The 56,697-nt window shown below is 61.9% G+C and carries 51 protein-coding genes, 3 tRNA genes and 1 riboswitch (1 of these 55 cut by a window edge); of the genes, 11 read left to right on the forward strand and 43 right to left on the reverse strand.

Annotated features, from left to right (window positions below; all coding sequences use genetic code 11):
• The first annotated feature begins 10 nt into the window (after positions 1-10).
• The gene (locus tag IB262_RS04735) at positions 11-580 is read left to right on the forward strand and encodes a hypothetical protein (protein WP_112976619.1); all 570 of its coding nucleotides are present in this window, start codon (positions 11-13) and stop codon (positions 578-580) included.
• An 83-nt stretch (positions 581-663) separates the two neighbouring features.
• Entirely contained in the window at positions 664-1,131 is a 468-nt protein-coding gene (locus IB262_RS04740; protein WP_060522201.1) for a DUF5680 domain-containing protein, read from the forward strand.
• Positions 1,132-1,299: 168 nt separating this feature from the next.
• Here the strand turns inward: IB262_RS04740 and IB262_RS04745 are convergent, their stop codons facing one another.
• The 26 genes from IB262_RS04745 to IB262_RS04870 form a co-directional block, all read right to left on the reverse strand.
• The gene (locus IB262_RS04745; protein WP_192356870.1) at positions 1,300-2,610 is read right to left on the reverse strand and encodes a lipoprotein-releasing ABC transporter permease subunit; all 1,311 of its coding nucleotides are present in this window, start codon (positions 2,608-2,610) and stop codon (positions 1,300-1,302) included.
• A gap of 168 nt (positions 2,611-2,778) precedes the next feature.
• Positions 2,779-3,465, reverse strand: a complete 687-nt coding sequence (locus IB262_RS04750) for an ABC transporter ATP-binding protein (RefSeq protein WP_034786709.1) — start codon at positions 3,463-3,465, stop codon at positions 2,779-2,781.
• A gap of 16 nt (positions 3,466-3,481) precedes the next feature.
• Positions 3,482-4,792 (reverse strand): lipoprotein-releasing ABC transporter permease subunit, encoded by a 1,311-nt coding sequence (locus IB262_RS04755; protein WP_064816985.1) that lies wholly within the window; start codon positions 4,790-4,792, stop codon positions 3,482-3,484.
• Positions 4,793-4,811: 19 nt separating this feature from the next.
• Positions 4,812-6,140, reverse strand: coding sequence for a proline--tRNA ligase (gene proS, locus IB262_RS04760; protein WP_034803555.1), 1,329 nt, complete (start codon positions 6,138-6,140; stop codon positions 4,812-4,814).
• Positions 6,141-6,888: 748 nt separating this feature from the next.
• Positions 6,889-7,158, reverse strand: a complete 270-nt coding sequence (locus IB262_RS04765) for a DUF1467 family protein (RefSeq protein WP_034803557.1) — start codon at positions 7,156-7,158, stop codon at positions 6,889-6,891.
• A gap of 130 nt (positions 7,159-7,288) precedes the next feature.
• Positions 7,289-7,693: a methylmalonyl-CoA epimerase gene (gene mce, locus IB262_RS04770; RefSeq protein ID WP_034803559.1), complete on the reverse strand. Its 405-nt coding sequence runs from the start codon at positions 7,691-7,693 to the stop codon at positions 7,289-7,291.
• Between the two features lie 57 nt (positions 7,694-7,750).
• Positions 7,751-9,418: a ribonuclease J gene (locus IB262_RS04775; protein WP_060580866.1), complete on the reverse strand. Its 1,668-nt coding sequence runs from the start codon at positions 9,416-9,418 to the stop codon at positions 7,751-7,753.
• Between the two features lie 25 nt (positions 9,419-9,443).
• The gene (locus tag IB262_RS04780) at positions 9,444-10,208 is read right to left on the reverse strand and encodes a biotin--[acetyl-CoA-carboxylase] ligase (protein ID WP_162727209.1); all 765 of its coding nucleotides are present in this window, start codon (positions 10,206-10,208) and stop codon (positions 9,444-9,446) included.
• Positions 10,208-11,650, reverse strand: coding sequence for an NADH-quinone oxidoreductase subunit NuoN (gene nuoN / locus IB262_RS04785; RefSeq protein ID WP_034803562.1), 1,443 nt, complete (start codon positions 11,648-11,650; stop codon positions 10,208-10,210). Before nuoN ends, IB262_RS04780 begins: the two co-directional genes overlap by 1 nt.
• Before the next feature lie 19 nt (positions 11,651-11,669).
• Positions 11,670-13,181: an NADH-quinone oxidoreductase subunit M gene (locus IB262_RS04790; protein WP_060522197.1), complete on the reverse strand. Its 1,512-nt coding sequence runs from the start codon at positions 13,179-13,181 to the stop codon at positions 11,670-11,672.
• Complete coding sequence (gene nuoL / locus IB262_RS04795; RefSeq protein WP_034803566.1) at positions 13,181-15,175, reverse strand: NADH-quinone oxidoreductase subunit L; 1,995 nt, start codon at positions 15,173-15,175, stop codon at positions 13,181-13,183. Before nuoL ends, IB262_RS04790 begins: the two co-directional genes overlap by 1 nt.
• Before the next feature lie 7 nt (positions 15,176-15,182).
• Positions 15,183-15,491, reverse strand: a complete 309-nt coding sequence (gene nuoK, locus IB262_RS04800; protein ID WP_034803568.1) for an NADH-quinone oxidoreductase subunit NuoK — start codon at positions 15,489-15,491, stop codon at positions 15,183-15,185.
• 28 nt (positions 15,492-15,519) lie between these two features.
• A complete protein-coding gene (locus IB262_RS04805) occupies positions 15,520-16,134 on the reverse strand; it encodes an NADH-quinone oxidoreductase subunit J (RefSeq protein ID WP_034804235.1) in 615 nt (204 codons plus the stop codon).
• Positions 16,135-16,272: 138 nt separating this feature from the next.
• A complete protein-coding gene (gene nuoI / locus IB262_RS04810) occupies positions 16,273-16,764 on the reverse strand; it encodes an NADH-quinone oxidoreductase subunit NuoI (RefSeq protein WP_025426590.1) in 492 nt (163 codons plus the stop codon).
• 64 nt (positions 16,765-16,828) lie between these two features.
• Complete coding sequence (gene nuoH / locus IB262_RS04815; protein ID WP_034803570.1) at positions 16,829-17,872, reverse strand: NADH-quinone oxidoreductase subunit NuoH; 1,044 nt, start codon at positions 17,870-17,872, stop codon at positions 16,829-16,831.
• 20 nt (positions 17,873-17,892) lie between these two features.
• A complete protein-coding gene (gene nuoG, locus IB262_RS04820; RefSeq protein ID WP_112975682.1) occupies positions 17,893-19,974 on the reverse strand; it encodes an NADH-quinone oxidoreductase subunit NuoG in 2,082 nt (693 codons plus the stop codon).
• A 109-nt stretch (positions 19,975-20,083) separates the two neighbouring features.
• Entirely contained in the window at positions 20,084-20,734 is a 651-nt protein-coding gene (locus IB262_RS04825) for an NADH:ubiquinone oxidoreductase (protein ID WP_112975683.1), read from the reverse strand.
• Positions 20,735-20,741: 7 nt separating this feature from the next.
• A complete protein-coding gene (gene nuoF / locus IB262_RS04830; RefSeq protein ID WP_034803581.1) occupies positions 20,742-22,046 on the reverse strand; it encodes an NADH-quinone oxidoreductase subunit NuoF in 1,305 nt (434 codons plus the stop codon).
• Between the two features lie 11 nt (positions 22,047-22,057).
• A complete protein-coding gene (locus IB262_RS04835; RefSeq protein WP_112975684.1) occupies positions 22,058-23,188 on the reverse strand; it encodes an NADH-quinone oxidoreductase subunit E in 1,131 nt (376 codons plus the stop codon).
• A gap of 16 nt (positions 23,189-23,204) precedes the next feature.
• Positions 23,205-23,462 carry a hypothetical protein gene (locus tag IB262_RS04840; RefSeq protein ID WP_034803583.1) on the reverse strand — a complete coding sequence of 86 codons (258 nt, stop codon included), beginning with the start codon at positions 23,460-23,462 and terminating at the stop codon, positions 23,205-23,207.
• Positions 23,462-24,652, reverse strand: coding sequence for an NADH-quinone oxidoreductase subunit D (locus tag IB262_RS04845; RefSeq protein WP_060522193.1), 1,191 nt, complete (start codon positions 24,650-24,652; stop codon positions 23,462-23,464). Before IB262_RS04845 ends, IB262_RS04840 begins: the two co-directional genes overlap by 1 nt.
• 57 nt (positions 24,653-24,709) lie before the next feature.
• On the reverse strand, positions 24,710-25,315 hold the full coding sequence (locus tag IB262_RS04850) for an NADH-quinone oxidoreductase subunit C (protein ID WP_034803588.1): 606 nt from the start codon (positions 25,313-25,315) through the stop codon (positions 24,710-24,712).
• Positions 25,316-25,333: 18 nt separating this feature from the next.
• Positions 25,334-25,912: an NADH-quinone oxidoreductase subunit B gene (locus tag IB262_RS04855; protein WP_034803591.1), complete on the reverse strand. Its 579-nt coding sequence runs from the start codon at positions 25,910-25,912 to the stop codon at positions 25,334-25,336.
• Positions 25,903-26,268 carry an NADH-quinone oxidoreductase subunit A gene (locus IB262_RS04860; RefSeq protein WP_034803593.1) on the reverse strand — a complete coding sequence of 122 codons (366 nt, stop codon included), beginning with the start codon at positions 26,266-26,268 and terminating at the stop codon, positions 25,903-25,905. The genes IB262_RS04855 and IB262_RS04860 overlap by 10 nt, the downstream gene beginning before the upstream one ends.
• A 299-nt stretch (positions 26,269-26,567) precedes the next feature.
• Positions 26,568-26,644: transfer RNA gene (locus tag IB262_RS04865), tRNA-Asp, on the reverse strand.
• 76 nt (positions 26,645-26,720) lie between these two features.
• Positions 26,721-26,797, reverse strand: a tRNA-Asp gene (locus IB262_RS04870).
• A gap of 458 nt (positions 26,798-27,255) precedes the next feature.
• Between IB262_RS04870 and IB262_RS04875 the strand changes: the two genes are divergently transcribed.
• A tRNA-Val gene (locus IB262_RS04875) sits at positions 27,256-27,331 on the forward strand.
• 225 nt (positions 27,332-27,556) lie between these two features.
• On the opposite strand, the gene IB262_RS04880 is transcribed toward IB262_RS04875, so the two are convergent.
• From IB262_RS04880 to IB262_RS04890, 3 genes are all read right to left on the reverse strand, one after another.
• A complete protein-coding gene (locus IB262_RS04880) occupies positions 27,557-27,955 on the reverse strand; it encodes a cupin domain-containing protein (RefSeq protein ID WP_112975685.1) in 399 nt (132 codons plus the stop codon).
• Between the two features lie 87 nt (positions 27,956-28,042).
• Complete coding sequence (locus IB262_RS04885; RefSeq protein ID WP_192493407.1) at positions 28,043-31,498, reverse strand: AAA family ATPase; 3,456 nt, start codon at positions 31,496-31,498, stop codon at positions 28,043-28,045.
• Entirely contained in the window at positions 31,498-32,778 is a 1,281-nt protein-coding gene (locus IB262_RS04890; protein WP_112975687.1) for an exonuclease SbcCD subunit D, read from the reverse strand. Before IB262_RS04890 ends, IB262_RS04885 begins: the two co-directional genes overlap by 1 nt.
• Positions 32,779-33,157: 379 nt before the next feature.
• On the opposite strand from IB262_RS04890, the gene IB262_RS04895 reads away from it, so the two are divergent.
• Together IB262_RS04895 and IB262_RS04900 are read left to right on the forward strand one after the other, a co-directional pair.
• Positions 33,158-34,996 (forward strand): methyl-accepting chemotaxis protein, encoded by a 1,839-nt coding sequence (locus IB262_RS04895; RefSeq protein ID WP_112975688.1) that lies wholly within the window; start codon positions 33,158-33,160, stop codon positions 34,994-34,996.
• A 228-nt stretch (positions 34,997-35,224) separates the two neighbouring features.
• Entirely contained in the window at positions 35,225-35,701 is a 477-nt protein-coding gene (locus IB262_RS04900) for a MarR family transcriptional regulator (RefSeq protein WP_034803611.1), read from the forward strand.
• A 95-nt stretch (positions 35,702-35,796) separates the two neighbouring features.
• Here the strand turns inward: IB262_RS04900 and IB262_RS04905 are convergent, their stop codons facing one another.
• The 9 genes from IB262_RS04905 to IB262_RS04945 form a co-directional block, all read right to left on the reverse strand.
• Complete coding sequence (locus IB262_RS04905) at positions 35,797-38,004, reverse strand: esterase-like activity of phytase family protein (protein ID WP_162728749.1); 2,208 nt, start codon at positions 38,002-38,004, stop codon at positions 35,797-35,799.
• 67 nt (positions 38,005-38,071) lie between these two features.
• Positions 38,072-38,986, reverse strand: coding sequence for a DMT family transporter (locus tag IB262_RS04910; RefSeq protein WP_060606660.1), 915 nt, complete (start codon positions 38,984-38,986; stop codon positions 38,072-38,074).
• Between the two features lie 87 nt (positions 38,987-39,073).
• A riboswitch (FMN riboswitch) is annotated at positions 39,074-39,256 on the reverse strand.
• Between the two features lie 124 nt (positions 39,257-39,380).
• Complete coding sequence (gene hupB, locus IB262_RS04915; protein WP_034803616.1) at positions 39,381-39,656, reverse strand: DNA-binding protein HupB; 276 nt, start codon at positions 39,654-39,656, stop codon at positions 39,381-39,383.
• Positions 39,657-39,876: 220 nt separating this feature from the next.
• On the reverse strand, positions 39,877-42,297 hold the full coding sequence (gene lon, locus IB262_RS04920) for an endopeptidase La (protein ID WP_060522188.1): 2,421 nt from the start codon (positions 42,295-42,297) through the stop codon (positions 39,877-39,879).
• Positions 42,298-42,681: 384 nt separating this feature from the next.
• Positions 42,682-43,959: an ATP-dependent Clp protease ATP-binding subunit ClpX gene (gene clpX, locus IB262_RS04925; RefSeq protein WP_034803621.1), complete on the reverse strand. Its 1,278-nt coding sequence runs from the start codon at positions 43,957-43,959 to the stop codon at positions 42,682-42,684.
• A gap of 284 nt (positions 43,960-44,243) precedes the next feature.
• On the reverse strand, positions 44,244-44,876 hold the full coding sequence (locus IB262_RS04930; protein ID WP_034803630.1) for an ATP-dependent Clp protease proteolytic subunit: 633 nt from the start codon (positions 44,874-44,876) through the stop codon (positions 44,244-44,246).
• A gap of 287 nt (positions 44,877-45,163) precedes the next feature.
• Positions 45,164-46,723: a phospholipase D family protein gene (locus IB262_RS04935; RefSeq protein ID WP_110818451.1), complete on the reverse strand. Its 1,560-nt coding sequence runs from the start codon at positions 46,721-46,723 to the stop codon at positions 45,164-45,166.
• Between the two features lie 19 nt (positions 46,724-46,742).
• A complete protein-coding gene (locus IB262_RS04940) occupies positions 46,743-47,600 on the reverse strand; it encodes an endonuclease/exonuclease/phosphatase family protein (protein ID WP_034803635.1) in 858 nt (285 codons plus the stop codon).
• A 159-nt stretch (positions 47,601-47,759) separates the two neighbouring features.
• Positions 47,760-48,407, reverse strand: coding sequence for a VOC family protein (locus IB262_RS04945; RefSeq protein ID WP_034803637.1), 648 nt, complete (start codon positions 48,405-48,407; stop codon positions 47,760-47,762).
• Between the two features lie 204 nt (positions 48,408-48,611).
• Between IB262_RS04945 and IB262_RS04950 the strand changes: the two genes are divergently transcribed.
• Positions 48,612-49,850 carry a cytochrome P450 gene (locus tag IB262_RS04950; RefSeq protein ID WP_112975691.1) on the forward strand — a complete coding sequence of 413 codons (1,239 nt, stop codon included), beginning with the start codon at positions 48,612-48,614 and terminating at the stop codon, positions 49,848-49,850.
• A 35-nt stretch (positions 49,851-49,885) separates the two neighbouring features.
• Here the strand turns inward: IB262_RS04950 and IB262_RS04955 are convergent, their stop codons facing one another.
• The 3 genes from IB262_RS04955 to IB262_RS04965 all read right to left on the reverse strand — a co-directional run bounded on the left by IB262_RS04955 (position 49,886) and on the right by IB262_RS04965 (position 52,197).
• On the reverse strand, positions 49,886-50,230 hold the full coding sequence (locus IB262_RS04955; protein ID WP_034803653.1) for a cupin domain-containing protein: 345 nt from the start codon (positions 50,228-50,230) through the stop codon (positions 49,886-49,888).
• A 50-nt stretch (positions 50,231-50,280) separates the two neighbouring features.
• Positions 50,281-51,564 (reverse strand): O-acetylhomoserine aminocarboxypropyltransferase, encoded by a 1,284-nt coding sequence (locus IB262_RS04960; RefSeq protein ID WP_034803656.1) that lies wholly within the window; start codon positions 51,562-51,564, stop codon positions 50,281-50,283.
• Positions 51,565-51,768: 204 nt separating this feature from the next.
• Positions 51,769-52,197 (reverse strand): CoA-binding protein, encoded by a 429-nt coding sequence (locus tag IB262_RS04965; protein WP_034803659.1) that lies wholly within the window; start codon positions 52,195-52,197, stop codon positions 51,769-51,771.
• 186 nt (positions 52,198-52,383) lie between these two features.
• On the opposite strand from IB262_RS04965, the gene IB262_RS04970 reads away from it, so the two are divergent.
• Positions 52,384-53,220: a DMT family transporter gene (locus tag IB262_RS04970; RefSeq protein WP_034804240.1), complete on the forward strand. Its 837-nt coding sequence runs from the start codon at positions 52,384-52,386 to the stop codon at positions 53,218-53,220.
• A gap of 3 nt (positions 53,221-53,223) precedes the next feature.
• Here IB262_RS04970 and IB262_RS04975 read toward each other — a convergent pair whose 3' ends face one another.
• Positions 53,224-54,045: an enoyl-CoA hydratase gene (locus IB262_RS04975; protein WP_060580877.1), complete on the reverse strand. Its 822-nt coding sequence runs from the start codon at positions 54,043-54,045 to the stop codon at positions 53,224-53,226.
• A 167-nt stretch (positions 54,046-54,212) separates the two neighbouring features.
• Between IB262_RS04975 and IB262_RS04980 the strand changes: the two genes are divergently transcribed.
• The 4 genes from IB262_RS04980 (at position 54,213) to IB262_RS04995 (ending at position 56,244) form a co-directional block, all read left to right on the forward strand.
• Complete coding sequence (locus IB262_RS04980; protein WP_043611470.1) at positions 54,213-54,644, forward strand: PaaI family thioesterase; 432 nt, start codon at positions 54,213-54,215, stop codon at positions 54,642-54,644.
• A gap of 225 nt (positions 54,645-54,869) precedes the next feature.
• Positions 54,870-55,334 carry a 50S ribosomal protein L13 gene (gene rplM, locus IB262_RS04985; protein ID WP_057252379.1) on the forward strand — a complete coding sequence of 155 codons (465 nt, stop codon included), beginning with the start codon at positions 54,870-54,872 and terminating at the stop codon, positions 55,332-55,334.
• 2 nt (positions 55,335-55,336) lie between these two features.
• On the forward strand, positions 55,337-55,804 hold the full coding sequence (gene rpsI / locus IB262_RS04990) for a 30S ribosomal protein S9 (RefSeq protein ID WP_034803667.1): 468 nt from the start codon (positions 55,337-55,339) through the stop codon (positions 55,802-55,804).
• 101 nt (positions 55,805-55,905) lie between these two features.
• Positions 55,906-56,244, forward strand: coding sequence for an antibiotic biosynthesis monooxygenase (locus IB262_RS04995; RefSeq protein WP_060580878.1), 339 nt, complete (start codon positions 55,906-55,908; stop codon positions 56,242-56,244).
• Positions 56,245-56,280: 36 nt separating this feature from the next.
• Here the strand turns inward: IB262_RS04995 and IB262_RS05000 are convergent, their stop codons facing one another.
• Positions 56,281-56,697 carry the 3' portion of an Lrp/AsnC family transcriptional regulator gene (locus tag IB262_RS05000; protein WP_060522181.1) on the reverse strand. It continues 57 nt past the right edge of the window, so the window shows 417 of its 474 coding nt (coding positions 58-474); the start codon falls outside the window, past its right edge — the gene reads right to left on this strand; its stop codon occupies positions 56,281-56,283.

The following is a 56,697-nucleotide window of genomic DNA, read 5'->3' on the forward strand; positions in this document are numbered from 1 at the left end:
GCGCTCCGACATGCTTGCACGCCTGATTCTCCCCTTGCTGATCCTGCTTCCGACCACCGTCTCCGCAGCAGAGACGATAGACCCCGCCCGCATCGTCTCGGCGGCGACCGGCGACTGGAACAAGGACGGGAGCCAGGATCTCGCGTTCATCGTACGACCCGCCCAAGGCAGCGACGAGGACAACGGCATCTATCTCTACCTCACCGGCGACAACGGCGCGCTGGCATTAAAGTCGGCCATTCCGAACAAGGTCTGGGGTCAGTTTGAACTCGTCGGCCAAGCGCCGTCGATCGAGGCGCTGCCGAGCGGCTCGTTGCTCATCACCAGTCAGAACGATGCCATCGGGCGCGACCGCTGGGAACAGAAGCTGACGGTCGCCTATCGCAACTTCGACTTCGTCGTGGCGGGCTACACCTACTCGTCCTACGATACGCTCGATCCGGACAACACCGCGCAGTGCGACCTCAACGTGCTGACGGGCAAGGGCAAATCGAACGACAAGCCAATCACCGCGAAAGGCGAGCTCATCCTTCTCAAGGACTGGAGCGACGATCGCGGGCAGACGGCGTGCGGTCTGTAATAACCGGGTTATTGTTCTCTATTTGTTCTTTACAACTTCAGCGGATCGCGACATCCTCCGGCGCGAACGTATGAGGAACAATCATGGCCGCGCTCGAAGCACTCAGAGAATTCATCGTTGAAGCCAAATCAAAAACCTATGTCGGCGGCGGCGGGCAGCGACCGTCGTCACGCCCGGGTTCCCACGACATCGGCTACGAGCGGGATAGCTGGCGCTACCTCGACAGCTATTTCGGCGGGACCGATTTCGCAGGCCAGGAGACCGTGTGGCAGAATGACGAGCCGCACTGGGCGATGAACTACTTCGGCCGGATCATTCGTCCTGACCTCATAAACGGCGAAAAGGCAGGCGTCGTCATCAGGGCGGCGCTTCAGGCGATGTACCGCGACAAGCGGCATTTCCTCGGCGGCACGGAGTTCCGGCACGCCCATGGCTACTACATCGACAACAGCCGCGGCGACACCGCACATTTTTCCGGGCATGAGGTCATCTTCGTCGACGGCGAGGAAGCCTACGAGCTCGACTATCGCGGCGGTCTGATCAGGCGTTGAGGGCAAGGCCCGCAGCAAGTGACGCAAGAGCGCGCAGCGGTTCGCGAATCTGAAGGATCGCGGCGCGCTTTGGACGCCAAACGCCGCGGATCGCCGGCGAAGCTGGTAATCGCTGTGTCAGACGCACGCATTCATTCAAGAAACGACGTTGCAAGTCACAGCGTGGGGTCAATCGTAACGCAAGGCTTGCACCGGATCGAGGCGCGAGGCGCGCCAGGCCGGAAAGATCGTGGCGAGGAAGGAAAGGGTCAGCGCCATGACGACGACGAGTGCGGTCTCGTCGGCGTTCATATCGGCCGGGAGCTGGTTGAGGAAATAAAGCTCAGGGCTGAATATCGTCGTTCCCGAGATCCAGGAAAAGAACTGCCGGATGGATTCGATGTTGAGGCAGACGGCGACGCCGAGCGCCACGCCCGCGACCGTTCCGGCGACGCCGATTGCAGCCCCCGTCATGAAGAAGATGCGCATGACAGAGCCCGAGGTCGCGCCCATGGTCCGCAGGATTGCGATGTCGCTGCCCTTGTCCTTCACCAACATGATCAGGCCGGAGATGATGTTGAGTGCCGCGACCAGCACGATCAGCGACAGGATCATGAACATCACGTTGCTCTGGACCTCGAGCGTCGAGAAGAAAGTCTTGTTGCGGTCGCGCCAGTCGGTGATGAAGATCTGCCGTCCGGCCGCATCCTCGATCGGCTGGCGCAATTCCTCAACGACATCAGGATGCTCGACGAAGATCTCGATCGACTGGACCAGTCCCTCGGCGTTAAAGAAGAGCTGCGCTTCTTCAAGCGGCATGAAGATGATCGTCGCGTCATACTCCGACATCCCGATCTCGTAGATTGCCGAGACGGTATATGCTTTCACACGCGGGTTCATGCCGAGCGGCGTCACGTCGCCGTTGGGCGAGGTCAGCGTGATGGTACCGCCGACCGTTATGCCAAGCTGTTCGGCCATGCGCGAGCCGATCGCGACACCGGAGCCGGAGGCAAAGCCGACGAGATCGCCGGACTGGATGTGGCCGGAAACCGACTTCATCTTGCTCAAGTCGTCGGCGCGGATACCGCGCACCAGCGCACCGGTCGAGCTGTCACCGACCCCTTGCGCCAGGACCTGGCCTTCGACCATCGGGATCGCCATGGTGACGCCCTTGACGCCCGAAAATTTGGTCGCCAGTTCCGGATAATTGTTGAGCGGACCGTCGATCGGCTGGACGATCATGTGGCCGTTGATGCCGAGAATGCGGGAGATGAGCTCGGTGCGAAAGCCGTTCATCACCGCCATGACGATGATCAGCGTCGCCACGCCGAGCATGATGCCGATGAAGGAGAAGCCGGCGATGACAGAGATGAAGGCTTCCTTGCGTCTGGAGCGAAGGTAGCGCCACGCCACCATACGCTCGAAGGCGGAAAAGGGTCGGCTGGAGGACTTTTCAGGCCGCTCTGCGGCCTGCACCCGATCTTCGGTCACGGCGGTCATCCTGCCTTCCCTCGCCTCATCACTTCGTTGCGACCAGCTTGTCGATCACCGCTTCGACGGTCATCGAGGGCAGTCTAGATTCACGTCGAGAAACTTGTACGTGCGCCAGCGAAAGGCAGGCTGACGTGGCGGCGTCCGAGTGGTCGTCGCGTCCGCCCTCCGGCACACTCACTTCATCTCGACGACCTTGCCGTCTTCGATCGTCACCCGCCGATCCATCAGTCCGGCGAGCTCGTGATTGTGCGTCGCGATCAATGCCGCGAGGCCCGACTGCCGTGCCAGCGCTTCCAGCGCCTCGAAGACATAACCGGCGGTCTCCGGATCGAGATTGCCTGTCGGTTCGTCGGCAAGGAGAACGAGCGGCGCGTTGGCAACGGCGCGCGCAATCGCAACGCGCTGCTGCTCGCCGCCGGAAAGTTCCGCCGGGCGGTGATCGGCGCGGTGGCCGATGCGCATATAGTCGAGCAACGCCCCAGCCCGCTCCGCGGCTTCCGCCTTGGGCAGACCGGCGATCAACTGCGGCATCATGATGTTTTCGAGCGCCGAGAACTCAGGCAACAGGTGGTGGAACTGGTAGACGAAACCGATCTCGTTGCGACGGATCGCCGTGCGCCGATCGTCATTGAGCCCGCCGCAGGACACCCCGTTGACCAGCACCTCGCCGCTATCGGGGCGTTCCAGCAGACCCGCCACATGCAGCAGCGTCGATTTTCCGGTCCCTGACGGCGCGACCAGCGCCACGGTCTCGCCGCTTCTCAGCGTGAAGTCAGCACCCTTGAGGATGGAAAGGAACGTCTCGCCTTCCCCATAGTGTCGTTCGACGCCGGAAAGCTGCAGTGCCACGCGCGCATTCATTGAGGTGATGTCCTTGTCATTCGTAACGCAGGGCCTGCACCGGATCGAGGCGCGAGGCGCGCCAGGCCGGAAAGATCGTGGCGAGGAAGGATAGGGTCAGCGCCATGACGATGACGAGCGCCGTCTCGTCGGCATTCATGTCGGCCGGAAGCTGGCTGAGGAAATAAAGCTCTGGGCTAAACAGCGTTGTTCCGGAGATCCAGGAGAAGAACTGTCGGATGGATTCGATGTTGAGGCAGACGACGACGCCGAGCGCCACGCCCGCGACCGTTCCGGCGACGCCGATTGCAGCCCCCGTCATGAAGAAGATGCGCATGACAGAGCCCGAGGTCGCGCCCATGGTCCTTAAGATCGCGATGTCGCTGCCCTTGTCCTTCACCAGCATGATCAGGCCGGAGATGATGTTGAGCGCCGCGACCAGCACGATTAGCGTCAGGATCATGAACATTACGTTGCGCTCCACCTGGAGCGCGGAGAAGAAGGTCTTGTTGCGGTCGCGCCAGTCGGTGATGAAGATCTGCCGTCCGGCCGCGTCCTCGATCGGCTGGCGCAACTCCTCAACGACATCTGGATGTTCGACGAAGATCTCGATCGACTGAACCAGTCCCTCGGCGTTGAAGAACAGCTGCGCCTCTTCAAGCGGCATGAAGATGATTGTTGAATCATATTCCGACATGCCGATCTCGTAGATCGCCGAGACGGTATAAGCCTTCACACGGGGGTTCATGCCGAGCGGTGTCACGTCGCCGTTGGGCGAGGTCAGCGTAATCGTTCCGCCGACCGTTATGCCAAGCTGCTCGGCCATACGCGAACCGATGGCGACGCCAGAGCCGGAGGCAAAGCCGACGAGATCGCCGGACTGGATGTGGTCAGAAACCGACTTCATCTTGCTCAAGTCGTCGGCGCGGATACCGCGCACCAGCGCACCGGTCGAGCTGTCACCGACCCCTTGCGCCAGGACCTGGCCTTCGACCATCGGGATCGCCATGGTGACGCCCTTGACGCCCGAAAATTTGGTCGCCAGTTCCGGATAATTGTTGAGCGGACCGTCGATCGGCTGGACGATCATGTGGCCGTTGATGCCGAGGATGCGGGAGATGAGCTCGGTGCGGAAGCCGTTCATCACCGCCATGACGATGATCAGCGTCGCCACGCCGAGCATGATGCCGATGAAGGAGAAGCCGGCGATGACAGAGATGAAGGCTTCCTTGCGTCTGGAGCGCAGGTAGCGCCACGCCACCATACGCTCGAAGGCGGAAAAGGGTCGGCTGGAGGACTTTTCAGGCCGCTCTGCGGCCTGCACCTGATTTTCAGTCACGGCGGTCATCCTGCCTTCCCTCGCCTCGTCACTTCGTTGCGATCAGCTTGTTGATCGCCGCTTCGACGGTCATCGTCTCGCGCTCGCCGGTCTTGCGGTCCTTGACCTCGACTTCGCCATTGGCGATCGAACGCGGTCCGACGATGATCTGGACCGGAACGCCGATCAGATCAGCCGTCGCGAACTTCGCACCAGCGCGGTCGTCCCTGTCGTCGAGCAGCGCCTCGAATCCAGCCTTGCCGAGTTCAGAATAGAGCGTCTCGCAGGCGCCGTCGCAAGCGGCATCGCCCGCTTTCATGTTGATGATGACGCCATCGAACGGCGCGATCGACTTCGGCCAGATGATGCCGTTGTCGTCATGCGAGGCTTCGATGATCGCCGGCACCAGACGGGTCGGGCCGATGCCATAGGAGCCCATGTGCACTGCATGCTCCTTGCCGTCGGGGCCGAGAACCTTGGCGCCCATGGCTTCGGAGTACTTGGTGCCGAAATAGAAGATGTGGCCGACTTCGATGCCGCGGGCCGACAGTCGGTCGCCCTCGGCAACCGCGTTGAAGGCTGCCTCGTCGTGCATTTCCGACGTCGCCGCATAACGCGAGGTCCACTTGTCGAAGATCGTCTTCAGGCCGGCAACGTCATCGAAATTCGTGTCTTCGCCCGGAATATCGAAGCCGAGGAAATCCTTATGGCAGAAGACTTCGGACTCGCCGGTATCGGCAAGAATGATGAATTCGTGGCTGAGATTGCCGCCGATCGGGCCGGTATCGGCGCGCATCGGAATGGCGCGAAGGCCCATGCGCGCGAAGGTGCGCAAGTAAGCGGCAAACATCCGGTTATAGGCGTGTTCGGCCCCTTCCCGATCGAGATCGAAGGAATAGGCGTCCTTCATCAGGAATTCGCGCGAGCGCATGGTGCCGAAGCGCGGACGGATCTCGTCACGGAACTTCAGCTGGATGTGGTAGAGATTGAGCGGCAGGTCGCGGTAGGACTTCACGTAGGAACGGAAGACGTCCGTGATCATTTCCTCGTTCGTCGGACCGTAGAGCATCGGCCGGTCCTGCCGGTCCTTGATGCGCAGCATTTCCTTGCCGTAGGCGTCGTAGCGACCGCTTTCCTGCCACAGCTCGGCAGACTGGAGGGTCGGCATCAGAAGCTCGATCGCGCCGGAGCGGTTCTGCTCCTCGCGGATGACCGCGTTGACCTTGTCGAGAACCCGCTTGCCCAGTGGCAGCCAGGTATAGATGCCCGAAGACTGCTGCCGGACCATGCCCGTGCGCAGCATGAGGCGGTGGGAAACGATTTCCGCTTCCTTGGGATTTTCCTTCAGGATGGGCATAAAAAAGCGGGACAGGCGCATGACGGGTTCCAGAACTTGATGAACGTCGCACTATCGGCGGATTCGGGCGAAATGACGTTGAGCGAGATGCCGGATTCACCTTTTGATTGGTAAAGGCGACCGCTGCTTCTCGGGTCGGGCTCTCCATTTTCCATCACCGGCAAAGCCGGCAGGAACCTTTAGGAGCCTTGCGTTCATAGCTGCTTCGCTGGCGGAAGAAAACCCTGCTCTCCGTTGTCACGGACAGAGAAAGCATCCACGGATTTTCAGGGGGAACTCGACGCCGCTCCTGCGTCAAAAGAGCACGCTAGTAACAAGATTACGACAGTAATTGTCAACGGGAATATTTTACCCGACTGTAGCAAAAATGCAAAAAAACAGGATGACAGAGCCCAATGTTTGGGCTAGTTTCGGCTCACAAAACAGGCATGAAGACTAAATTCTTGCCGACTTTCGCGGTCAAGTCTTGGGAGGATAAGATCTTAGGCGCGCTTCGTCGCTGCCGCCGGAAACGGATTAAAGATCACGCGAAACTTGAAAAACAAGGCTTTTAGCCTTGTTTTTTTTTGCTTTTCAGCAAGCGACAGACGCGCGAAGCACCTTGCAAAATTGAACTATGTCAATTTCGCGACGGTCAATCCTGCAATTGCCCGGGTTTTGCCCGCGGGCATGCGCGCAGGCTCCGTCAAGGCACAGATGTGCCCATCAAATTGCACAGAACATGTCGCATTGAGAGCGACCGGCTCACACGGCGGCCGCGATGAACTTATCAATCAAATTTTGGGTAGAAACGCGGAATGGAATCTATGCCGTAGCCGAGCCTGACGGACAGGATATACCAGGCAAGTTGAATGACGGCCGCAATCACCGTCGTCAAAAGCACGACACGCTTGGCGTTGAACTTCGCCGGGGCGCTCTCGACACTCCCCGGAACGACGCTGTTTTCTTCAGCCTGAGTGCGCACGCCGAGGGGCAGCACGGCAAAGAGCGTGATCCACCAGATGATGAAGTAGATGGCAAAGGTCGAAAAAAGCGGCATTTCAAGCTCCCGGTGAAGGCGATCGGCAAGACAGCGAGCAACCCGCGTTTCGCCGCGACTTCCGCGACATTCCGTCCGCCTTATAGCGCTGACCGCCCGATCGCACAAACCGGCATCGCGCGATCTACTGTCACACCTCCTCGAGTTCGATCAGCGTACCCTGAAAATCCTTGGGATGCAGGAAGAGCACCGGCTTGCCATGGGCGCCGATCTTCGGCTCGCCATCGCCCAACACTCGCGCTCCGGCGGCGCGCAACGCGTCGCGCGCCGACAGGATGTTCTCTACCTCGTAGCAGATGTGATGCATCCCGCCCGAAGGATTCTTCGCCAGGAAAGCGGCAATCGGTGAGCCCTCGCCGAGCGGCTCCAGCAGCTCGACCTTGGTGTTTGCAAGCGTGACGAACACGACGGTGACGCCGTGTTCGGGCAAAGCCTGTGGCTCGGTGACGGAGGCGCCGAGCGTCGAGCGATAGCTTTCGGCGGCGGAGTGAAGATCCGGCACTGCGATGGCGATGTGGTTCACTCTTCCAAGCATTGCGATCTCCCGCTTTGACGTCCGGTTCCGCTTACATGGTCACGGGCAACCGGCCAATCAGACTTTGGTGACAAACACCGTGACGATCGGCTTCTTGCCCCAGATCTGGTTGGCGGTGCTGCGCACGGCGCGGCGGACCGCCTCCTGCAGCATTGCCAGATCCTTGCGCTTTGCCCGCGGAATGCTCTCGACGGCGCCAAGAATGGCGTCATAGAGCGTGTCCTCCATGTCCTCGCCCTCGTCGTCGAACTCCGGCAAGCCGATCGCGACGATATCCGGGTCGCCCAGGAAATCGTAGCGGCTGTCGAGAACGACGTTGACGGCGACATGGCCGGCGAAGGAGAGCTTGCGGCGTTCGCCGATGCCCATCTCCTCGAAATCGCCGATGAGGCTGCCGTCCTTGTAGATGCGGCCATGGGGCGCTTCGTCGATCACTTCGGCGGGACCTGGCGCAAGACGCAGCATTTCGCCGTTCCTGAGACGCGGAACGCTGGCGATGCCGGACTGCCGGCCCAGTTCGCCATGCGCCGTCAGATGCGCCGCCTCGCCATGAACAGGTACGAGGATCTGCGGCCGCAGCCACTGGTACATCTGCTGCAGCTCGGTGCGACGCGGGTGGCCGGATACGTGCACCAGCGCCTCGCTGTCGGTGATGATGTGGATGCCCTGTTCCACCAGGCCGTTCTTGATGTCGTTGATCGCCTTTTCGTTGCCCGGGATCGTGCGTGAGGAAAACACGACCGTGTCGCCAGCCGAGAAGGCGACATTTCGCATCTCGTCACGGGCGATCTTGGCAAGGGCTGCCCGCGGCTCGCCCTGGCTGCCAGTCAGGATGACCACGACCTTGTCGCGCGGCACGTAGCCGAACTCGTCTTCGGCGAGGAAAGGTTTGATGCCTTCCATCAGCCCAAGATCCGTAGCGACGGCGACGACCCGCTTCATCGAACTGCCGAGCAGAAGCACATCCCTGCCGGCCTCTTCCGCCGCTTCGGCGATCGAGCGGATGCGCCCGACATTCGAGGAGAACGTCGTGATCGCCACCCGACCCTCAGCGTTGGCGATAATCTTCGTCAGGCTTTCGGAAACCTCCTGCTCCGACGGCGAAACGCCGTCGCGCATCGCATTGGTGGAATCGCAGACGAGCGCAAGCACACCTTCATCGCCGATCTGGCGGAAGCGTGTCTCGTCGGTCAACGGTCCGAGCGACGGGTGAAGGTCGATCTTCCAGTCGCCGGTATGAACCACGGTGCCGACCGGCGTGCGAATGATCAGCGACATCGGCTCGGGGATCGAGTGGTTGACGCCGACGGCCTCAATCTCGAAGGGGCCGACATTGATACGGTCGCCCTGCTTGAAGATCGTGATGGGGATCTCGCCCCGGCTCTTCTCGAAGTCCCGCTTGGCTTCGAGCATGCCTGCCGTGAACGGCGAGGCATAGACCGGCACATTGAGACCGGGCCACAGGTCGTTCAGACCGCCATAGTGGTCCTCGTGCGCATGGGTGATGATGATCGCCTTGAGATTGCGGCGCTCTTCGGCGAGAAAGCCGATATCGGGGAGCACGAGGTCGACCCCCGGGAGCTCTGGCCCCGGGAACGTCACACCGCAATCGACCATGATCCACTGGCGGCTGCCCGGCCGTCCGTAGCCGTACAGGCCAAGATTCATGCCGATTTCGCCGACGCCGCCGAGCGGCAAGAACACCAATTCTTCTTCTTGCGCCATGTCGTGTTGCGCCCCTGTTCCAAATTTATCCGAAAAATACGTCGCCGGCGGCAATCGCCTGCGTCATGCCGTTGCCGGTGTCGAGCACCAGCCGTCCGGCCTCATCAATACCGGCAAAGCGCCCTGAAAGCGACCGGTCCGGCAGGTTCACGGTTATCGTTTCACCGATGCCGCGGGCTGCTGCCCGCCATTGTTCGATCGTCGTGGCGATACCGGCGCCCCGATCCCAAACCTGCAGGGTCTCCGCCATCGTCAGGAACAGGCGCGCAAACAGTTCGTCGGGCGAAACCGACGCACCTTCGTTGGCCAGCGACGTCACGGGATAGAGCCCTTCATCCGGCTGGACCGCGATGTTGATGCCGCAACCGATGACCAGCGCCCGGCGCCCGTCCGGGAGGCTTTCGCCTTCAAGCAGGATACCGCAGGTCTTCTTGCCGTCGATCAGGATGTCGTTCGGCCACTTGATCTCCACCGGCGCCGAACCCGGCGGCATCACCTGGCGGATCGCCCTGTGAACGGCGACGGCGACAGCAAGCGGCAAAGAGTGCAGGTGCTCGACCGGTGCCGGCTCGATGAGGAGAAGCGAAGCGTAGAGATTGCCCGGTTCGGAGAACCATGCCCGGCCGCGACGTCCGCGCCCGCCGGTCTGCCTGATGGCCGTGACCCAGAGATTGCCCGGGTCACCCTGGCGCGCACGCGCCAGGCATTCACTGTTGGTCGACCCGACCGCATCGAGAGCGACGTGCCGGAAATCGTCGAGCGAGATCCGGCCGCCACTTTCAAAGGCGATCAAAAGAAGGTCCGCGCCGCGACTTCAGCGGCGTTTCCGAGCGGGCCGCCGATGAGCACGTATCCGAGAACGAACAGGCCCGAGAGACCGAACACCAGCCGCAGTTCGCCGGCGGTGCGGGCGAACTCGCCCTTGGCATCGTCGAACCACATCACCTTGATGACGCGCAGGTAGTAGTAGGCGCCGACGACGGATGCGAGGACGCCGATGATGGCGAGCGCATAGAGCTGGGCTTCGATGGCCGCCATGAAGACGAAGTACTTCCCGAAGAAGCCTGCCATTGGCGGGATGCCGGCGAGCGAGAACATCAGGACGGTCAGCACCGTCGCCATGAAGGGGTTGGTCTGCGAGAGACCGGCGAGATCGTCGACGTTCTCGACGTTTTCGCCTTCCTTGCGGCGCATCGCCAGGATGCAGGCGAAGGTGCCAAGCGTCATGACCATGTAGATGAGCATGTAGAGCAGCACGCCACGAACACCAGCCATGGAGCCGGCGGCAAGGCCGACCAGCGCGTAGCCCATGTGGCCGATCGAGGAATAGGCCATCAGGCGCTTGATGTTCTTCTGGCCGATCGCCGCGAAGGCACCGAGCAGCATCGATGCGATCGAGATGAAGACGATGATCTGCTGCCAGTCAGCAACGACAGGCTCGAAGGCATTGATGACGATGCGAACGAGGATCGCCATGGCGGCGACCTTCGGTGCCGCCGCGAAGAAGGCGGTGACCGGCGTTGGCGCGCCTTCATAAACGTCAGGCGTCCACATGTGGAACGGCACGGCCGAGATCTTGAAAGCGAGGCCGGCGAGTACGAAGACCAGACCGAAGATCAGGCCGAGCGAGCGGCCTTCAGCCGTCAGCGCAGCCGCGATCTGGGTAAAGCCGGTGTGGCCGGTGAAGCCGTAGATCAGCGACATGCCGTAAAGCAGCATGCCCGAAGAAAGCGCACCGAGGACGAAGTACTTCAGGCCGGCTTCCGTCGAGCGGATGCTGTCGCGGTTGATGGCAGCGACGACATAAAGGGCCAGCGACTGCAGTTCCAGCGACAGGTAGAGCGAGATCAGGTCGTTGGCCGAGATCATCAAGAGCATGCCGAGCGTTGCCAGCACCAGAAGCACTGGGAACTCGAAACGGTCAATCTGGGCGGAGCGCGCATGGCCGACCGTCATCACCAGGGCGGTGATGGAGCCGATCAGGGCCAGAACCTTCATGAACTTGGCGAAGGGATCCGACAGGAAGGCGCCGCCATAGGCTTCGCCTTCACCGGTCTTAAGCACGAGCCAGAGGCCAGCGATGATCAGGAGGGCAACCGCAAGACCGGTGACCGTCGACGCCGACTTCTCGCCGGAAAACACGCCAATCATCAGCAACGCCATCGCGCCGACCGCGAGGATCAGCTCGGGGATCGAGAGTTGCAGGCTTGCAAGGAGGGTTTCAGCAGTCATGTCCAATCACGTCCTGTGGTCATTGCACCGAAAGCGCAACGTTTTGCGCTGCCTGCAGGGCTGCGGAGTAGTTGTTGACGAGCAGATCCACGGAGGCCGCGGTCGCATCGAAGATCGGTGCCGGATAGACGCCGAAGAAGATCGTCAGGATCACCAGCGGATAAAGGATGGCCTTTTCGCGCGGCGACAGGTCGAGCAACGCCTTCAGGCTTTCCTTTTCCAGCGCGCCGAACACGACCCGGCGATAGAGCCAGAGCGCATAGGCGGCCGACAGGATCACGCCGGAGGTGGCAAAGAGCGCAACCCAGGTGTTGGCACGGAAGGCACCGACGAGGGTCAGGACTTCGCCGACGAAGCTGGACGTGCCCGGCAGGCCGACGTTCGCCATGGTGAACACCATGAAGGCGACGGCGTACTTCGGCATGTTGTTTACGAGGCCGCCATAGGCGGCGATTTCGCGGGTGTGCAGGCGGTCGTAGACAACGCCGACGCAAAGGAAGAGCGCGCCGGAGACGATGCCGTGCGACAGCATCTGGAAGATCGCACCCTGCACGCCCTGAACGTTGGCGGCAAAGATACCCATCGTCACGTAGCCCATGTGCGCAACGGACGAATAGGCGATCAGCTTCTTGATGTCGGTCTGCATCAGCGCCACCAGCGAGGTGTAGATGATGGCGACGACCGAAAGCGTGAAGACGAACGGCGCGAAGTAATCTGAGGCCAGCGGGAACATCGGCAGCGAGAAGCGCAGGAAGCCGTAACCGCCGAGCTTTAGCAAGACGCCGGCCAGAATGACCGAGCCCGCCGTCGGCGCCTGAACGTGTGCGTCGGGAAGCCAGGTGTGGACCGGCCACATCGGCATCTTCACCGCAAAGGAGGCGAAGAAGGCGAGCCACAGCCAAGTCTGCATCTGGCGCGGGAAGTTATAGGCCAGTAGCTGCGTGATGTCGGTCGTACCGGCCTGCCAGTACATCGCCATGATCGCGAGCAGCATCAGCACTGAGCCGAGCAGCGTATAGAGGAAGAACTTGTAGCTGGCGTAAACGCGGTCCTTGCCGCCCCAGACACCGATGATGAGGAACATCGGGATGAGACCGGCTTCGAAGAACACGTAGAAGAGCACGATATCGAGCGACACGAAGACGCCGATCATGAACGTTTCCAGGACCAGGAACGCGATCATGTAGGCCTTCAGCCGCTTCTCGATCGACAGCCAGCTCGCCAGTACGCAGAACGGCATGAGGAAGGCCGAGAGCACCACGAACAGCATCGAGATACCATCGACACCGAGATGGTAGGAAATGCCGGTGCCGAGCCACTCGTGCTTCTCGATCATCTGGAAGCCCGGGTTCGAGGAATCGAACTGGTACCAGATGTAGACCGACACGGCGAAGGTGAAGATCGTCGTCAGCAGCGAAACGTTCAGGATATTCCGGCGGCCGTAGGCGCTGTCTTCCCTTGTGAGCAAGAGAAGCAGGACGCCGACGAGCGGCATGAAGGTGACCGCGGAAAGTACGGGCCAATCGGTCATCAGAAGGAACTCCTGAACATCATCCAAGTAACAAGCGCGGCAATGCCGATCAGCATCGCAAACGCGTAGTGATAGAGGTAACCAGTCTGCAGGCGGACAACGCGGTCAGTGACGTTGAGCACACGTGCGGCAATGCCGTTCGGGCCGTAGCCGTCGATCACGCGACCGTCGCCTTCCTTCCACAGGAAGGTGCCGAGCCACTTGGCCGAGCGTACGAACAGGAAGTCATAGAGCTCGTCGAAGTACCACTTATTGAGCAGGAACTGGTAGAGGCCACGGTGCTGCTCTGCCAGATACTTCGGCAGTTCCGGCCGGCGGATATACATGTACCAGGCCGTGAAGAGGCCAAGCGCCATGGCGACAAACGGGCTCCACTTAACCCACTTCGGCACGTGGTGGTACTCATGCAGGATTTCGTTTTCCGCCGAGGTGAACAGCGCACCCTTCCAGAATTCGGCATAGCCTTCGCCGAAGAAGTGATCGTGGAAGATGAAGCCGGCGACCAGCGCACCGACGCCAAGGATATAGAGCGGCACCAGCATGACCTGCGGCGATTCATGCACGTGATGCATGACATCCGAGGAAGCGCGCGGCTTGCCATGGAAGGTCATGAAGGTCAGGCGCCACGAATAGAAGCTGGTGAAGAGTGCCGCGACAACGAGCAGCGCATAGGCGAAACCGGAAACCGAGCTGTGGGCGGCATAGGCGGACTCGATGATCGCGTCCTTCGAGAAGAAGCCTGCGGTACCGATGATCGTGCCAGGGATGCCGACGCCGGTCAGTGCGATCGTGCCGATGAACATCATCCAGTAGGTAACCGGAATGTGCTTCCGGAGACCGCCCATGTAACGCATGTCCTGCTCGCCATCGACGGCGTGGATGACCGAACCGGCACCCAAGAACAGCAGAGCCTTGAAGAAGGCGTGCGTGAACAGGTGGAAGATCGCCGCGCCATAGGCACCGACGCCGAGGGCCACGAACATGTAGCCGAGCTGCGAGCAGGTCGAATAGGCGATGACGCGCTTGATGTCGTTCTGGACGAGGCCGACGGTCGCCGCGAAGAAGGCGGTGATCGCGCCGATAATGGTGACGACGGTCAGCGCATCCGGCGACAGCTCGAACACCGGCGACATGCGGGCGACGAGGAAGACGCCGGCGGTAACCATGGTTGCGGCATGGATAAGAGCCGAAACCGGGGTCGGGCCTTCCATGGCGTCCGGAAGCCAGGTGTGCAGCAGGAACTGCGCCGACTTGCCCATCGCGCCCATGAAGAGCAGCAGGGATGCGGCGGTGATGGCGTCAGCCTTGTCGAGGTGCATGCCGAACAGGGTGACGACGGCCTCCCCTGCTCCCGCACCTTCGGCCGGCAGATAGGTCTTGGCGGCAGCGAAGATCGTTTCCAGGTTGACCGAGCCGAACAGCACGAAGACCAGGAAGATACCGAGCGCGAACCCGAAGTCACCGACGCGGTTGACGATGAAGGCCTTCATCGCAGCAGCGTTGGCCGACGGCTTCTTGTACCAGAAGCCGATGAGCAGGTAGGACGCAAGACCCACGCCTTCCCAGCCGAAGAACATCTGCACCAGGTTGTCCGACGTGATGAGCATCAACATCGCGAAGGTGAAGAGCGACAGATAGGCAAAGAAGCGCGGACGATGCGGATCGTGGTGCATGTAGCCGATCGAATAGACATGCACGAGGGTCGACACCGTGTTGACGACCACGAACATGACCGAGGTCAGCGTATCGACGCGGAACGCCCATTCGACATCGAAGGTGCCGGACTGGATCCAGCGCAGCACCGACACCTTGATCATTTCCTGGTGGCCCATGGCGACGTCGAAGAAGACGTACCAGGAGAGCGCAGCGGCAATGATCATCAGACCGCTGGTGACATATTCCGATGCCTTGGCGCCGATCGAACTACCGAAGAGGCCGGCGATCAGAAAGCCGATCAAAGGCAGGAAGACGATAGCCTTGATGATGGTATCCATAGCCCAATCAGCCCTTCATCATGTTGACGTCTTCAACAGCGATCGAGCCGCGGTTGCGGTAGAAGACGACGAGAATTGCAAGTCCGATGGCCGCTTCCGCAGCCGCGACGGTCAGGATGAACAGGGCAAAGACCTGGCCAGTGATGTCATTCAGGAACGCCGAGAAGGCGACCATGTTGATGTTGACCGCAAGAAGAATGAGTTCGACCGACATCAGGATGACGATGACGTTCTTCCGGTTCAGGAAGATGCCGAAGACGCCCAGCGTGAACAGGATGGCGCTGACGGTGAGATAGTGGGAAATTCCGATTTCCATTTTTTTGTTCCTCGATCTCGCGTCCGACTTAAATGCCCTGGCCGGGCTTGACCGTGACCACTTCGACGGCGGTCTCGGGCGTGCGGGCAACCTGCTGCGGGATGTTCTGGCGCTTGATGTTTTCGCGGTGGCGCAGGGTCAGCACGATCGCGCCGATCATGGCTACGAGCAGGACCAGGCCGGCGATCTGGAAGAAGTAGACGTAGTGCGTGTAGAGCACGTCGCCGAGCGCTGCCGTGTTCGTGCGGTCGGCGACCGCCGGGATCGGCATCGAAATCGACTTGGCGATCTCAGGCGAGAACGTCGCACCGCCAACCACGATGATGAGCTCGGCTGCAAGGATCAGACCGATCAGCGCGCCCACCGGCGCATATTCAAGCACGCCGGCCCGCAGTTCCGCGAAGTCGATGTCGAGCATCATAACCACGAACAGGAACAGCACCGCGACCGCGCCGACATAAACGACCAGCAGGATCATCGCGAGGAATTCGGCGCCAGTCAGCAGGAACAGACCTGCCGCGTTAAAGAAGGTCAGGATCAGGAACAGAACCGAATAAACCGGGTTCCTGGCCGCAATGACCATGAATGCCGACGCCACCGCGATGAAGGCAAAGAGATAGAAAAAAAGAACCTGCAGACCCATGATCGGTGCCTTCTTCGTCTTGCACGGCGTGAGGCGCTTCTGGCCCCACTCCACAGGCAAAGCCGGACACGCGTCCGGCCGTTGCCCAAACCTATGTCACATGCACCGCCCTCCCCGGGGCGGCGCTACGCTCTGGCCTCAGCGATAGGGCGAGTCCATTGCGATGTTGCGTGCGATTTCCCGTTCCCAACGGTCGCCGTTGGCGAGGAGCTTGTCCTTGTCGTAGTAAAGCTCTTCGCGCGTCTCGGTGGCGAACTCGAAGTTCGGGCCCTCGACGATGGCATCGACCGGACAGGCTTCCTGGCAGAAACCGCAATAGATGCACTTCACCATGTCGATGTCGTAGCGAACCGTACGGCGTGTGCCGTCGTTGCGGCGCGGGCCGGCTTCGATGGTGATGGCCTGTGCAGGACAGATCGCCTCGCACAGCTTGCAGGCGATGCAACGCTCTTCACCGTTCGGATAACGGCGCAGCGCATGCTCGCCGCGGAAGCGCGGGCTGACCGGTCCCTTTTCGAAGGGGTAGTTCAACGTCGCCTTCGGCTTGAAGAAATAGCGCATCGACAGAAAGAACGCGCCGACGAATTCCTTCAGGAACAGCGAGCTGACGGCTTGCGAAAGACCGGCCATCATTTACCTCCAGAGTTGCCGGCCTGGGAGCGACCGGCGGTATGCTGCCAAACGTGAGCCATCGTCATGCGGCTCCCGTCAGCTTGAGAACGAACGCAGTGATCACGACCATTGCGAGAGAGATCGGCAGGAAGACCTTCCAGCCAAGACGCATCAGCTGGTCGTAGCGGTAACGCGGCACGAAAGCCTTCACCATCGCGAACATGAAGAACACGAAGGATGCCTTCAGCACGAACCAGATGATGCCGGGTACCCAGTTGAGGAACCAGACGTCCACCGGAGGCAGCCAGCCACCGAGGAACAGGATCGTCGTCAGCGCGCACATCAGGCAGATGGCGGCATATTCGCCGAGCATGAACATCATGTAAGGCGTGGAGCCGTACTCGACCATGAAGCCGGCGACGAGTTCGGATTCCGCTTCCGGAAGGTCGAAAGGCGGGCGGTTCGTTTCGGCCAGCGCCGAAATGAAGAACACGATGAACATCGGGAACAGCGCCAGCCAATGCCAGTCGAGGAACGACGCCGGCAGGCCGAGGTTGGTGCCGATGCCGCTCGACTGCGCGTTGACGATGTCCGTCAGGTTCAGCGAGCCGACGCAGAGCAGGACGGTGACGATAACGAAGCCGATCGAGACTTCGTAGGAGACCATCTGAGCTGCGGAGCGAAGCGCGCCGAGGAAGGGATATTTGGAGTTCGACGCCCAGCCGCCCATGATGATGCCATAAACTTCAAGAGAAGATATGGCGAACACGAAGAGGATGCCGACGTTGATGTTCGCGATCACCCAGCCGGCGTTGAGCGGGATCACGGCCCAAGCGGCGAGCGCCAACGTCACGGAGACGAGCGGGGCGAGCAGAAAGATCGCCTTGTTGGCGCCGGCCGGGATAACCGGCTCCTTGAAGACGAACTTCAAAAGGTCGGCGAAGGACTGGAAAAGTCCCCAGGGGCCCACCACATTCGGACCACGGCGGAGCTGAACTGCAGCCCAGATCTTACGGTCTGCGAGCAGGATGTAGGCGATGAAAAGCAGCAGCGCGACCAGGAGCAGCAGCGACTGGGCGACCATGATGATCGCGGGCCAGACATAGGTCGAAACGAAAGCGTCCATGATACTCTATTCCCTCGCGCTCATTCCGCCGCAGCTTTGAAATTGTTGCGTGCCAAAGCCGAGCATTCGGCCATGACGGCGGATGCGCGCGCTATCGGGTTCGTCAAATAGAAGTCTTTGACCGGAGACGCAAACACGGATTTGCCTATCTCACCTGCTTTTTGACCAAGTGCGGCAATTTCGTCGCCGTTGCCGCTCGCGATCGCGTCGATATCGGCGAAATGCGGGTGGGCCGCATAGAGCTTCGAGCGCAATTCGCCAAGCGAATCAAAGGGCAGCTTCTTGCCGAGCACATCGGAGAGAGCGCGGATGATCGCCCAGTCCTCGCGTGCGTCGCCCGGTGCGAAGCCGGCGCGGTTGCCGACCTGAACGCGGCCTTCGGTGTTGACCCAGGTGCCGGACTTTTCGGTGTAGGTCGCGCCCGGCAGGATGACGTCGGCGGCATGTGCGCCGTTGTCGCCGTGCGAGCCGATATAAACCGTGAAGCCGGACTTGCGTTCCGCAAGGTCGATCTCGTCAGCGCCGAGCAGGAAGAGAACATCGGAGGCGGTGACCATCTCGGCCGCCGTCTTGCCGTTCGCGCCCGGAACGAAGCCGAGGTCGAGACCACCGACGCGGGAAGCGGCCGTGTGAAGAACGGCAAAACCGTTCCACTCGGCGGTAACCGCACCGACGGCGCCTGCGAGCTTGGCAGCGGCAGAAAGAACGGCAGCGCCGCCCTCCCCTGCAACAGCACCCTGGCCGATGAGGATCATCGGGCGCTGCGCCTTCTTCAAGGTCGCTGCAAACTTGCCCTTGCCCGAGACGAGCTCGGCGAGCGTTTCGGTGCCGGCGCCGAGATACTCGTATTCGTAACGCAGTTCGCCCGGCTCGCCGATCACGGCGATCGGGAAGTTGCCCATGCGGTAGCGCTTGCGGATGCGGGCATTGAGAACCGAAGCCTCAAAGCGCGGATTGGAGCCGATGATCAGCAGCGCGTCAGCGCTTTCGATGCCAGCGATCGTCGGGTTGAAGAGGTAGCTGGCGCGACCGAGCGACGGGTCGAGTGCGGCGCCATCCTGGCGGCAGTCGACACTCTCGGAGCCGAGCGCTGCGATCAGCTGCTTCAGCGCGTACATTTCTTCGACCGAAGCGAGGTCGCCGGCAATGGCGCCGATCTTGTCGCCGGAAGTCTGGGCGACGGCAGCCTTGACCGCCTGGAAGGCTTCGCCCCACGTTGCCGGCTGCAGACGGCCGTCCTTCTTGACGTATGGACGATCGAGGCGCTGCGTCTTCAGGCCATCCCAGATGAAGCGGCTCTTGTCGGAGATCCACTCTTCGTTGATGTCCTCATTGACGCGCGGCATGATGCGCATGACTTCGCGGCCGCGGGTATCGACGCGGATCGCCGAACCGAGCGCGTCCATCACGTCGATGGATTCGGTCTTGTTCAGCTCCCACGGACGGGCGGTGAAGGCAAACGGCTTCGAGGTCAGCGCACCGACCGGGCAGAGGTCAACGACGTTGCCCTGCAGTTCGGAGGTCATCGCCTGCTCGAGATAGGTGGTGATCTCGGCGTCTTCGCCGCGGCCGATCAGGCCAAGTTCGGCAATGCCGGCAACTTCGGTCGTGAAGCGAACGCAGCGCGTGCAGTGAATGCAGCGGTTCATCACGGTCTTGACGAGCGGGCCGATATACTTGTCTTCGACGGCGCGCTTGTTTTCCTGGTAGCGCGAGCTGTCGATACCGAAGGCCATGGCCTGGTCCTGCAGGTCGCATTCGCCGCCCTGGTCACAGATCGGGCAGTCGAGCGGATGGTTGATCAGCAGGAATTCCATCACGCCTTCGCGCGCCTTCTTGACCATCGGCGTGGTCGTGAAGACTTCCGGCGCTTCGCCGTTCGGGCCCGGACGGAGGTCGCGCACGCCCATGGCGCAGGAAGCGGCGGGCTTGGGCGGCCCTCCCTTCACCTCGATCAGACACATGCGGCAGTTGCCGGCGACCGAAAGCCGCTCGTGGAAACAGAAGCGCGGAACTTCAGCCCCGGCCTCTTCGCACGCCTGAAGCAGCGTGAAATGATCCGGTACCTCGATCTCTTTTCCGTCGACTTTCAGCTTTGCCATCTTCGTACTCAATCCTGTCTTCCGTCCGTCGGCCCATCGGCGACGCACAATTCCAACACAGCCTTGCTGCTTGCGGGCGATGGCCGTCCCCGGTCCCCGCCCTGTTGTCTCAAGCGCCTTTCAGCGCCTTGGCCTGTCCAACCCAATCGTCCCGCTTGATCCGCCCGCCGAAACCGAGTTCGTCGTCGAAGCGGGCGACATCCGCCTCGCTCCAACCGGCGATGTCGGCAAAGCCGCTGATGCCCTTCGCGTTCAGCACCTGCTCGAGCTTCGGGCCGATGCCGGAGATCCGCTTCAGGTCGTCGGTGGCTTTCGCCTTGGCGCGCGTCGCGCGAACCTTGACCACCTTTTGAGCGGCAACCTTCTCGACCACCGGCTTTGCGGCTGCGCGCTTGGCAGGCGCGGACGGCTTGGCGACCGGTTCCGGCTTTGCGTCGGCCTGCACCGTCTTTGCGACAACGGCAGTCCTCGTGTCAGACGATGCGGGCTCTGCCCGCTTCTGCGCCGCCTCGACGGCCCCTTGCATCGCGCCGATCATGGCGCCCGCAATCTGGGTCGTGAGACCGAAGCCGATCGCGGTCGCTGCTGCAACTGCGGCTGCCGGGTGAACCATCAGCGGATGCAGCGGCACCTGTGAAAGGCCCTTCATCCATTCGCCCATGCCGAACGGGTCGGCCGGATCGCCGCCAAGCGGACGTGCGAACGGAATGCCTGCTTCGGCCTGTCCCTTCATCTGTCCCTCTTCGCGTGCGCCGGCCATCGTCGGGTTACTCCGCCGCTTCCAGAACCGCGCCATGCGACGACGCATTGCGCGTATATTCGTCGATGCGCTTTTCCATTTCCGGACGGAAATGCTTGATCAGACCCTGGATCGGCCAGGCAGCTGCGTCGCCGAGCGCGCAGATCGTGTGGCCTTCCACCTGCTTGGTGACGTCGAACAGCATGTCGATTTCGCGCTTCTGGGCGCGGCCCTGAACCATGCGTTCCATGACGCGCATCATCCAGCCGGTGCCTTCGCGGCACGGCGTGCACTGACCGCAGCTCTCGTGCTTGTAGAAGGCCGAGAGACGCCAGATCGCCTTGATGATGTCGGTCGACCTGTCCATCACGATGACGGCGGCGGTTCCAAGACTGGAACCGACCTCGCGCAGACCGTCGAAATCCATGATCGCGTCCTTCATCTGCGCGCCGGGCACGCAAGGAACGGACGAACCGCCGGGAATGACGGCGAGCAGGTTGTCCCAGCCGCCGCGAATGCCGCCACAGTGCTTTTCGATCAGCTCATGGAACGGGATCGACATCGCGTCTTCGACCGTGCACGGGCGGTTGACGTGACCGGAGACCGAATAGAGCTTGGTGCCGTGGTTGTTCGGGCGGCCGAAACTCGTGTACCAGCCGGCGCCGCGACGCAGGATGGTCGGGGTGACCGCGATCGACTCGACGTTGTTGACGGTCGTCGGGCAGCCGTAGAGGCCCATGTTGGCCGGGAACGGCGGCTTCAGGCGCGGCTGGCCTTTCTTGCCTTCAAGGCTTTCGAGCAGCGCCGTCTCTTCGCCACAGATGTAGGCGCCGGCACCATGGTGCACGTAGATGTCGATGTCGTAGCCGAGCTTGTTGTTCTTGCCGAGCAGGCCATAGGCGTAGCACTCGTCGATCGCCGCCTGCAGCGCCTCGCGCTCGCGGACGAATTCGCCGCGGACGTAGATGTAGGCGACATGGGCACCCATGGCGAAGCTGGCGACGACGCAGCCTTCGATCAGCGTATGCGGATCGTGACGCATGATGTCACGGTCCTTGCAGGTACCGGGCTCGGACTCGTCGGCATTGACGACGAGGTAATGCGGACGGCCGTCGCTTTCCTTCGGCATGAAGGACCACTTGAGGCCCGTCGGGAAGCCGGCGCCGCCACGACCGCGAAGGCCGGAAGCCTTCACTTCGTTGACGATCCAGTCACGGCCCTTTTCGAGCAGCTGCTTGGTGCCGTCCCAGTGGCCGCGCGCCATGGCGCCCTTCAGGGACTTGTCCTTGAGGCCGTAGATATTGGTAAAGATGCGGTCTTCATCTCTGAGCATAATTCACCTCTTTACCGCGGCTTCTTGCCGAAGACCTTGATGTATTCGGCTTCGCCGCCCTTGGCGAGCGCCTTGGCCTGCTTGACCCAGTCGTCGCGTTCGATGCGGCCCTTGAAATTCAGGTATCCGTCGACCCACTCGCGCTCCGCCTTCTTCCACGAAGCAACTTGCGCGTAGGTGTAGATGCCCAGTTCGTTGAGCGTACCCTCGATCTTCGGACCGACGCCCGAGATCAGCTTGAGATCGTCGGTCGCTGCCGGCTTCTCGATACCAGCCGGACGGTTCTTGTCCTCCAGCGACGGCTTATCGGAAACGGCAGCAGCCTTGGCCGGCTTCGACTTGTCGACAGTGTCGCCTTCCACCTTGGCGTTGGCAGCGGCTTCCGCCTTTGCCGTCGCCGGGGTCTTCAGCGACGCGTCGGTCACGGCCGACGCGGTCTTGGCGCGGCCGGCATTCGACGGCGGCACGGAGACGGCCGGAGCATCGCTCACCTTCTTGGCGGCGCTGGCCGCAGCCTTGGCCGGAGCCGCATCCCCAAGCATGAGGGTCGTCGGGCCGCCTTCCGGAGCCGAATAGACGCGATCGATCTGCGGACCGGGGGTGACTTCAGCACCCTTGCCTGCTTCGAAACGGTCGATGATCTGCTCGAGCTGCTCGGGCGTCAGGTCTTCGAAGGTGTCCTTGAAGATCATGACCATCGGCGCGTTGACGCAGGCGCCCTGACATTCGACTTCTTCCCAGGAAAGCGTGCCACTCTCGTTCAGGGTGAAGGGATCATGGGCAATCTTGCTCTTGCAAACCTTGATCAGGTCTTCGGCGCCACGCAGCATGCAGGGCGTCGTACCGCAAACCTGAATGTGGGCGCGCGTGCCGACCGGCTTCAACTGGAACTGGGTGTAGAAGGTCGCAACTTCGAGCGCGCGGATGTACGGCATGCCGAGCATGTCCGCGATCGACTCGATGGCGGCCTTCGTGACCCAGCCGTCCTGGTCCTGAGCGCGCATCAACAACGGGATGACGGCAGACTGCTCACGACCCTTGGGGTACTTATTGATCGTTTCCTTCGCCCAGGCGGCGTTCTCCTTGCTGAAGGCAAAGCTCGCTGGCTGGACGGTGTCTTCGGCTAGTCGACGAACGGACATTCTAGTGGACACCTTATCAGTTAATCGAACCGCACCGCGATTTCGTCACCGAGACGAACTCACAGGCATAGGCTGACTGGTCTTTCTGCAAAAATACGATGTAGCGCGTGCCATTGGCGACCGCGGCCTTGATCTCGTAGCCCTTGGCAACGAGATCGGCCATCGAGCCCCCGCGCATGCCGCCCGACGTCGCGCCGCTTTCGACCTGCTCCTGTGCAGAAACGGTCGATGCAAGCGCGAGAAGAGCGAGCGTGGCCAGGGGCGCGAGACGCATCAGCGGTCCACCTCACCGAACACGATATCGAGGGAGCCCAGCACGGCCGAAACGTCGGCAAGCTGGTGTCCCCGACAGAGGAAATCCATCGCCTGCAGATGCGCATAACCTGGGGCACGGATCTTGCAGCGATAGGGCTTGTTGGTGCCGTCGGAGACGAGATAGACGCCGAATTCGCCCTTCGGCGCTTCGACGGCGGCGTAAACTTCGCCGGCCGGCACGTGGTAGCCTTCGGTATAGAGCTTGAAGTGGTGGATGAGCGCTTCCATCGAACGCTTCATCTCGCCGCGCTTCGGCGGAACGATCTTGCCGTCGAGCGACGAAACCGGGCCGACCTTGGCATCGCCGAGCAGGCGATCGACGCACTGGCGCATGATGCGGGCCGACTGGCGCATTTCGATCATACGGATCAGATAACGGTCGAAGCAGTCGCCGTTCTTGCCGATCGGGATATCGAACTCGAGATCCGAATAGCACTCATAGGGCTGCGAACGACGCAGGTCCCAGGCAGCGCCCGAGCCACGCACCATCACGCCCGAGAAGCCCCAGGCCCAGGCATCGTCGAGCTTGACGACGCCGATGTCGACGTTGCGCTGCTTGAAGATGCGGTTGCCGGTCAAGAGTTCGTCGATGTCGTCGACGGTCTTCAGGAACGGATCGATCCACTTGCCGATGTCTTCGACGAGTTCGTGCGGCAGGTCCTGATGGACGCCGCCCGGACGGAAGTAGGCCGAGTGCATGCGCGCGCCGCAGGCACGCTCGTAGAACACCATCAGCTTTTCGCGCTCTTCAAAGCCCCAGAGCGGCGGCGTGAGCGCGCCGACGTCCATGGCCTGCGTCGTGACGTTCAGAAGATGCGAGAGGATGCGGCCGATTTCCGAATAGAGGACGCGGATGAGCTGGCCGCGGATCGGAACTTCGGTCGCCGTCAGCTTCTCGATCGCCAGCGCGTAGGCATGCTCCTGGTTCATCGGTGCCACGTAGTCGAGGCGGTCGAAATAGGGCACGGCCTGCAGGTAGGTCTTGGTCTCGATCAGCTTTTCGGTACCGCGATGCAGCAGGCCGATATGCGGATCGACGCGCTCGACGATTTCGCCATCAAGCTCGAGCACCAGACGAAGAACGCCGTGCGCCGCCGGATGCTGCGGACCAAAGTTGATGTTGAAGTTGCGGACGTTATGTTCGGTCATACCGATTGCTCCAGGTCGGACGGCAGCCGTTCACCGGCTACCGCGGACCACTTAGTCTCACCGTGCTTTCGCCTTCTCGTCGCCGGGCAGCACGTAGTCCGTGCCTTCCCAGGGAGAGAGGAAGTCGAAGTTGCGGAATTCCTGCTTCAGTTCGACGGGTTCGTAGACGACGCGCTTTGCTTCGTCGTCGTAACGCACCTCGACAAAACCGGTGACCGGGAAGTCCTTGCGCAGCGGATGTCCTTCGAAACCGTAGTCCGTCAGGATGCGACGCAGGTCAGGATGGCCGGTAAACAGGATGCCGTACATATCGTAGGCTTCGCGCTCGAACCAGTCGGCACCGGGATAGACCGGCGTTGCCGACGGAACCGGCTCGTTCTCGCCGGTTGCGACCTTGACGCGCACGCGCAGGTTCTGGCGCGGCGACAAGAGATGATAGACAACATCGAAACGGTCCGGCCGCTGCGGCCAGTCGACGCCGCAGACATCGACGAAATTGACGAAGGCGCACTGCACATCGTCACGAAGGAACGTAAGCAGCGCGATCAGGTTCGCCGACGTCGTCGTCAGCGTCAGCTCGCCATAGGCCAGCGATGCGTCGGAGATCAGCGCACCGCGCGTTTCGCGCAAGTAGGACGCAAGCTCATTCAGGGCTTCACTCATATCAAAGACCCCCTGCCCTTAGCGCTCGATCGTGCCGGTCCGGCGGATCTTCTTCTGCAGCAGGAGCACGCCGTAAAGCAGCGCTTCTGCCGTGGGAGGACAGCCTGGCACGTAGATGTCGACGGGAACGACGCGGTCGCAACCGCGAACAACCGAATAGGAATAGTGGTAGTAGCCGCCGCCATTGGCACACGAACCCATCGAGATGACGTAACGCGGCTCCGGCATCTGGTCATAGACCTTGCGGAGCGCAGGCGCCATCTTGTTGGTCAGCGTGCCGGCGACGATCATGACGTCGGACTGGCGCGGCGAGGCGCGCGGCGCAAAACCGAAGCGTTCGGCGTCGTAGCGCGGCATCGACATCTGCATCATTTCGACCGCGCAGCAGGCGAGACCGAAGGTCATCCACATCAGCGAACCGGTACGGGCCCAATTGATGAGCTCGTCGGTCGAGGTGACCAGAAAACCCTTGTCGGCGAGCTCATTGTTGATCTCGCCGAAGAATGCATCATTGCTGCCAATCGGCTTGCCGGTGGAGGGATCGATGATCCCTTTCGGCTTGGGCGCAACGAGCGTGGTGCCGGAGGTCAGTTCCATTCCAGCGCTCCCTTCTTCCATTCATAGATAAAGCCGATCGTCAGCACTCCGAGGAAGACCATCATTGACCAGAAGCCGAACCAGCCCAGTTCATGGAACGAAACCGCCCAAGGAAAGAGGAAGGCAACTTCGAGGTCGAAGATGATGAAGAGGATCGACACGAGATAGAAGCGGATGTCGAACTTCATGCGGGCGTCGTCGAACGCATTGAAGCCGCACTCGTATGCCGACAGCTTTTCCGAATCAGGAGCCTTGAAGGCGACGGCGAAGGGAGCAATCAGAAGCGCCACACCGATCACCAATGCGATTCCAATGAAAATCGCGATCGGAACGTAGGAACCGAGAAGTTCAGTCATTGTTATCCGTCCCTGCCTGCGGGAGGGCGCATGGGAGAGCGCCAGAACAACAAATCTCGCAGGCCGAAAAATATGTTGCAACGCCGGAGTGGTTAGCGCAGCCCGCGCCGTCGCGCAAGCCTTGAGGGGCCATTTAAACCGCTTCGCAACACAGGATCGGACGGGTGATACCGACAAAGCGCGGATTCGCAGGCCGACGCGAACTTTACGGTAAAACAAAGCGAGACGAGACAGATTGCCGCAGCGCACAATCCGGCCCTAGGGCCGGCGCAATTCGCAGTAAGGACGGAGAGAAGAAATGGCGCGAGTGACGGGGCTCGAACCCGCGACCTCCGGCGTGACAGGCCGGCACTCTAACCGACTGAGCTACACCCGCGCATGATGACCGCGAACGATCATTAGTATCACCATCGGCCCTCGTTGAGAACGCCTAGGCAAATCCAGATCAAGAGTGGCGCGAGTGACGGGGCTCGAACCCGCGACCTCCGGCGTGACAGGCCGGCACTCTAACCGACTGAGCTACACCCGCATCATCTTGACTTGGTTGAGGCGTTTCCGCCCCGCATCGAGCAGCAGCGCCGTTCGATGAGCGGCTAACTAAGCGGTTCGGATTGGGGTGTCAAGCGTGTTTGAAGACAAATCCGTGACGGAATGAAAATTGATCCACAGGGCGATAAAAGGATCGAAATCGGAATGGACCAATAGCGCCTGCCGCCACCGGCCCCGTCGTCACCTATCCCAACGCGCACTCGTCGATGCGCGTACACGAAGGCTGATTCCGGATTGCCTCCCCTCCCTCCCCGTTCGCCGTTACCGAGGCGCCGTCCGCGCATTTTGTCCACAAGCACGAAGCCCGCAGTTTCAGGGTGTCGCGCAACCGCCAACAAAAAAAATCAAAAAAACGATACAAATGCTCTTGCGGTTTTTTTCGGTTACGCCTAGATCACGGCCACCGACGCGGCGGACTGATCCGGTCCAAACGCGGAAGGGCGATTAGCTCAGTTGGTAGAGCGCCTCGTTTACACCGAGGATGTCGGGAGTTCGAGTCTCTCATCGCCCACCATTTTCTCCCACAGAAAATCATCGCCAAATCTGCTCAAATTGCTGTTCGCGTTATCGCGTGCCGTTTGCGATAGGCCTGCTGCTTCGAATTGCTTTGGCTTTAGAGCTCAGCCGTCAACGGTCGGGAATCAGGGATTCGACGGCCTCGATCGCGATACCCGCCACCGTCAGCCTCGCCGGAGCAGCAAACCCGTCCAATCCCAACGGATCGATAGGCCCACCGGCGCTACCCGCCGCGATACTGCTCGTCGCTGACATGCTCCAGCCAATCCACAGCCTTGCCGTCGAGCGCTTCCTGAATCGCAAGATGCACCATGGCCGTATCGGGTGCTGCACCGTGCCAGTGCTTTTCGCCCGGCGGGAACCAGACGACATCGCCCATACGAATCTCTTGCACGGGGCCACGCCAGCTTTGCACGAGACCACGGCCGGCGGTGACAACCAGGGTCTGGCCGAGCGGGTGCGTATGCCAGGCCGTCCGAGCGCCGGGTTCGAAGGTGACGCTGACAGCGCGGACGCGCGCCGGGTCTGCGGCCTCGATCACCGGGTCCTGGCGTACCGTGCCAGTGAAGTATTCCGCCGGGGCGCGCATCGAAGGTCTCGATCCACCGGGTATGATGTCCATATCTCGTTCCTCCGATTTTCGTGTGTGGCGCTCGTCGTCAGCGAAAGTGCGCTACGGCGGACAGGCCCAACCTCGCCCGCGAGCCTATCATAACCTGTGGATTGTCACAGTCGGACAGGCCTCACGGGCGATCTCGCAAAGATGCTCGTGGTGCGTCAGATAGATCACCTGGCCGACGCGGGCCATTTCGGCCATCTGCTCGAAGGCGCGGCCGGCGCGTCCGTCGTCGAAGGTCTCCATGATGTCGTCGGCAATGAAGGGCAGCGATTCGCGCGCGGCTGCGATTTCGTGATAGCCGGCGATTCTGAGCGCCAGATAGAGCTGAAAGCGCGTGCCCTTGGAGAGATCCTTGGCAAGCTTCGACCCGCCGGCCGCCGCATTGGCGATCAGGAACTCCTGTCCCCGGTCGGACTGCGCCGACAGGCCGGAATATTCTCCGCCGCTGATCCGGCTGAAGGTCTCCGACGCGCGCCGCATCATTGCGCTGCGATGCCGCTCGCGGAAAAGCCGGAGCGCGGTCTCGGCGGCGATGACGCCGGCGCGAAGCCGCAGATAGGCAAGCGCCTTGTTTTCGATGTCGAGCAGCAACGTCCGCCGCTTCTGTTCGAGTTCTGCTACCGTGTCGCCGCCTTCGACAGCCGCGAGCGCCTTTTCTCTTTCCCGCATCTCCGTATGCAGTTCACTGACGTCGCGGTCGCTTTGTTCGAGTGCGGCATCCAGCCGTGCCAGCTCCAGCCGCACCGCCGTGTCATCGAGTTCCGCGAGCACAGCCTCCGCCTGCGTGCTCTCGGCGACATCAAGGCGGGAGGCAAGATCCGCCTCCGATTCGGCGATGCGTTCACGCAGGCGCTGCTGTTCCCGGCCGGCCTCGAATAGCTGCGCGGCCTCATCGAGCGTTTCGCAGTCGAAGAATTCAAGCACCTGCCGCCTGCGCGCCACATGGAGCTCCCGCTCCGCACAGGCGACACGCCGCTCTTCCTCCAGGCGGGCGATTTCGGCGAGGAAGGTTGCGCGGCGATCCGAAAGCCGCTGCGCCTCGGCGGCGCGCGTCTTCAACGTCATGTAGGTCGTCAGTGTGTCATCAGCGGCCGTCCCGCAGGCAAGCTCGGCAATGGCGCGGTCGAATTCAACCTGGTCCTTGCGCATGCCGGCGATGCGATATTCGAGGTCGGCCTTGCGCTGCGTCAGCTTATCGAGCTCCTGCAGGATCGTCAGCATCGGACCGGTCTGCTCTGGCGTCAGCGGTTCGCTCCGCGCGGCCAGCCAGCTTTTGGCAAGAAGTTCCGACCATTGTTCTTGCCACGCGTCCATCGCGTCTTCAGCCAGATCGAGCGCCGACTGCCGGCTTTCCAGAAGCGTTCGCGCCCGCTTTGCCGCCTCACGGGCTGCGTTGCGGGCGCCGTCCAGCGCGCGCGCCTGCGACACCGCCTGCTCGGCGGCAAGGAGAAGGTTGTCGAGCCGCTCCGGCAGGCGTCCGTCGATATCTATGGCCGCAAGCTCCTCGCGCAAGCCGGCAATCGCTTCGGCCTCCTCGGAATGGGCGCGATCGAAATCCTGGCGCGCCGCGCGCAAATGCGCGCGCAGGTCCAGCGCCGCAAGCCGTGTGGTCAGCCAAGCCTCCAGCTGCGTCAGACGCATCACGCTAGGTAAGCCGCAGGCCAAGACGGCTGTTGCCAAAACCTGCGCTTGCGTCGCCGCGTCGGCCAGAGATTGCTTCTCCTGCTGACGCAGCGTCTCGATCCGGGCACGCCGCTCGGCGATCGACAGCGACAAGCCGCGCATGTCGGCAAGCTGCGCCGTGTCCGCAAGGCGTCGCGCGGAAACCTCATCGTCTTCGCTCATCGCCTGCTCGAAGGCAGTGGCCGTTTCCAGAGCAAGCTCCGCCTTGTGCTGGCGCCACGCTTCATTGCGGCGCTGACGCAGTGCTGAGGCCGAGAAATCGTCCATCGTGCCGCCAACGGCGGACAGCCCGGCCAGCCGCGCCTCGTCCCCTGCCAGCGTCTCCTGCTCGGCGGAGATGCGGTCGACGACTCGCAAATGCCGCTCCTCCTGGCTGGCAGCCGCCCTGCGCCAGGTCTCCAGCGTTGCCGGCGACGGGACGTCGAGCGCGAGCAGGTCATCGGCCGTTCCGGCAAAGGGCCTCAGCAGCACGAGCTTGTCGGCGAGTTCCGCATCCAACCGGTCGATGGCCTGTTGCGCCGCCTGCTTGCGCAGGACGCAGTCACTGCGCCGCAGCAGCGACAGCTTTTCGGCAAGCCCGGAGACGTCCGCTGCCCCCTGCTCTTCGAGCCGTAGCATATCGCCTTCAGCGTCCCGATCCGATTCGACGGCGCTCTGCAGCTCCAGGCGAGCCGAAGCGACACGCTCGACGAGGGCCGAGTGCCGGCGCGCCAAATCCTGAAGCTGCGCGCCGGTCCCGGCCGCAAGTAAAAGCGACGCGGGATCGCGGTCGGCCGGTTCGCCGAGCCGCAACAGGCAGCCAAGAATTTCTGCCCCGGTCCGCGCCAGATCCTCCAATCGAGACGGCATGTCGCGCGCCGCGGTGACATAACGCGCATCAAGCGCGGTTCCCTGAAGCGCGGTCAGGCGCTCGATCAGGCAGAGGCCTTCCCTGTCGAGCGGCATTTCCTCGAGCGCATCGCGGCGATGCTGCATCTCGCTGTCGATCTGTCGTAGCCTGATCTCGGTCTCCGCCTCCTGGCGCCGAAGCGCCGGCAGTTCACTCGCCCACTCCGCTGGCGGTACCGGCAGCGGCGGAGCGCCCGCCAGTTCCGTGCGGAGGGCGCGCAGCCTGCCGAAATGGGGCAACGCTTCGACCTCGGCTTTCAGGCGGGCCCGCGCCAGCCGCAACTCGGCTCGACGCGTGATCTCTTCATCGTGGCGTTCACGCGCCAGCGTCAGCGTTTTGCGCAGCGCCGCATATTCGCGTGCATTGATATCGAGCGCATTGCGTTCGACCCTCAGGGCCTCAAGCTCGCCTTTCAGTTCCGCAAGCTGATGCTTGCGCGCCTGTGGCCGGTAGAAGCCGTCGGCCTGCCCGCGCAGGGCTGCAAGGATCGCCGTGCTGTCCGGAAGGCCCGAGCTTGCCGAAAACAGCAGCGACCCGAGTTCGCCTTCGCTTTTCAGGATCGCCTCGCCGCCCTTCTCGATGCTCTCGTCGTCCAGCGAGAACATCATTTGGTAGGTGTCTCGATCGATCGCGCCGAGCGCTCCGGAAAACAGGTTGTCGGGCAAGGGCTGGTCGTCGAGGCCGACCAGCGAGTTCGTCTTTCGCTTGATCCGGAAGACCCGATCGCTGCGGCCAGCCGCTTCGATCGTGCCGCCCACGCGCATCGTCTGGTAAGGGTGCAGGAAGCCGTAGGGGCTCGAATGCTCGATGCCGAAGAGCAGATCCAGGAATCCGGAAAACAGGGTCGACTTTCCAGCCTCGTTGGGGCCGTAGACGATGTGGAGGTCGGGAGTGCCGGGCACGCCATCGCCGAAGTCAAGGCGACGATCGGTAAACTTGCCGTAGCGGACGAGATCGAGCGCGCTGATCCGCATCAGTGGCCACCCTCGCCGGCGCCACCGCCATGAAGATGGGCGAGCACCTCGGCGGTTCCCGACACACCGGCTTCAAACGCCAGCCGCGCGACCGCCTCTTCGTCCGGTGCCAGCGATTGGCGAAGCTCGGGCGGAAGCTGTTGCAGGACGTCTTCCACGGCCGCCAGCACGTCCTGGCGAAACCCGTGCGCCGGCAAGACGTCCGCTTCGACGAGCGCCGCCAGCTCTTCGACGGGATCGAGCATGGCGCCCGGTTTTTCGGTCCGGGCGTTGCCGCAGGTGAGTTCGACCTTCTCGATCCAGCAGCCGGCGATGCCGGCGGCGATGTTGTCGATCTCCGCCCGCAACAGGTCCGCGTCACGGCGAAGGCGCCAGGCCAAGGGCGTCGCGCCGGCGAGCGTCAGACGCAGGATGACGTTCTCTGCCGCTGCTTCACCACAGGTACGCGAAAGCGCCTGCCTGACGGCATCGAGCATGTCGCGCCATTCCGAGATGCCCGTCAGATCGACACGAAGGCGTTCGAAGCTGGCGATGCCTATCGCCCGCTCGGCAAGATTGACATGGCCGTCGTCGTCGACCGTGACGAACGACACGCTCTTCACGCCGACTTCATTGATGTCGCGACCCTGCGGCATACCCGGCATCACGATGAAGGGGTCTGCCGCATGGACCTGCCGCTGGTGGATGTGGCCAAGCGCCCAGTAATCGAAGCCATGGGCAACGAGATCGGCGACGCTGCAGGGGGCATAGAGATCGTGACCCGCGGCACCTGCGAGGCTCGTGTGCAGCATGCCGATGTTCACCGCGCCGGGCACCGGCGGCTGGAAGGCCGGAAGCAGGCTTTCGGGCGCATGCGGGCTGGCGAAGCTTACACCGTGCACATAGACGTCGCGACCGCTTGCCAGCGTCTTGGCGACCACCGCCTTTGCCCTGCCCTTGAAGACGTGGGCGGACGGCGGCAGGGTCAGTTCATTGGTGACCTGCGACTGGGCGTCGTGGTTGCCGCGGATGATGAAGATGCGGATGCCGTGTTCATCCAGCCGGCGCAGTTCCCGTCCGAGAAACAGGGCCGTGTTCATCGACGTCTGGCTGCCGTCATAGAGATCGCCGGCAATCAGCAGGGCATCGGCCTCTTCGGCGATGCAGAGATCGACGATCTTGACCAGAGCCTGCCGCGACGCCCCGCGCACGATCTCTGCGAGGTCGGCATTTCTAAGGGCGAGGCTGCGGAGAGGCGAATCGAGATGCAGGTCTGCGGTATGGACGAAACGGAAGGGCATGGCCGACCATGGCCGTCCCGCCACCGCCCGTCAATCAGCCGTCACACGTCATCCACTTGCGAGATGCGCAGGCTCCCGGCAAGCATATTTCAGCCTGCTGAAGTAAAGGCGGCGCTAATACAAATGCGGTTGGCGGCGATTGTTAACATCGTCTGTTCAAGACATCGCGGCGCTACCTGCAAATATCAGATTATACTCACTTTAATCGATTAGGGCTTTTGTAACATCTTGTTCGATAGGTTTGCCCCGGCTGCGTTTCAAGCGCGTCCAGGCACCGGAATGATTCCTGCTTCGGCTATCCGCTCCGTCATGACGATCAAGAGCCGGAATGACTTAATTCAAGTACAGTTTTACGGACGGCCGTCCTTCCGGGGGTACCATGTCACGGCTCAAGATTTCCCACACGCTTATTGCCCTTTTCCTCGTGGTCGCCGTTATCGTTTCGGCGCTTGCCGTTTCATCTCTCGGCGGCATCAAGATGATGAACGAGCGCAACAACGAGATCGCCACCACCTGGCTACCGCGCGTCTCGCTTTCCCGCGCGCTCGAAACGCAGCTTTCCGATACCCGCATGGCGTTTGCCCGCCATCTGATTTCCCTGACGCCGTTTGAAAAGAAGGCAGCGGAAAAGGTCATCGGTGAGACCGTCGCAGGCTTCAACAAGCTCGCCGACGAATATTCGAGCCTGATGGTCACCGATGCCGACGAGGCGGCGCTCGACAATGTCCGGACTGCCTATCAGGCCTATCTCTCCGTCGCCGAAGGCATGGTCAAGCTCTCCAACAACCTCGAGAACATGAAGGCGCAGAGCGTCTTCAAGGTCGAGATGCGCGAGACCGAAGGCAAGGTCGACGAGGCGATCAAGGAAATGCGGGCGCTGAACCTCGCCGGCGCGGATGCCGCCGTTGCCGCAAGCTCGGCCACGCATGACCAGATCCGCATGATCGAGATCGGCGTCATCGCCCTTGCCGCCGTCATCGTGCTCGGCGCCATCCTCTATGCCGTGCGCGGCATCGCTCGCCCGATCCAGATCATCACCCGCTCGATGGCACGCCTTGCCGAAGGTGACACCGACAGCAGCATCCCCTATGGCGCCCGCAAGGACGAAATCGGCGAGATGGCCCGTGCAGTCGAGGTCTTCCGCCAGGCGGCGATCGCCAATCAGCATCTCGAAGCCGACGCCCAGACACAGCGCGCCAAGGCGGAAGCCGAGCGTCTGCGCGTGACGGAAGAAGCGGAAGCAGCCGCCCAGCGCCGCCTTCAGGAAGCCACCGCCGGTCTTGCGAGCGGCCTGCGCCGCCTTGCTTCGGGCGATCTCGCCTTCCAGCTCAACGAACCCTTCTCGCCCGATTTCGAGCAGCTGCGTCACGACCTGAACCAGGCTGTCGCCCAGCTCGCCGACACGCTTGCCGCCGTCTCGTCAGCATCGGGCAGCATCGACAGCGGTGCCCGTGAAGTCAGCCAGAGCGCCGACGACCTGTCGCGCCGGACCGAGCAGCAGGCAGCGTCTCTGGAAGAAACGGCGGCAGCACTCGACCAGATCACGGTCAATGTCGGCAATTCGTCGAAGCGTACCCACGAGGCCCGCAGCGTTGCCGGCCAGGCCAACGAAAGCGCCCGCAAGTCCGGCGCGATCGTGTCGGGCGCGGTCGACGCCATGGGCCGCATCGAGCATTCGTCGAGCCAGATCTCCAACATCATCGGCGTCATCGACGAGATCGCTTTCCAGACCAACCTGCTGGCGCTCAACGCCGGCGTCGAAGCAGCGCGTGCCGGTGATGCCGGTAAGGGTTTCGCCGTCGTCGCCCAGGAAGTGCGCGAGCTTGCCCAGCGCTCGGCCAACGCGGCCAAGGAGATCAAGGATCTGATCCGCAACTCCGCCGTTGAAGTCGAAAGCGGCGTCCGTCTCGTGCGCGAAACCGGCGAGGCTCTGCGCACGATCGAAGGCTTCATCGTCACGATCAACCAGCATATGGACGCGATCGCCGTCTCGGCACAGGAACAGTCCGCCGGGCTCTCCGAGGTCAATACGGCCGTCAACCAGATGGACCAGGTCACCCAGCAGAACGCGGCGATGGTCGAGGAAGCCAATGCGGCAAGCGCGACGCTTGCCCAGGAAGCCGGCCGTCTGCGCGAACTGATCGCGCGCTTCACGCTCGCCGAGGCTGGCGGTCACGGCTACGCCCAGTCGACCAACGGCGCGCGCTGGGCCGCCTGATCGCGATCGGAGGCGACGCGCAAGTCGTGTGACGCGCAAACGGTCGCCTGTCGCGAGAATTTCTTGCCACATCGAGTGAAACGGCCGCCAGAAATGGCGGCCGTTTCTTTGTCGGCGATGGAGTTACCGTGAAACGCCGGAGGTTTGTGTCGACAAATGCGGCAATTATAACTATCACTAATGTTACTGCCATTTCACATGGCACCTCATGAAATTCCAGCGACGATCATGAAGAAGACATTTGAAGTTTCCGATAGACTGTTCGAGCTTTACCACCGGGTTCACCGGCTGGTGAACGAATCGATGACCGAGGAAGGCGTGTCGCTGGCGCGCAGCAAGTTCCTCTTCTTCCTCAGCAAGCTCGGCCCCTGTCGTTCGACCGACATCGCCTGCGCGCTGAACTTCGCGCCGCGCACCGTCACCGAAGCGATCGACGGCCTGGAGCGTGACCGCCTGGTCATGCGCAAGCCCGATCCTGAAGACCGGCGCGCCAAGATCGTCTCGATCACCGAAACGGGCCGCGTCGTACTGGAAGCCGCAGAGCACCCGCGCAAGCAGCTGCTCGAGGAGATCTTCTCGGCCCTCGACGACGAAGAACTCGACGCGCTCTTTGATATCGTCGGCAAGCTGGTCGACCGGACGGACGAGATCCGCAAGCGCAAGGATGAGGCCGAAGAGGCAGCGCAGATCGCGATCGCCCGCTAGGAGCGTTCTCGCTCGTCGCAAATCACAAGTGCCGAAACAGAAAGAGGCCGGGACGTCATGTCCCGGCCTCTCCCGTTTTCTCCGGGCGGTAACGCTTACATCGCGTTGATTGCGCCAATGGAGAAGAACAGGGTTTCGCCAGAGGAGTCGTCGACGCCGTCATTGTCGGTGACGACATAGCCGTTGCCGGCGGCATCGACGGTGAAGCCTTCGACCTTGTCGACGACGTAGCCATTCAGCGCCTTCAGTTCCGGAATGAGATCACGAACCTCTTCCTTCTTGACGACGGGCAGTTCACCGCCAAGGGCAGCTGGCTTCAGTTCCGAGAGCGCAACGCGATAGATCTTCTTCAGCTTGGCAGCCTGACCGATCAGGTTGTCGCGCTCGATGACATAGGCATAGTCGCCGTGGACGGAAATTTCCGACAGACCAACCCAGCCGTCACCGGCCTTTTCGAGTGGGTAGCGCACGGCGCCCCATTCTTCGCTCTTCACGTTGTAGGAGACGAGCTTGACGAAGCCCTTCTCGTCATCCTTCCATTCGCGCTGAACCGCCATCCACAGCGTCTGCTCGTCGCCTTCGCCGACAACGGTGATGCCTTCGAAGCCAAAGCGGGTTTCGCCGGCACGCAGCGCTTCCGGCAGGGCGATTTCCTTCTTGATCTCGCCCTTCTTGTTCACGTGGAAGATGGCGTGGCTGTAGAGCTTGTCGGAGTTGCCTTCCGACGCGAGCCAGAAGCCCCCTTCCCCGTCATTGGCGATGCCTTCGATGTCGAGCTTCTGCGCCGGTGCGCCATCGCGGGTGATGGCGAGCGCTTCGGCGATCAGCGCCGGCTTCTGGGTGGCGTCGATGGTGAAGATCGTGGGCTGCGACGAGTAGACCGAATCGTTGACGGCGCGCAGGAAGCCGGGCTTGTCGGCGACGGCAGCGAGACCGGAGAGTGCGCCGAAGCCGATCGGCAGGCCATCCTTCTCGGCGGAGCGGATCTGCGGATAGACCGCTTCGCCCTCGGCACGCTCATAGATCATCACGTGCGAGCGCGCGCCGCCGTCCTCGACGAGATCGACTTCGTTTGCGGTCGCAAAGAGATTGCGCGCGGGGATCGCGACGGCGCCTTCCGGCGAGATGCCCGACGGCAGGAGCTGCAGCAGCTCAGGCTCGGCGCCCGTATCCTTGTAGACGCCGACGATCGAGGCACGCTCGGACAGAACGAAGAACAGGTTGTCGTCACCGAACTTCGCCGCTTCCAGGCCCTCGGGCTCAACGCCCTTGGCCGAAGAGCGCTTCTCGGGATAGTGGCCGATGGCGGCAATCGCATGCTCGAAGCCCGCGCCCGATTCGAAGAGTACCTTGCCGGTGGTGTCGAAGATCGTGAAACCGCGCGAACCGCCTTCATAGTCGCCTTCGTTGGCAACGACGATGCGGTTGTCGTCGAGCCACTTCACCGCGTCGGGCTCGCGCTTGCGGCCCGGCTGCTCGTCCTTGAAGGCAATCGCGCCGTTGCGCTTGGTGTCGATGTTCTTGAGGTCGACCGTGCCGGCAGAGAAATGCGTCTTCACCGTTCCCGTCTTGCCGTCGATGATGACGATGTGGTTGTTCTCCTGCAGCGTCAGCGCGATCTCGTCCTTGCCGTTGAAGGAAACGAATTCCGGCTCCGGGTCTTCACCGGCGATTTCGGCAAGACCGGTCAGCGTCACGCGCTTCAGCGAACCGCAATCGGCAACACCATCCTTCAAAGACAAGATGACGAGGTCGCCGGCCGGCATCTGCGGGATCTTGCCGTCGTTCAGCTCTTCATCGCGCTCGTTCTCGATGGCGATGGCCGCCAGCGTGCGGTCCTTGTTGACGGCGATCGAATCCGGCTGGCCGCCGAGATCGCAGGTGGCATCGACTTTCTTCGAGGCCAGATCGACGACCGCAAGAAGCCCCGAAGGCTTGACGAAGCTTTCGCGCGTGTTGACCGCGACGAGTGCCTTTGCACCGGCGATGGTGACCGAGGTCGGCTCGCCGTCAAAAGAGACCGTGCCGGCTGCCTTCGGCGCCTTGGCATCGGTGATGTCGATCAGGCCGACGCGCTTGCCGGGGCTGTCGGAATAGACAAGCGTGTTGCCGTCTTCGCTGGCCGTGATGATTTCGGCAGATGTCGGCGCCTTGCGCGCATCGCCTTCCGGCAGGTTATCGGCAACAGCAAAGGATGCAATGCGGTTGAAGACGGGCTCGGCCGCCGCAGGAAATGCTGCGGATGCAAGAAGAACGGCCGCAAGCGCGGTCACGCGCGAAGTGATGGTCATGAAATCCCCCATGTGCGAACACTGAAAACATGGGGGTTCTGCGCGATGCCGATGACAGCCGAATGACAACGCTTGGGTTTTACACCGTTCCGGTTGCAGGCGCGGCGCGCTCGCGCCGCATCTCGTTGCGCATGATGAACAGCGAGGCGCCAAGGATCAGCACTGCGCCGACCCAAAGATATCCTGTCGGCGCGTAACCGAAGACCAGCCAGCCCGCAAAGACGTTAAGCGGCAGCTTCAGATCGTCGAAGGGCTGCACGTAGGCAGCGTCGGCAACAGTATAGGCGAGCGTCAGCAGATATTGTGCGACTACGGTCAGTATCCCGGCGAGAAGCAGGAAGCCGAGTGCTGTCCCATCCGGCATGGTGAAGCCGGCCGAAAGCGCGATGGCGCCGTTGATCGGCGTCAGAAGCACAAGCAGCCATACGGTGATCGTTTCGGGGCGCTCGATACTTGTGAGGCTCTTGGTGATGAGCGACGAAGCGCCCCACAACAGCGCCGACAGGATCGGCAAAAGGGCGGCCCAGCTGAAGCTGTCCGACCACGGTTCGAGAATGATCATCGCCCCGGCGAAACCGACCGCGGTTGCGGCCCAGCGCGCCGCGCCGACGCGTTCGCCGAGAAACAGGCGGGCGCCGAGGATGATGAAGAACGGCGAGGTCATGACCAGCGCGATCGCCTGCCAGATCGGCACGTGCGCCAGACCGGAGACCCAGGCCCCCACACCGAAGGCGGCCAACACCACGCGCGCGACGTGACGCCAGGGATAGTCGGTGCGCATGGCCGACAGCCCGACGCGTCGCAGAAACGGCAGTGAGAAGAGGAAGGCGAAGGCATATTGCCAGAACGCCATGGCGGTGGCTGGAAAACCGAGCTTCATCGTCAGCCATTGGGTGACGACATTGAGGCCGGCGAAAGCGATCCCGGCCAACACCATGAAGCCGGCTCCGGCCATGGCGCGCGAGGAGGAAAAGCCGAGGGAAGTCTGATTCATGTCATGCACCCTGAAAGCGGACCAAACACAAATCAGGACGCATGAGCGCACGGCACGACGCCGGGCATCCCTGCCCTTCGTGCCAGCGACCATTCTCTTTCATCCGGACTATGACCGTCGGCTCCGGAGTTGCACCGGATCTGCTGACCCTCTCCCCAAAAATCGAGGAAAGGCGCTCGCGGGCTTGGGCCACCTTCGCGCGTCTCCAAGACGCCGCGCTGTCATGCCCTTACCGCCGGTGGGGACTTTCACCCCGCCCTGAGAATGGGCAAGCCCTAGAGCAAATGACGGACACCCGCAAGGGCTGCCCCAAAAATGCGAAAGGGTCCGGCTTGCGCCGAACCCTCGAATACCTGGACTGCCGGCCTCGTGTCCGGCCGCCAAGCAAATCTCATCAGCCGTTGACGGCATCCTTCAGGCCCTTGCCGGCCGTGAACTTCGGCACGTTGCGTGCCGGGATGTCAACTTCCGCACCCGTGGACGGGTTACGGCCCTTCGAGGCTTCGCGGCGCGAAACCGAGAAGTTGCCGAAGCCGACCAGGCGAATGTCGCCGCCGTTCTTCAGCTCAGCCTGGATGGTCTCGAAAACTGCATCAACTGCAGAAGATGCGTCGGTCTTGGAAAGTCCGGCCTTCTCAGCAACGGCAGACACGAGCTCATTTTTGTTCATGTTTCCACCCCTTTCAGATTGGTTCGAAACGACTGTGTTTTAAGGCGCGGCGGCTTGCGCTTCGCCCGCGTCTTGCCTTTCCCAATTGCGCCTAATCCCTTGGAATGCAAGGCTTGCAGGGCGCTTTTACAACAAAAAAGACCGGCCAATGGCCGGTCTTCCCAATTTTTCTGCAAAATGAGCGCCGCGCGAGCCGGCGGCACCCATTTTCAAGCGCCCGTCAGTGGGCGACGGAGGAGCCTGCTTCGTCCTGCGAATCAACCGGTGCTACGGTTGCCGGCTCGTTTGCCGGGTCCCAATCGATCGGTTCCGGCATGCGCACCAGAGCGTGTTCGAGCACCTCGCCCACCCGCGAAACCGGGATGATTTCGAGCGCGTTCTTCACGTTGTCCGGGATCTCGGCGAGATCCTTGGCGTTCTCTTCCGGGATCAGCACCTTCTTGATGCCGCCCCGCAGCGCTGCCAGGAGCTTCTCCTTCAGACCGCCGATCGGCAGCACGCGGCCGCGCAGCGTGATCTCGCCGGTCATTGCGACATCCTTGGAGATCGGGATGCCGGTCATGATCGACACGATCGTGGTTGCCATGGCGACGCCGGCCGACGGGCCATCCTTCGGCGTCGCACCTTCCGGTACGTGCACGTGGATGTCACGCTTGTCGAACAGCGGCGGTTCGATGCCGAAGTCGATTGCGCGCGAGCGGACATAAGAAGCCGCCGCGGAAATCGATTCCTTCATCACGTCGCGCAGGTTGCCGGTGACGGTCATGCGGCCCTTGCCGGGCATCATGACGCCTTCGATCGTCAGAAGCTCGCCGCCGACCTCAGTCCATGCGAGACCGGTGACAACACCGATCTGATCGTCACGTTCGGCTTCGCCGTGGCGGAAGCGCGGAACGCCCAGATAGTCGTTGATGTTGGCAGCGTTCACTTCGACCTTCTTGGCCTTGCCCTTGATGATCTCGGTCACGGCCTTGCGGGCGAGCTTCATCAGCTCGCGTTCGAAGTTACGCACACCGGCTTCGCGGGTGTAGGTCTGGATGACCGCCATCAGCGCGCCGTCTGTGACCGAGAATTCCTTCGGCTGCAGCGCGTGGTCGCGGATCGCCTTCGGCAGCAGATGCCGTTTGGCGATTTCCAACTTTTCCTCTTCCGTGTAGCCGGCGATGCGGATCACTTCCATGCGGTCCATCAACGGCGCCGGGATATTCAGCGTGTTGGCGGTGGTGATGAACATCACGTTGGACAGGTCGTATTCGACCTCCAGGTAGTGGTCCATGAAGGTCGAGTTCTGTTCCGGATCCAGCACCTCAAGCAGCGCCGACGACGGATCGCCGCGGAAGTCCTGGCCCATCTTGTCGATTTCGTCGAGCAGGAACAGCGGGTTGGACCGCTTCGCCTTCTTCATCGACTGAACGACCTTGCCCGGCATCGAGCCGATATAGGTGCGGCGGTGGCCACGGATCTCGGCTTCGTCACGAACGCCGCCCAGCGCCATGCGCACATATTCGCGGCCGGTCGCCTTGGCGATCGACTTGGCGAGCGAGGTCTTGCCGACGCCCGGAGGGCCGACGAGGCACAGGATGGGGCCCTTGATCTTGGTCGAACGCGCCTGCACGGCGAGATACTCGACGATGCGCTCCTTGACCTTGTCGAGGCCGAAATGATCGACGTTGAGCACTTCCTCGGCATGGTTCAGGTCGGTCTTGATCTTCGACTTCTTGCCCCAAGGCAGGCCGAGCAGCCAATCCAGGTAGTTGCGAACGACGGTGGCTTCCGCCGACATCGGGCTCATCTGGCGCAGCTTCTTCAGCTCTGCATCAGCCTTTTCGCGCGCTTCCTTGGAAAGCTTGGTCTTGGCGATACGCTCTTCGAGCTCGGCCATCTCGTCGCGGCCGTCTTCGCCGTCGCCGAGTTCCTTCTGGATCGCCTTCATCTGTTCGTTGAGGTAGTACTCGCGCTGGGTCTTCTCCATCTGGCGCTTGACGCGCGAGCGGATGCGCTTTTCCACCTGCAGGACGGAGATCTCGCCTTCCATGAAGCCGAGCGCCTTTTCCAGGCGCATCTTCACGCTGGTCGTCTCCAGCATTTCCTGCTTTTCGACGATCTTGATCGACAGGTGCGAAGCGACCGTGTCGGCCAGCTTCGAATAGTCCTCGATCTGGCTGGCAACGCCGACGACCTCGGGAGAGATCTTCTTGTTGAGCTTTACGTAGCTTTCGAATTCGGAGACGACCGAGCGGCTGAGCGCCTCGATCTCGACCGGATCTTCCTCCGGCTCGCTCAGGCTATGCGCCGCAGCCTCATAGAATTCCTCGCGCGGCGTGTAGCCGTCGATTTTGGCGCGCGCGCGGCCCTCGACCAGTACCTTGACGGTGCCGTCGGGCAGCTTCAGCAGTTGCAGAACGTTGGCGATGGTGCCGACTTCGTAGATCGCGGACGGTTCCGGATCGTCGTCGGTGGCGTTGATCTGGGTGGCAAGCATGATCTGCTTGTCGGTGCCCATGACTTCCTCAAGCGCACGGATCGATTTTTCGCGGCCGACGAAAAGCGGCACGATCATATGCGGGAAGACTACGATGTCGCGGAGCGGCAGGACCGGGTAGGTCGCGCTTTCAGTCGCCGGTGACGTTTTGTTCGTCATGTCATTTCCTTTCCGTCCCGATTTCGGGCCCGTATCCGGGAGCCCTACAGGCACTCCCGGCTGTCATATTTTCCACATGAAAGTGGAGTGCGACCGCGTCCATTTCAAGGCTCGACGCAGACATCCACAAACAGTGGCCGGGTCCTTCTGACTACGCATCAATGCTGTTGCGGACCTTGCGACGGACTACAAGCTCATGGACCGCAACCATTAAGGTCCTTCATTGAATCGTCACATCATTGCGTTGTTTGCGGCACTTTAGCAACAATCGAATTGTGAAATCTGCGCCCCGGCGCGGGTGTCTCAACAGCTAAGTGTGAACACATGAAGCAGACATGAAAAAGCCCGCACGAGGCGGGCTTCTCAAAGGATAATTCAGGACGCTCAGGCCGAAACGTTGGTCTTTTCGTCCGACCGTTCCGAGTAGATGTAGAGCGGCCGGGCAGCGCCCTTGACCACCTCGTCCGAGATGACCACTTCGCGCACGCCTTCGAGCGTCGGCAGCTCGAACATGGTGTCGAGCAGGATCTTCTCCATGATGGAGCGAAGGCCACGGGCACCGGTCTTGCGCACGATCGCCCGACGCGCGATCTCGCGAAGCGCGTCCTCGTGGAAGGTCAGTTCGACGTCTTCCATCTCGAACAGGCGCTGGTACTGCTTGATCAGAGCGTTCTTCGGCTCGGACAGGATCTGGATCAGCGCATCTTCATCGAGATCTTCGAGCGTCGCCAGAACCGGCAGACGACCGATGAATTCCGGGATCAGGCCGAACTTGACGAGATCTTCCGGCTCCAGTTCGCGCAGAACTTCGCCGACACGGCGATCCTCCGGCGAGCGGACCGTTGCGCCGAAACCGATCGAGGTCTTCTCGCCACGGGCGGAGATGATCTTGTCGAGGCCGGCAAAGGCACCGCCGCAGATGAACAGGATGTTGGTCGTATCCACCTGCAGGAATTCCTGCTGCGGATGCTTGCGGCCGCCCTGCGGCGGTACCGAGGCAACCGTGCCTTCCATGATCTTCAGAAGCGCCTGCTGCACGCCCTCGCCCGATACGTCGCGGGTTATCGACGGGTTGTCGGACTTGCGCGAAATCTTGTCGACTTCGTCGATGTAGACGATGCCGCGCTGGGCGCGCTCGACGTTGTAGTCGGCAGCCTGAAGCAGCTTCAGGATAATGTTCTCGACGTCTTCACCGACATAACCGGCTTCGGTCAGCGTCGTTGCGTCGGCCATGGTGAACGGCACGTCGATGATGCGGGCAAGCGTCTGGGCGAGATAGGTCTTGCCGCAGCCGGTCGGGCCGACCAGCATGATGTTCGACTTCGCAAGCTCGACGTCGCTTCCCTTGGCGGCGTGCGCCAGGCGCTTGTAATGGTTGTGAACGGCGACCGACAGGATGCGCTTCGCCTGCTGCTGGCCGATGACGTATTCGTCCAGAACCTTGATGATTTCCTGAGGGGTCGGAACACCGTCGCGGGACTTGACCATCGAGGTCTTGTTCTCTTCGCGAATGATATCCATGCACAGTTCGACGCATTCATCGCAGATGAACACGGTCGGTCCGGCAATCAGTTTTCGGACTTCGTGCTGGCTCTTGCCGCAGAACGAACAATAAAGTGTATTCTTCGAGTCACCGCCGTTGCTTCCGCTGACCTTGCTCATTTCCACTTCCTTCCAGCACGCCGGACACTTTCAAGATAAGTATCGCGGACCACTCAATTTGCCCTGAGCCTCAACCTCAAACAGGGCTTCCGGGAGTACTCACCGCCCCAGGCGTAAACGCCCGACGCATTCGCAACGACTCTCCCAACTCCGAACGAACACTACGCTGACAGATTCCAACATAGCATTAATGGTTCATATTACCGGCTTTACCCTGTCGATAAAGCCCTTGAGCCATTACAATTGTGTCACAATTACATCTATCCCGACACAAATGCGCGTTATCAGGCCTGCTCGCCGCCCTCGATCTCTTCGCGCGAGGTCAGAACCTTGTCGACAAGGCCCCAGCTCAGAGCTTCGTCCGCATTCATGAAATGATCGCGATCGAGCGTCTGCTCAACCTCTTCATAGGTCCGTCCGCAGTGCTTGACGTAGACCTCGTTGAGGCGGCGCTTCATCTTCAGGATGTCCTTGGCGTGGCGCTCGATATCCGAGGCCTGGCCCTGGAAACCGCCCGAGGGCTGGTGAACCATGATGCGCGCGTTCGGCGTCGCGAAACGCATGTCCTTGTGGCCGGCGGCCAGGAGCAGCGAACCCATCGAGGCGGCCTGACCGACGCAGAGCGTCGAAACGGCCGGCTTGATGAACTGCATCGTGTCGTAGATCGCCATGCCCGACGTGACGACGCCGCCCGGCGAATTGATGTAGAGCGCGATTTCCTTCTTCGGGTTTTCTGCTTCAAGGAAAAGAAGCTGGGCGCAGACGAGCGTTGCCATCTGGTCTTCGACCGGGCCGGTCACGAAGATGATGCGCTCCTTCAGAAGGCGCGAAAAGATATCGTAGGAACGTTCACCGCGGTTGGTCTGTTCAACAACCATCGGCACCAGTGCCAGGGCGGTATCAACGGGATTTCTCATATCGAACCTTCATCAATCGGGTTCGCAAAACCTTTGCGAACCGGGAATCACGGGATTTACCTTCTGCTCCTACATAGAGTGTCAACACCCTTCACTTCAAGTCGCGAAGCTTCGATAAGCTTAATCGAAGGTCCGCTTTGCTTCGAAGTTCGGCCGTCCTCCACACATGGTTGGCGATAGAACATTTTTCCATCGATATCCTCGGTTGAGGCCATGGACGCAAACTCTGCACACAGGCTTCGGTGATATCGGTAAACGAAGGGGAAATCCGCGAACCTGGGCGCTGTTCACAGCTGCGACTCGATCGGCAGCACACGGATTACCCCGGCGATCATGCGCCTTGCCAGGCTGGCGTCCGGCTCGTGGCGCACCAGCCGCTCGGAGCCATTGGCGCGATCACGCCAGACAAGACGCGATCCTTCGATGTCGACCCGGTAGCTGATCGACGGCGAAGTTTCCTCCTCGAACATGGAAGCCAGTTCGCCGGCGAGTGCCGCATCCTGAAAGACGACGCCCATTTCCGTGTTGAGTGAAGCGGAGCGCGGATCGAAGTTCATCGAGCCGACAAAACCGTTCAGGCCATCGACCACGAACGCCTTGCTGTGCAGGCTCGCGTTGCGGCGTCCGAACAATGTCATGCGGTGTCCCTCGGCGACATCGCCCTGCTCCTTCAACTCGAAGAGCGCGACGCCGGCCCGGATGAGCTTCCGGCGATATTTGACATAACCGCCGTGAACGGCGGCAACGTCGGTCGCTGCAAGCGAATTGGTCAGGACCGCCACGCGAGCGCCGCGCGAAACAATGGCGGCGAGTTCCCGCGTGCCGGCAACGCCGGGAATGAAATAGGGCGAGATTATCCGCAAGTCCCGCGTGGCTGCCTCGATCAGCGGAAAGAGTTCGCGCAACAGCCAGTTCTGGCGCCGCTGCATCAGCGCCTTTTCCGGCGGATCGGATGCCAGACGGATCTCGGAACTCCAGTGAAGCCGCCGTGTGCCTTGGTAGATCTCCGCCTCTTCAACCGCCTTGTCGACGCGCTCGAGATAGAACCGGCCTGCCGGCGTGCGCGCCAATCCTTCGACGGAATCGCGCAGTGCCGGCAGATACTGCTTGCGCGGCGTGCGCAGCGCCGCGATCGGGAGCACGGATGTGCTGTTCCAGTAGCGGTCGAACATGGCAGACGCCTGCTCCAGCACGGGTCCGACCATCCAGACATCGAGGTCACGGAAATTGGAGAGCTCGGCAGCATCGAAATAGGCATCTCCGATGTTGCGGCCGCCGGCTATCGCAACGCGGCCGTCGGCTACCCAGAGCTTGTTGTGCATGCGGCGCGTGGCGCTGAAGGCGCGGATCGCCATTTCGAAGCCGCGGCGAAAGCGGTCGGTGCGCGCCCGGCTCGGATTGAAGAGCCGTACGTCGATATGGGGATGGGCGTCGAGTGCGATGCACATTCGGTCATGGATGCCCGCATTGATGTCGTCGAGCAGCAGCCGGACGCGGACGCCACGGTCCGCGGCGGCCAGGATCTCGCGGGCGAGAAGAAGACCGGTCAGGTCGCCCTTCCAGTAGTAGTACTGCAGGTCGAGGCTGCGTCCGGCGCGTCGTGCTGCGTGAGCTCGGACCACCAGGGCCTCGATATTATCGGAAACAAGCGCCACCCCATTGGCACCCGCCTGCCCCGCAACGAGCGGCGCCACATATCGGTCGAGCTCCGTGCCGGCATCGGCCAGCGGGAGTGCGCTTGACGGCGGCCCGTGCGGGCGGCGGCCGAACCGGCCGTAGACATAGAGAACCGTCGCCACAACCAGTCCGAGGATGGCGGCAACGGTGAACAGGATAGAGGATCCCATCGAAAACTCGCCCGTGCCTTTAGGCCGCCCCCGTACGCCCGGCTTCGACCCGTCGGCCGTCTCTTTGTTCCGGCTGCGCCGCCTTCAGGTCGATCGAGGCCTTTACCGGCAGATGATCCGAGGCGATCCGCGCCAACGGTGAATCGTGCACGGCGACCGACGTCACCAGGCTATGCGGGTTTCCGAGCACACGGTCGAGCGGCAACAGGGGAAAGCGTGAGGGAAAACTGGCGACCGTCGCGTGGGACGGATCGAATACCGGGCTGAGGAAGGACAGCGATGAACGCCGCCCCATCCGCCATTCATTAAGGTCGCCGATGAGCAGCGTCGGCCGCCCGTTCGCGTCGGACGCTGCCTCGAGGATCGCCTCGGCCTGCTGGGCACGCGAATGCCGCAGAAGTCCGAGATGGGCGGCGATGATGCGCAGCGGCCCCACTTTCAGATCGAGATCGACGACCAGCGCACCGCGCGGTTCCACGCCGGGCAGCTTGAGCTGCCGCACGTCGGAAACGGCGCCCTCACGCAGCAGCAGGACATTGCCGTGCCAGCCATGTCCCTTGGTCGAAAATCCGGAAATTGGCACCGAAACAAGGTGTGCCTCGCGGCGCAAATGCTCGAGATCGAGCAGACCGGCACGCTCACCGAACCGCTGGTCGGCCTCCTGAAGCGCGACGATATCTGCGCCCAACTCACCGATGACATTGGCGGTACGACCGGGGTCGAAGCGCCCGTCGGTGCCGACGCATTTGTGGATGTTGTAGGAGGCGATGACGATATCGCCACGGCTGACCGCGGCTTCGCGATGAACGACGGTGGGGCGTCTCTTGCGGATCGCAGCGACGATCCCCGCCGATAGACTGGACTGGTTTTTTCCCATGCCGCTCCCTGCTTGCTGGCCGCATCATGCGCAAATAGGTCGCCTGGTGCCACAGAAAAAGGGAGGAAAGCGGAAGTTTGTTCCCCGCGGATAGCACGCCTGGAGATACGGACGCCGGCAGCAAACGCGCGCTACCGGCGCCCCTTCCCGCGCTTTCGTTCAATCTGCCGGCCCTGCAAACAGGATCAGATTTCCGTCGGGATCGAGCACGATAAACGTCCGTGCGCCCCAGGGTTCCGTGCGCAACGTTTGGTGAAAAAAGACCCCGGCCGACTGGTAGCTCAGGAACAATTGCTTGATGTCATTGGCGGTATCGAGGGCGATGGAGGCGGAAAGCAGGTGCTCGCGCTGCCGGATGTCGCCGACGAAGACGGGTTCGCAGACGAGACGCAGAGCGAGCCGAGCATTGTCCCGGATCACCTGCCCATAGAAGGGCGGATCGCCGTAGACGAAATCGACCGCAAAGCCGAGCTTCTCTGTGAAGAAGTCGCACGCGGCGCTGATATCGGCAACGAACAACTGCGCGGCTGTCGATTGCAGCACCGGCTGCGGTGTGGCGGGTTTGGATTGCATGGTCATTGTCAGGGCTCCTGATTTGAGCGCCTGCCAACTGTCGAACCCCGATTGACGCGCGATCAGTTCCTGCGCGTCGGCGAGCTTGAACTCCGACTTGAGAATGGTCTCGTCGTCAAGATCGCGGAAGCGCGGCAAGGCAGCCCTGATCTCGGCTGCGACCGGATAGTATTGGTCGCGATGCCATCTGAGGTATTGCTTCGCCTGCTTCTTCAGGTTTTCAAGGTTTGGCATGGGCGCAACTACGGTCTGTGTTCCGTAGGCGGGCGTTGCCCTTTCAGCCCTCTGCCGATGCGCCCTACGCAGCCAGCAGAGATTGGCCGCCATGGCACGTGCTGTCAACGCCCTGATGGCCGCGGGTGCCGATATCCGTCCTTGCCGGCCGAACCGCGGTTCCCTTAGACATAGGGACATTGAAGTCCGCGAAGAGCCGCTGCCATGCCTGCCATTTCCATCGACCGCACGCGGAGGCGCGTTTCCATCGACGCGCGGGATCCAGCCTTCTACCGTGATCCGCTCGCAGCCTATGCCGAGATCCATGCGCAGTGCCCGGCCTTCTTCTGGGAGGAACGTCAGCAATGGTATTTCGCCGGCTACGACCTGGTGAACGCGCTTTTGCGCGACCGACGCTTCGGCCGGCAGATACTGCATGTGGCGACACGCGACGAACTCGGCCTGCCGCTGCCGAAGCCGCATCTGAAGGATTTCGACGCGCTCGAAGAGCATTCGCTGCTGGAACTCGAACCACCGGCGCACACGCGGCTGCGCACGCTCGTCAACCGGGCCTTCGTCTCGCGGCAGATCGAACAGCTCCGGCCGGACATCGAGCAACTGTCGCATGCCCTCATCGACGGCTTTGCCGATGACGGCGAGGTCGAACTGCTGAAAAGCTTTGCCGAAACGCTTCCCGTGACGATCATCGCCCGCATGCTCGGCATTCCCGTCGAAGCGGCGCCCGATCTGCTCGACTGGTCGCATCGCATGGTCCGGATGTATGTCTTCAACCCGAGCTACGAGACCGAACTCGACGCTAACCAAGCCTCCGCAGATTTTGCCGACTATCTGCGCGGCATCATCGCCGAGAAGTGCCGCACCCCCGCAGACGACCTGCTGACGCACATGATTACCTCGGAAAAGGATGGCGAGCGGCTGTCGGAGGCGGAGCTGGTCTCGACCACCGCCCTCCTCCTCAACGCAGGTCACGAGGCGACCGTGCACCAGATCGGCAACGCGGTGAAGACAATCCTGCAATCCGGGCTTCCGGCGAAAGACCTGTTTGCCACGGAGACGGCAACCGCGCTGACGGTGGAGGAGTGTCTGCGCTTTGCGGCACCGCTGCATATTTTCCAGCGTTATGCGCTCTCGGATATCGAACTCGATGAAGGCGTCACTCTGCGAAAGGGCGACAAGATCGGCCTGCTGCTCGGAGCGGCGAACGTGGACCCGAAGAAGTTCACCGGACCGAACGCGTTCCGGCCGACGCGCGACGAAGGCGCCAATGTCTCTTTCGGAGCGGGCCTGCATTTCTGTATCGGCGCGCCGCTTGCCCGGCTGGAGCTCAATCTGGCGCTGCCTATTCTGTTTCAGCGCCTGCCGAACATGCGGCTGAAGAACGAGCCCGAGGTCAAGGACGCGTTCCATTTTCACGGCCTGGAACGCCTCGACCTCGTCTGGTGACGAGCACCGAAGACTGATCTCCGGTGCCCCAGCGATCACAGACGGATGACATAGTCCTTGCGGGTCGTCTCCACGACCTCCCAGGTGCCCTCAAAGCCGGGACGCAGGATCATGCTGTCGCCGGCGCGCAGATGCGCCGCTTCGCCGCCATCCTGCGTGACGATCGAATAGCCTGAGAGGATGTGGAAGTATTCCCACTCCTCGTAGACGATCCGCCATTTGCCGGGCGTCGATTCCCAGACCCCGGCATAGAGACCACCTTCGGCCTCTTCAAGGTTCCAGGTCTTGAACTGCGGCGCACCTGAGATGAGCCGGTCGGCCGCAGGCGTACCGATTTCCGCCTCGGCGGTGGACAGGTCAAACTTCTGCATATTCGTCATCTTGGCACCCTTGCGAAGGGCGCGCTGGCGCGCCCTTCGCAGCTAGTGTTTCAAAGCTTTGCCAACGACTGTTCGAGATCGGCGATGATGTCCGAGACATCCTCAATGCCAACCGACAGGCGCACGACGTCAGGGCCGGCGCCGGCCGCCACCTGCTGCTCGGGCGTCAGCTGGCGGTGCGTGGTCGAGGCTGGGTGAATGACGAGCGAGCGCGTGTCGCCAATATTGGCGAGGTGCGAGAACATTTCCAGCCCCTCGACGAAACGCTTGCCCGCCTCGTAGCCACCCTTTAGCCCGAAGGTGAAGACGGCACCGGCGCCCTTCGGCGAATAGCGCTGCTGCAGGGCGTGGTTCGGGTCGTCCTCCAGCCCGGCATAGTTGACCCAGGAAATCTTGTCGTGCGTCTTCAGCCACTTGGCGACCGCAAGTGCGTTGTCGCAATGGCGCTGCATGCGCAGCGGCAGCGTTTCGGAGCCCGTTACCAGCATGAAGGCATTGAACGGCGAGATCGCCGGACCGAAGTCGCGCAGGCCGAGGACGCGCGCGGCGATGGCGAAGGCGATGTTACCGAAGGTCTGATGCAGCACGACGCCGGCATACTCCGGACGCGGTTCGGACAGCATCGGATACTTGCCGGACTTCGACCAGTCGAAGGTGCCGCCATCGACGATGACGCCGCCCATGGAGTTGCCGTGGCCGCCGATGAACTTCGTCAGCGAATGCACGACGATATCGGCGCCATGCTCCAGCGGCCGCAACAGGTAAGGTGTGGCCATGGTGTTGTCGACGATCAGCGGCAGGTCGTGCTTGCGGGCAACCTCGGCGATGGCGGCAATATCGACGAAGGTGCCGCCGGGATTGGCGAGGCTCTCGATGAAGATCGCCTTGGTGCGCCGATCGATCTTCGCCTCAATGGAAGCCGGATCGGCAGGGTCGGCCCAGCGTACCTGCCAGTCGAAGGACTTGAAGGCGTGGCCGAACTGGTTGACCGAGCCGCCATAAAGCCGGTTGGCGGCAATGAAATTGTCGCCCGGGCTCATGATCGTGTGGAAGACGAGGAGCTGTGCGGCGTGGCCGGAGGCGACGGCGAGCGCCGCCGTGCCGCCTTCGAGCGCGGCAATACGCTCTTCGAGCACTGCCTGCGTCGGGTTCATGATGCGGGTATAGATGTTGCCGAACTGCTGGAGGCCGAAGAGTGCCGCCGCATGGTCGGTGTCGTTGAATACGAAGCTCGTCGTCTGGTAGATCGGCGTCGCCCGTGCACCCGTGGTCGGGTCAGGTTGCGCCCCCGCATGGATTGCGAGCGTATTGAAACCAGGATTGTCTTTCGTCATTTCGTCCCTCCCGTGACCAGAGCGCGGCCGCCAACCGGCGCGCCGGAGACGCTCTATCACCTTGAATCTACGCGTGAACCGCTATCGAACCTGCGCAGTTGCACGCGCAAGCCGCGGCACTATTCCAGAGCCTTCGCATGCGGTCAAAGAGGATTTTTCAAGAACTGACGGTTGTATGGTCCGCCGGCGATGTGCCGCCCGAGATCAGCCGATCAGGCGTGGATACTCGATCGCCGGACAGCGGTCCATGACCACCTTGATGCCGGCGGCTTCCGCTTTCGCCGCAGCGCCGTCATGGCGCACGGAGAGCTGGCCCCAGATCGCCTTCGGCAGGGTCTCCAACGCGAGGATCTCGTCGACGAGCGCCGGCAGGGCGTCGGCAGCGCGGAAGACGTCGACCATATCGATCGGCTCCTTGATATCGGCGAGCCGGCCGACCACGGCCTGGCCCTGGATGCTCTTGCCGACATGCCCGGGATTGATCGGGATCACCCGATAGCCCTTGCGCAGCAGAAACGCCATGACCCGATGGCTCGGACGCTCAGGATTCGGCGAAGCGCCGACAAGGGCGATCGTCTTGGTCTCGCGCAGGATGTCTGCGAGATAATAGTCCGGGTAAGCGTCGTGGTTCATCTGCAGCTTCGGATCCGTTCGTGTTAAACGGTCGTATAATGATGGCGAGGCCGGCCAAGTCAACCGTGCGGCCCGCTCGTCCCCCGCCAAAGATTGCCGCTTCCGCAAGACTTTCCGGTTGCTTTTGCGCCCGTGCGGCGCGACAAGCGTCTCAACGCCCGCTACACCGTTTCCGAGGTTTCAATCTTGCCGCTTGATGTCATTGCGCTCGTCCTGTTCGGGGCGTTGTTGCACGCGACCTGGAATGCGTTGGTCAAGGCGGGAACGGAAAAGTCGCTCGACGCTGCGATGATCGCGCTCGGGGCCGCAGCCGTCGCCATCCCCTTCCTGCCGTTCATGCCATTGCCCAAACCGGAAGCGTGGCCATACATCCTGGTTTCGGCACTGTTCCAGTTCGCCTATTTCCAGCTCGTCGCCGCATCCTATCGCGCCGGCGACATCGGCCTTGTCTATCCGCTGATGCGCGGAGCGGCGCCGTTGATCGTCGCGATGACCAGTGGGGCGTTGATCGGCGAAAAGCTCACCTTCGGAACGATGATCGGTATCCTAACGATCTCTGCCGGGGTGCTGACGCTCGCCTTCGAGTCGCGCAAGGGCGGCAAGAACGCGATCGTGCTTGCGCTGCTCAATGCCTGCGTCATCGCAAGTTACACCTTTGTCGACGGCATCGGCGCGCGCGTCTCGGGCAATGCGATCTCCTACACGCTGTGGATGGCGCTGCTGCCGCCGGTTCTGCTTTTCACCTGGGCCTTTGCCCGGCGCGGCATCAAGCCGGTCGCCCGCCACGTCTACAAGAACTGGTGGCGGGGCCTCATCGGCGGCGCCGGCTCGATCGGCGCCTATGGCTTGGCGCTCTGGGCGATGACCAAGGCGCCGGTTGCAACCGTCGCGGCACTCCGCGAGACCTCGATCCTCTTTGCCGTGGTGATCTCGGTCGTGTTCCTCAAGGAACCGGTCAGCGTCTGGCGCATCGCAGCGGCCTGCGTCATCGCGCTCGGCGCCCTGCTCCTGAAGCTCGCCTGAGCGTCAGTCTTCCTTCCATTCCGGCATGCGCTTGCCGAGGAATGCGCCGATACCGTCCTCTGCATCACGCGCGAGCATGTTCTCGACCATGACGCCGACGGCATAATCGTAGGCCTCTGGCAGGTCCATCTCCGCCTGGCGATAGAAGGCCTCCTTGCCGATCTTCAGCGCCTGTGGCGACTTCGAGGCAATGACTGCTGCGTATTTGTCGACCACCTGGCGCAGGTACTGTTGCGGTACGATGCGGTTGACGAGACCGAAATCCTTGGCGGTCGAAGCGTCGATGGTCTCGCCGGTGAGCAGCATTTCCATCGCCTGCTTGCGATGTGCCGCACGCGTGAGCGCGACCATCGGCGTCGAGCAGAAGAGGCCGATATTGACACCGGGCGTGCAGAAGGTGGAGCTGTCGGTGCAGATCGCGAGGTCACAGCTTGCGACTAGCTGGCAGCCAGCTGCCGTTGCCAAACCATCGATCTCGGCGATGACGGCCTGCGGCAGCCGGGTGATTTTCAGCATGAGATCGCCGCAGAGGCGGATCGTCCGTTCGAAGAAGGCCCTGCCGCGGTCGTCGTCTTCGCGGTGCGCAGTCATTTCTTTCAGATCGTGACCGGCGGAAAACAGCTTGCCCGTGGCGGCGAGCACGACGACCCTGATGTCCTTGGAGGTGGCGACCGCATCGAACTCGGCGTGCAGCGCCTCCATCATGGCGATCGACAGCACGTTGGCCGGCGGGTTGTTGAGCGTCAGCCGCAAGACGGGCCCAGACTGCTCACGCAGCAGCAGGCCGTTCGGCTCTTCCTTCTTGAACGACACGACGTCGGCCATCTTCTTCTCCTGAAACTTGAATTTGGTTGGTGGTACGCCGGCGACGCGTGCCGTGCAAGCCGACAGGCACACCCCGGTGACGCATTCCGCCTACGACCATTTTCCGCCTTGCGTCCGGCCACCAGCCGGTTTCAGGTGACGGACAGACATGTTGAAGGACAGAATGCATGACCATCGAGCCGATCATGACCGTCGACGACCTCAACCGATTTCTCGACACAGATTTCCCGCAGGTCCATACCGACGGCAAGGTCTTCCATGTCACGGCTGTTGGACCCGGCTTTGCCACCATGCGGCTCGACCCGAACGAACGGCATATCCGGCCAGGCGGCACGGTTTCCGGCCCTACCCTTTTCGCGCTCGCGGACGTCTCGGCCTATATCGCATTGATCGCCCATATCGGACCGGTTGCGCTTGCCGTCACCACCAATCTCAACATCAACTTCCTGCGCAAGCCCGAGCCGGAACCGCTCGAATGCACCTGCCGCATCCTCAAACTCGGCAAGCGGCTCGCCGTTCTCGACGCGTCGATCGTCAAGGTTGGCGACGACGACCTCGTTGCGCATGCCACAGCGACCTATTCGATTCCGCCGCGATAATTTGTGGTATCAAAATACCATACATATAACATATTGTTTTTGCTTATCTTTATTTCCATGCCGCAGATTTCGCGTTCTTGACGCTTGTTTCGCACTTGCGTATAAGCTGCCGCAGATCGCGGTCCTCTGAGGGCCGCTTTCTCTTTTGCCCGGGAAACTGGACAAAACCAAGCAACAAGAAACGCCCAGCGGTTCGCCGCTCGGGTCCAAAGAAAGATTTTTGATATGGCAACCTTCGTTCAGAAGCCTGCAGAGGTGGAGAAGAAGTGGATCATCATCGACGCCGAAGGCCTCGTTGTTGGTCGCCTCGCTTCCCTCATCGCAAACCGCCTGCGCGGCAAGCACAAAGCTACCTTCACCCCGCATGTTGACGACGGCGACAACGTCATCGTCATCAACGCCGAGAAGGCAGTTCTGACGGGCAAGAAGTACACCGACAAGAAGTACTACTGGCACACCGGCTACCCCGGCGGCATCAAGGAGCGCACCGCGCGCCAGATCATCGAAGGCCGCTTCCCGGAGCGCGTCATCGAGAAGGCCGTCGAGCGCATGGTTCCGCGCGGTCCGCTTGGCCGTCGCCAGATGAAGAACCTGCGCGTATACGCAGGCGCCAACCACCCGCATGAAGCACAGCAGCCGGCCGTCCTCGACGTCGCCAAGCTGAACAGCAAGAACACAAGGAGCGCCTGATAATGGCTGACCTTTCCGCTCTCAAGGAAATCGCCACGACCGCGGAACCGGCTGCTCCGGTTCACGTCAAGAAGGTCGACGCCCAGGGTCGCTCCTACGCGACCGGCAAGCGTAAGGACGCTGTCGCCCGCGTATGGGTCAAGCCGGGCACCGGCAAGATCACCATCAACGGCAAGCCCTACGCGGCTTACTTCGCCCGTCCGGTTCTGCAGATGATCCTGCAGCAGCCGATCGTCGCTGCTGCCCGTGACGGCCAGTTCGACATCGACGCGACCGTTGCTGGCGGTGGTCTTTCCGGCCAGGCCGGTGCCGTTCGTCACGGCATCTCCAAGGCACTCACCTACTTCGAACCGGGCCTGCGCTCGGTCCTGAAGCGCGGTGGCTTCCTCACCCGCGACAGCCGCGTGGTCGAGCGTAAGAAGTACGGCCGTGCGAAGGCACGTCGTTCGTTCCAGTTCTCGAAGCGTTAATCGCTTCAACTGCGACACTTGGAAGGCGGGGCTTTGCTCCGCCTTTTTTTGTTATCATCCGCCCCACCGTTTCCCGCAACGTCGAACCCTCGAGGCACAGCATGACAAGCTCCCCCGTCGCCAAGACCCCAGAGCCGCCCTATTACATCGTCACGTTCGCCTCGCGGCGCACCGCAGGCGACCACGGCTACGACAACATGGGAGACGAAATGGAGCGACTTGCGCGCGAGCAGCCGGGTTTTCTCGGTCTCGAAAGCGTGCGCGGCGCCGACGGCTTCGGCCTAACCAATTCCTACTGGGCGGATGAGGAGAGCATCGCGGCCTGGAAAAACAATGTCCGCCACCTGACGGCCCAGCGCCTCGGCCGCGAGCGCTGGTACGAGGATTATCAGGTTCGTGTGGGCAAGATCGAGCGCCAATACGGTTTCGAACGCCCCTAGTTCTGCGGCTGCGCACGGTCGCCGCCGGCAAGCGGGCTAAATCGGCAACTCCGTCGTCGACTTGAGTTCGCGCAGGACGAAGCTCGACACCACGGTGCGCACATGGGGATTGCGCATCAGATAGCGCGTCATGAAGGTATCGTAGCTTTCGACGTCGTTGGCGCGGATCTTCAGCATGTAGTCGAATGTGCCAGATAGAGCGTAGCACTCCATGATCTCCGGCCGGTCGCGCACGACGGCGGAAAAGGCGGCAATCGCCTCGTCGTGATGATCTTCGAGCGTCACATGGGCGATGATGCAGAGTTTCAGGTCGAGCTTTGCCGGATCGAGCAGCGCCACGCGCTTGCGAATGACGCCATCCGTCTCCAGTTCCTGCAGCCGCCGCCAGGCCGAGCTTTGCGACATGCCAGCTTTCTCCGCGAGATCGGAGAGCGACTGGCCGCTATCGGCCTG

It is taken from the genome of Ensifer sp. ENS02, assembly GCF_014851885.1.
Classification (GTDB): Bacteria; Pseudomonadota; Alphaproteobacteria; order Rhizobiales; family Rhizobiaceae; genus Ensifer; species Ensifer adhaerens.

Excerpts from the sequence above, each read along its gene's own strand:
- proS (WP_034803555.1), bottom strand. The coding sequence starts at position 6,140 with ATGCGCCTGTCCCGCTTTTTTATGCCCATCCTGAAGGAAAATCCCAAG.
- IB262_RS04855 (WP_034803591.1), bottom strand. The coding sequence starts at position 25,912 with ATGGAACTGACCTCCGGCACCACGCTCGTTGCGCCCAAGCCGAAAGGG.
- nuoN (WP_034803562.1), bottom strand. The coding sequence starts at position 11,650 with ATGACTGCTGAAACCCTCCTTGCAAGCCTGCAACTCTCGATCCCCGAG.
- IB262_RS04975 (WP_060580877.1), bottom strand. The coding sequence starts at position 54,045 with ATGGCCGACGTCGTGTCGTTCAAGAAGGAAGAGCCGAACGGCCTGCTG.
- rpsI (WP_034803667.1), top strand. The coding sequence starts at position 55,337 with ATGGCTGACCTTTCCGCTCTCAAGGAAATCGCCACGACCGCGGAACCG.
- IB262_RS04745 (WP_192356870.1), bottom strand. The coding sequence starts at position 2,610 with ATGACCGCCGTGACCGAAGATCGGGTGCAGGCCGCAGAGCGGCCTGAA.
- IB262_RS04755 (WP_064816985.1), bottom strand. The coding sequence starts at position 4,792 with ATGACCGCCGTGACTGAAAATCAGGTGCAGGCCGCAGAGCGGCCTGAA.
- nuoL (WP_034803566.1), bottom strand. The coding sequence starts at position 15,175 with ATGGATACCATCATCAAGGCTATCGTCTTCCTGCCTTTGATCGGCTTT.
- IB262_RS04965 (WP_034803659.1), bottom strand. The coding sequence starts at position 52,197 with ATGAACCACGACGCTTACCCGGACTATTATCTCGCAGACATCCTGCGC.
- IB262_RS04940 (WP_034803635.1), bottom strand. The coding sequence starts at position 47,600 with ATGGGAAAAAACCAGTCCAGTCTATCGGCGGGGATCGTCGCTGCGATC.
- IB262_RS04960 (WP_034803656.1), bottom strand. The coding sequence starts at position 51,564 with ATGACGAAAGACAATCCTGGTTTCAATACGCTCGCAATCCATGCGGGG.
- IB262_RS04775 (WP_060580866.1), bottom strand. The coding sequence starts at position 9,418 with ATGGCGCAAGAAGAAGAATTGGTGTTCTTGCCGCTCGGCGGCGTCGGC.
- IB262_RS04860 (WP_034803593.1), bottom strand. The coding sequence starts at position 26,268 with ATGACTGAACTTCTCGGTTCCTACGTTCCGATCGCGATTTTCATTGGA.
- IB262_RS04850 (WP_034803588.1), bottom strand. The coding sequence starts at position 25,315 with ATGAGTGAAGCCCTGAATGAGCTTGCGTCCTACTTGCGCGAAACGCGC.
- nuoK (WP_034803568.1), bottom strand. The coding sequence starts at position 15,491 with ATGGAAATCGGAATTTCCCACTATCTCACCGTCAGCGCCATCCTGTTC.
- IB262_RS04840 (WP_034803583.1), bottom strand. The coding sequence starts at position 23,462 with ATGCGTCTCGCGCCCCTGGCCACGCTCGCTCTTCTCGCGCTTGCATCG.
- IB262_RS04895 (WP_112975688.1), top strand. The coding sequence starts at position 33,158 with ATGTCACGGCTCAAGATTTCCCACACGCTTATTGCCCTTTTCCTCGTG.
- IB262_RS04930 (WP_034803630.1), bottom strand. The coding sequence starts at position 44,876 with ATGAGAAATCCCGTTGATACCGCCCTGGCACTGGTGCCGATGGTTGTT.
- IB262_RS04905 (WP_162728749.1), bottom strand. The coding sequence starts at position 38,004 with ATGGGGGATTTCATGACCATCACTTCGCGCGTGACCGCGCTTGCGGCC.
- clpX (WP_034803621.1), bottom strand. The coding sequence starts at position 43,959 with ATGAGCAAGGTCAGCGGAAGCAACGGCGGTGACTCGAAGAATACACTT.
- IB262_RS04955 (WP_034803653.1), bottom strand. The coding sequence starts at position 50,230 with ATGACGAATATGCAGAAGTTTGACCTGTCCACCGCCGAGGCGGAAATC.
- hupB (WP_034803616.1), bottom strand. The coding sequence starts at position 39,656 with ATGAACAAAAATGAGCTCGTGTCTGCCGTTGCTGAGAAGGCCGGACTT.
- IB262_RS04935 (WP_110818451.1), bottom strand. The coding sequence starts at position 46,723 with ATGGGATCCTCTATCCTGTTCACCGTTGCCGCCATCCTCGGACTGGTT.
- rplM (WP_057252379.1), top strand. The coding sequence starts at position 54,870 with ATGGCAACCTTCGTTCAGAAGCCTGCAGAGGTGGAGAAGAAGTGGATC.
- IB262_RS04835 (WP_112975684.1), bottom strand. The coding sequence starts at position 23,188 with ATGTCCGTTCGTCGACTAGCCGAAGACACCGTCCAGCCAGCGAGCTTT.
- IB262_RS04950 (WP_112975691.1), top strand. The coding sequence starts at position 48,612 with ATGCCTGCCATTTCCATCGACCGCACGCGGAGGCGCGTTTCCATCGAC.
- IB262_RS04900 (WP_034803611.1), top strand. The coding sequence starts at position 35,225 with ATGAAGAAGACATTTGAAGTTTCCGATAGACTGTTCGAGCTTTACCAC.
- mce (WP_034803559.1), bottom strand. The coding sequence starts at position 7,693 with ATGCTTGGAAGAGTGAACCACATCGCCATCGCAGTGCCGGATCTTCAC.
- nuoF (WP_034803581.1), bottom strand. The coding sequence starts at position 22,046 with ATGCTCAGAGATGAAGACCGCATCTTTACCAATATCTACGGCCTCAAG.
- IB262_RS04825 (WP_112975683.1), bottom strand. The coding sequence starts at position 20,734 with ATGGCCGGCGCACGCGAAGAGGGACAGATGAAGGGACAGGCCGAAGCA.
- IB262_RS04890 (WP_112975687.1), bottom strand. The coding sequence starts at position 32,778 with ATGCCCTTCCGTTTCGTCCATACCGCAGACCTGCATCTCGATTCGCCT.
- IB262_RS04980 (WP_043611470.1), top strand. The coding sequence starts at position 54,213 with ATGACCATCGAGCCGATCATGACCGTCGACGACCTCAACCGATTTCTC.
- IB262_RS04790 (WP_060522197.1), bottom strand. The coding sequence starts at position 13,181 with ATGACCGATTGGCCCGTACTTTCCGCGGTCACCTTCATGCCGCTCGTC.
- nuoI (WP_025426590.1), bottom strand. The coding sequence starts at position 16,764 with ATGGCCGGTCTTTCGCAAGCCGTCAGCTCGCTGTTCCTGAAGGAATTC.
- IB262_RS04845 (WP_060522193.1), bottom strand. The coding sequence starts at position 24,652 with ATGACCGAACATAACGTCCGCAACTTCAACATCAACTTTGGTCCGCAG.
- nuoH (WP_034803570.1), bottom strand. The coding sequence starts at position 17,872 with ATGGACGCTTTCGTTTCGACCTATGTCTGGCCCGCGATCATCATGGTC.
- IB262_RS04750 (WP_034786709.1), bottom strand. The coding sequence starts at position 3,465 with ATGAATGCGCGCGTGGCACTGCAGCTTTCCGGCGTCGAACGACACTAT.
- nuoG (WP_112975682.1), bottom strand. The coding sequence starts at position 19,974 with ATGGCAAAGCTGAAAGTCGACGGAAAAGAGATCGAGGTACCGGATCAT.
- IB262_RS04995 (WP_060580878.1), top strand. The coding sequence starts at position 55,906 with ATGACAAGCTCCCCCGTCGCCAAGACCCCAGAGCCGCCCTATTACATC.
- IB262_RS04735 (WP_112976619.1), top strand. The coding sequence starts at position 11 with ATGCTTGCACGCCTGATTCTCCCCTTGCTGATCCTGCTTCCGACCACC.
- IB262_RS04805 (WP_034804235.1), bottom strand. The coding sequence starts at position 16,134 with ATGGGTCTGCAGGTTCTTTTTTTCTATCTCTTTGCCTTCATCGCGGTG.
- IB262_RS04740 (WP_060522201.1), top strand. The coding sequence starts at position 664 with ATGGCCGCGCTCGAAGCACTCAGAGAATTCATCGTTGAAGCCAAATCA.
- IB262_RS04910 (WP_060606660.1), bottom strand. The coding sequence starts at position 38,986 with ATGAATCAGACTTCCCTCGGCTTTTCCTCCTCGCGCGCCATGGCCGGA.
- lon (WP_060522188.1), bottom strand. The coding sequence starts at position 42,297 with ATGACGAACAAAACGTCACCGGCGACTGAAAGCGCGACCTACCCGGTC.
- IB262_RS04880 (WP_112975685.1), bottom strand. The coding sequence starts at position 27,955 with ATGGACATCATACCCGGTGGATCGAGACCTTCGATGCGCGCCCCGGCG.
- IB262_RS04945 (WP_034803637.1), bottom strand. The coding sequence starts at position 48,407 with ATGCCAAACCTTGAAAACCTGAAGAAGCAGGCGAAGCAATACCTCAGA.
- IB262_RS04765 (WP_034803557.1), bottom strand. The coding sequence starts at position 7,158 with ATGCCGCTTTTTTCGACCTTTGCCATCTACTTCATCATCTGGTGGATC.
- IB262_RS04885 (WP_192493407.1), bottom strand. The coding sequence starts at position 31,498 with ATGCGGATCAGCGCGCTCGATCTCGTCCGCTACGGCAAGTTTACCGAT.